This window comes from uncultured Rothia sp. (assembly GCF_916049665.1).
In the GTDB taxonomy this organism is placed as follows: Bacteria; Actinomycetota; Actinomycetes; order Actinomycetales; family Micrococcaceae; genus Rothia.
This window is the reverse complement of record NZ_CAJZIE010000002.1, coordinates 1-49,959: the sequence shown is the minus strand read 5'-3', so window position 1 is coordinate 49,959 and position 49,959 is coordinate 1. Positions and strand designations below refer to the sequence as shown.

The 49,959-nt window shown below is 60.1% G+C and carries 37 protein-coding genes; 15 read left to right on the top strand and 22 right to left on the bottom strand.

Annotated elements, in window-relative coordinates; translation table 11 throughout:
• Positions 1–178 precede the first annotated feature (178 nt).
• The 3 genes from QZ540_RS00445 (at position 179) to QZ540_RS00435 (ending at position 1,890) form a co-directional block, all read left to right on the top strand.
• The gene (locus tag QZ540_RS00445; RefSeq protein WP_049354428.1) at positions 179–760 is read left to right on the top strand and encodes a peroxiredoxin; all 582 of its coding nucleotides are present in this window, start codon (positions 179–181) and stop codon (positions 758–760) included.
• 3 nt (positions 761–763) lie between these two features.
• Positions 764–1,294 (top strand): carboxymuconolactone decarboxylase family protein, encoded by a 531-nt coding sequence (locus QZ540_RS00440; protein ID WP_070688070.1) that lies wholly within the window; start codon positions 764–766, stop codon positions 1,292–1,294.
• A 158-nt stretch (positions 1,295–1,452) separates the two neighbouring features.
• Complete coding sequence (locus tag QZ540_RS00435) at positions 1,453–1,890, top strand: GNAT family N-acetyltransferase (RefSeq protein ID WP_363279935.1); 438 nt, start codon at positions 1,453–1,455, stop codon at positions 1,888–1,890.
• Positions 1,891–2,033: 143 nt separating this feature from the next.
• On the opposite strand, the gene QZ540_RS00430 is transcribed toward QZ540_RS00435, so the two are convergent.
• Entirely contained in the window at positions 2,034–2,684 is a 651-nt protein-coding gene (locus QZ540_RS00430; RefSeq protein ID WP_294626871.1) for an L-alanine-DL-glutamate epimerase, read from the bottom strand.
• Positions 2,685–3,098: 414 nt separating this feature from the next.
• On the opposite strand from QZ540_RS00430, the gene QZ540_RS00425 reads away from it, so the two are divergent.
• Complete coding sequence (locus QZ540_RS00425; RefSeq protein ID WP_294626868.1) at positions 3,099–3,890, top strand: trimeric intracellular cation channel family protein; 792 nt, start codon at positions 3,099–3,101, stop codon at positions 3,888–3,890.
• Between the two features lie 100 nt (positions 3,891–3,990).
• Here the strand turns inward: QZ540_RS00425 and QZ540_RS00420 are convergent, their stop codons facing one another.
• The 8 genes from QZ540_RS00420 to QZ540_RS00385 all read right to left on the bottom strand — a co-directional run bounded on the left by QZ540_RS00420 (position 3,991) and on the right by QZ540_RS00385 (position 12,549).
• On the bottom strand, positions 3,991–4,740 hold the full coding sequence (locus QZ540_RS00420) for an amino acid ABC transporter ATP-binding protein (protein WP_294626866.1): 750 nt from the start codon (positions 4,738–4,740) through the stop codon (positions 3,991–3,993).
• Positions 4,733–5,407 (bottom strand): amino acid ABC transporter permease, encoded by a 675-nt coding sequence (locus QZ540_RS00415; RefSeq protein ID WP_294626864.1) that lies wholly within the window; start codon positions 5,405–5,407, stop codon positions 4,733–4,735. The genes QZ540_RS00420 and QZ540_RS00415 overlap by 8 nt, the downstream gene beginning before the upstream one ends.
• A gap of 29 nt (positions 5,408–5,436) precedes the next feature.
• The gene (locus tag QZ540_RS00410) at positions 5,437–6,255 is read right to left on the bottom strand and encodes a transporter substrate-binding domain-containing protein (RefSeq protein WP_294626862.1); all 819 of its coding nucleotides are present in this window, start codon (positions 6,253–6,255) and stop codon (positions 5,437–5,439) included.
• A gap of 270 nt (positions 6,256–6,525) precedes the next feature.
• Entirely contained in the window at positions 6,526–7,371 is an 846-nt protein-coding gene (locus tag QZ540_RS00405) for a transporter substrate-binding domain-containing protein (RefSeq protein WP_294626860.1), read from the bottom strand.
• Between the two features lie 103 nt (positions 7,372–7,474).
• Positions 7,475–8,635, bottom strand: a complete 1,161-nt coding sequence (locus QZ540_RS00400; RefSeq protein WP_294626858.1) for a PLP-dependent aspartate aminotransferase family protein — start codon at positions 8,633–8,635, stop codon at positions 7,475–7,477.
• Between the two features lie 299 nt (positions 8,636–8,934).
• The gene (locus QZ540_RS00395) at positions 8,935–10,086 is read right to left on the bottom strand and encodes a PLP-dependent aspartate aminotransferase family protein (RefSeq protein ID WP_049346545.1); all 1,152 of its coding nucleotides are present in this window, start codon (positions 10,084–10,086) and stop codon (positions 8,935–8,937) included.
• Between the two features lie 496 nt (positions 10,087–10,582).
• Positions 10,583–11,089 carry a CoA-binding protein gene (locus QZ540_RS00390; RefSeq protein ID WP_005509183.1) on the bottom strand — a complete coding sequence of 169 codons (507 nt, stop codon included), beginning with the start codon at positions 11,087–11,089 and terminating at the stop codon, positions 10,583–10,585.
• The gene (locus QZ540_RS00385) at positions 11,089–12,549 is read right to left on the bottom strand and encodes an O-acetylhomoserine aminocarboxypropyltransferase/cysteine synthase family protein (protein WP_294626856.1); all 1,461 of its coding nucleotides are present in this window, start codon (positions 12,547–12,549) and stop codon (positions 11,089–11,091) included. Before QZ540_RS00385 ends, QZ540_RS00390 begins: the two co-directional genes overlap by 1 nt.
• Positions 12,550–12,967: 418 nt before the next feature.
• On the opposite strand from QZ540_RS00385, the gene QZ540_RS00380 reads away from it, so the two are divergent.
• The gene (locus tag QZ540_RS00380; protein WP_294626854.1) at positions 12,968–14,569 is read left to right on the top strand and encodes an ATP-binding protein; all 1,602 of its coding nucleotides are present in this window, start codon (positions 12,968–12,970) and stop codon (positions 14,567–14,569) included.
• Between the two features lie 93 nt (positions 14,570–14,662).
• Here the strand turns inward: QZ540_RS00380 and QZ540_RS00375 are convergent, their stop codons facing one another.
• Entirely contained in the window at positions 14,663–15,562 is a 900-nt protein-coding gene (locus QZ540_RS00375; protein ID WP_294626852.1) for a YwqG family protein, read from the bottom strand.
• A gap of 283 nt (positions 15,563–15,845) precedes the next feature.
• Complete coding sequence (locus QZ540_RS00370; protein ID WP_294626850.1) at positions 15,846–16,871, bottom strand: iron-siderophore ABC transporter substrate-binding protein; 1,026 nt, start codon at positions 16,869–16,871, stop codon at positions 15,846–15,848.
• A 118-nt stretch (positions 16,872–16,989) separates the two neighbouring features.
• Between QZ540_RS00370 and QZ540_RS00365 the strand changes: the two genes are divergently transcribed.
• The 3 genes from QZ540_RS00365 to QZ540_RS00355 all read left to right on the top strand — a co-directional run bounded on the left by QZ540_RS00365 (position 16,990) and on the right by QZ540_RS00355 (position 20,326).
• The gene (locus QZ540_RS00365; protein WP_294626848.1) at positions 16,990–18,279 is read left to right on the top strand and encodes an iron ABC transporter permease; all 1,290 of its coding nucleotides are present in this window, start codon (positions 16,990–16,992) and stop codon (positions 18,277–18,279) included.
• A 25-nt stretch (positions 18,280–18,304) separates the two neighbouring features.
• Positions 18,305–19,357: an iron chelate uptake ABC transporter family permease subunit gene (locus QZ540_RS00360; RefSeq protein WP_294626846.1), complete on the top strand. Its 1,053-nt coding sequence runs from the start codon at positions 18,305–18,307 to the stop codon at positions 19,355–19,357.
• A 285-nt stretch (positions 19,358–19,642) separates the two neighbouring features.
• Positions 19,643–20,326: an integrase gene (locus tag QZ540_RS00355; protein WP_070599212.1), complete on the top strand. Its 684-nt coding sequence runs from the start codon at positions 19,643–19,645 to the stop codon at positions 20,324–20,326.
• A 66-nt stretch (positions 20,327–20,392) separates the two neighbouring features.
• On the opposite strand, the gene QZ540_RS00350 is transcribed toward QZ540_RS00355, so the two are convergent.
• The 6 genes from QZ540_RS00350 to QZ540_RS00325 all read right to left on the bottom strand — a co-directional run bounded on the left by QZ540_RS00350 (position 20,393) and on the right by QZ540_RS00325 (position 27,478).
• Positions 20,393–21,418: a magnesium and cobalt transport protein CorA gene (locus QZ540_RS00350; RefSeq protein ID WP_049357905.1), complete on the bottom strand. Its 1,026-nt coding sequence runs from the start codon at positions 21,416–21,418 to the stop codon at positions 20,393–20,395.
• Between the two features lie 169 nt (positions 21,419–21,587).
• Positions 21,588–22,880, bottom strand: coding sequence for an adenylosuccinate synthase (locus tag QZ540_RS00345; protein WP_005507283.1), 1,293 nt, complete (start codon positions 22,878–22,880; stop codon positions 21,588–21,590).
• 236 nt (positions 22,881–23,116) lie between these two features.
• Positions 23,117–23,587 carry a DUF4870 domain-containing protein gene (locus tag QZ540_RS00340; protein WP_294626845.1) on the bottom strand — a complete coding sequence of 157 codons (471 nt, stop codon included), beginning with the start codon at positions 23,585–23,587 and terminating at the stop codon, positions 23,117–23,119.
• A gap of 285 nt (positions 23,588–23,872) precedes the next feature.
• Positions 23,873–25,072: a pyruvate ferredoxin oxidoreductase gene (locus tag QZ540_RS00335; RefSeq protein WP_294626844.1), complete on the bottom strand. Its 1,200-nt coding sequence runs from the start codon at positions 25,070–25,072 to the stop codon at positions 23,873–23,875.
• Positions 25,073–25,253: 181 nt separating this feature from the next.
• Positions 25,254–26,435, bottom strand: coding sequence for a hypothetical protein (locus QZ540_RS00330; RefSeq protein WP_294626843.1), 1,182 nt, complete (start codon positions 26,433–26,435; stop codon positions 25,254–25,256).
• 401 nt (positions 26,436–26,836) lie between these two features.
• Positions 26,837–27,478, bottom strand: a complete 642-nt coding sequence (locus QZ540_RS00325) for a hypothetical protein (RefSeq protein ID WP_294626842.1) — start codon at positions 27,476–27,478, stop codon at positions 26,837–26,839.
• Between the two features lie 286 nt (positions 27,479–27,764).
• On the opposite strand from QZ540_RS00325, the gene QZ540_RS00320 reads away from it, so the two are divergent.
• From QZ540_RS00320 to QZ540_RS00310, 3 genes are all read left to right on the top strand, one after another.
• Positions 27,765–31,790, top strand: coding sequence for a S8 family serine peptidase (locus QZ540_RS00320; RefSeq protein ID WP_294626841.1), 4,026 nt, complete (start codon positions 27,765–27,767; stop codon positions 31,788–31,790).
• Positions 31,791–32,036: 246 nt separating this feature from the next.
• Positions 32,037–36,023, top strand: coding sequence for a S8 family serine peptidase (locus QZ540_RS00315; protein WP_294626840.1), 3,987 nt, complete (start codon positions 32,037–32,039; stop codon positions 36,021–36,023).
• 358 nt (positions 36,024–36,381) lie between these two features.
• Complete coding sequence (locus tag QZ540_RS00310) at positions 36,382–40,419, top strand: S8 family serine peptidase (protein WP_294626839.1); 4,038 nt, start codon at positions 36,382–36,384, stop codon at positions 40,417–40,419.
• A gap of 102 nt (positions 40,420–40,521) precedes the next feature.
• On the opposite strand, the gene QZ540_RS00305 is transcribed toward QZ540_RS00310, so the two are convergent.
• Positions 40,522–40,818 (bottom strand): recombinase, encoded by a 297-nt coding sequence (locus QZ540_RS00305; protein ID WP_294626838.1) that lies wholly within the window; start codon positions 40,816–40,818, stop codon positions 40,522–40,524.
• Positions 40,819–41,116: 298 nt separating this feature from the next.
• On the opposite strand from QZ540_RS00305, the gene nadE reads away from it, so the two are divergent.
• The gene (gene nadE, locus QZ540_RS00300) at positions 41,117–41,950 is read left to right on the top strand and encodes an ammonia-dependent NAD(+) synthetase (protein WP_294626837.1); all 834 of its coding nucleotides are present in this window, start codon (positions 41,117–41,119) and stop codon (positions 41,948–41,950) included.
• An 89-nt stretch (positions 41,951–42,039) separates the two neighbouring features.
• Here nadE and QZ540_RS00295 read toward each other — a convergent pair whose 3' ends face one another.
• Together QZ540_RS00295 and QZ540_RS00290 are read right to left on the bottom strand one after the other, a co-directional pair.
• Positions 42,040–43,566 (bottom strand): MATE family efflux transporter, encoded by a 1,527-nt coding sequence (locus QZ540_RS00295; protein ID WP_294626836.1) that lies wholly within the window; start codon positions 43,564–43,566, stop codon positions 42,040–42,042.
• Between the two features lie 196 nt (positions 43,567–43,762).
• Positions 43,763–45,403, bottom strand: a complete 1,641-nt coding sequence (locus QZ540_RS00290; protein ID WP_049356104.1) for a Na+/H+ antiporter — start codon at positions 45,401–45,403, stop codon at positions 43,763–43,765.
• A 435-nt stretch (positions 45,404–45,838) separates the two neighbouring features.
• Between QZ540_RS00290 and pdxS the strand changes: the two genes are divergently transcribed.
• Both pdxS and pdxT read left to right on the top strand, forming a co-directional pair.
• Positions 45,839–46,744: a pyridoxal 5'-phosphate synthase lyase subunit PdxS gene (pdxS, locus tag QZ540_RS00285; protein ID WP_049333865.1), complete on the top strand. Its 906-nt coding sequence runs from the start codon at positions 45,839–45,841 to the stop codon at positions 46,742–46,744.
• A gap of 107 nt (positions 46,745–46,851) precedes the next feature.
• Positions 46,852–47,490 (top strand): pyridoxal 5'-phosphate synthase glutaminase subunit PdxT, encoded by a 639-nt coding sequence (gene pdxT / locus QZ540_RS00280; protein ID WP_049341160.1) that lies wholly within the window; start codon positions 46,852–46,854, stop codon positions 47,488–47,490.
• 109 nt (positions 47,491–47,599) lie between these two features.
• Here the strand turns inward: pdxT and QZ540_RS00275 are convergent, their stop codons facing one another.
• Positions 47,600–48,202, bottom strand: a complete 603-nt coding sequence (locus QZ540_RS00275) for a hypothetical protein (protein ID WP_294626835.1) — start codon at positions 48,200–48,202, stop codon at positions 47,600–47,602.
• A gap of 894 nt (positions 48,203–49,096) precedes the next feature.
• On the opposite strand from QZ540_RS00275, the gene QZ540_RS00270 reads away from it, so the two are divergent.
• Complete coding sequence (locus tag QZ540_RS00270; RefSeq protein ID WP_204371246.1) at positions 49,097–49,321, top strand: hypothetical protein; 225 nt, start codon at positions 49,097–49,099, stop codon at positions 49,319–49,321.
• Between the two features lie 132 nt (positions 49,322–49,453).
• On the opposite strand, the gene QZ540_RS00265 is transcribed toward QZ540_RS00270, so the two are convergent.
• Complete coding sequence (locus QZ540_RS00265) at positions 49,454–49,801, bottom strand: hypothetical protein (RefSeq protein WP_294626834.1); 348 nt, start codon at positions 49,799–49,801, stop codon at positions 49,454–49,456.
• Between the last annotated feature and the right edge of the window lie 158 nt (positions 49,802–49,959).

Here is a 49,959-nt window from a genome sequence, read left to right as displayed (position 1 = left end):
TGAGCATCCCAGAATGCTCGGTGATACAAATCACGACATAATACTCGTGTTTTCACCCGTCACCACTTGATTATTATGAATTATTCATAATAAAATAGTTATCGAGCCCGCCCACTGGGCAGTAAGAATAAGCGCCGCGCAACGAATCCGCGCGGCACGAAGCAGAAAGAAGAACACCATGGCAGTTCTGACCATCGGCGACCAGTTCCCCGCATACGAGCTCACCGGCGTTGTCCCCGGTAAGCTGGCTGACATCGAAGCAACCAAGCCCGAAGACTACTTCACCACCGTCTCCTCCGAGGGCCTGGACGAAGACACCTGGCGCGTCGTCTTCTTCTGGCCGAAGGACTTCACCTTCGTTTGCCCCACTGAGATTGCTGCATTCGGCAAGCTCGCTGACGAGTTCGAGGCACGCGACTGCCAGGTGATCGGTGTTTCCGTTGACAACGAGTACACCCACTACGCATGGCGCCGTTCCCACGAGGAGCTCGTGGACCTGCCCATCGTCATGGCATCCGACCTCAAGCGTGAGCTGACCAGCGCACTGGGCATCCTGAACAAGGACGGCGTTGCAGACCGTGCAACCTTCATCATCGACCCCCACAACACCATCCAGTCGGTCTCCATTACCGCTGACTCCGTCGGCCGTAACACCGACGAGGTGCTCCGCCAGCTGGACGCTCTGCAGTCCGACGAGCTGTGCGCATGCAACTGGAAGAAGGGTGCAGCAACCATCGACGCATTCAAGGAGATGAAGTAATCCATGAGCATCGATAACCTGCGTTCGGCTCTGCCTTCCTACGCGAAGGACATGAACCTCAACCTGTCCTCCCTGCCCCGCATCACCTCCCTCACCGAGCAGCAGCTCTGGGGCGCAATCCTCGCAACCGCAGCAGCAACCAAGGTTGACTCTGTTGTTGTTGAGATTGCTGCAGAGGCTAAGGAGCACCTGAGCGACACCGCTTACGAGGCTGCTCTGGGTGCTGCAACCATCATGGGCATGAACAACATCTTCTACCGCACCCGTGGCTTCCTGAACGGTGCATACGATGACCAGCGCGCAAACCTGCGCATGCAGATCATCGGTAAGAACGGTGGCATCGAGAAGCTGGACTTCGAAATGTTCGCACTGGCAGTGTCCGCAGTCAACGGCTGCTCCCACTGCGTTGAGGCTCACGAGCACACCCTGCGTGAAGAGGGCGCAACCAAGGAGCAGGTCAACGACCTGATTCGTATTGCTGCAACCCTCGGTGGCGTGGCACAGGGCATTCAGCTGGCTGAGGCACTGGGCTAAACCCACTAAGCGTTAGAGCTTACACAGAAGCGGCGCATCCACCCGTCATGGGTCGGATGCGCCGCTTACTTTATGCACAGATTATGCCCTGCAGTAGCTAAAAACGTGTTGGGCGGCAGTTTCCTAACTCCCCCGATTTGGCGCTATACAATGCCTGTATGCGGTACTGTATTTTGGCCTCCACCAGCCTTCCCAACGTGGAAGAACTCACTGAGCTTTACGATTCTGTCGGCTGGAGCGCCTATACCAGAACACCCGAACGCCTCATCCCGATGTTGGAAGGGTCGCGGTATCTCTACACCGCACGAGAGGCAACGCCTGAAGGAACGGGACGGCTCATCGGGCTAGTACGCGCCATCGGAGACGGTCAATCTATCGCTTACATTCAGGACCTTCTGGTACATCCGCACGCCCAGCGTCAGGGCGTTGGTTCTGCGCTTCTAAAGCGTGTCATTGATGACTTTGACCGAGAAGACATTCGACAGCGGCTCATTACTACCGACACCGCTAGTGAACACGCTGTTGCGCTCTACAAGCACTACGGTTACGCCCCCGTAGAGGTAGCAGGGTGCATCACCCTTGCATGCTATCGATAAGGCAATATCGCATGCGGCTTGATACGGCTCGACTCGTTCGAGCTGGCTGAGGCACTGGGCTAAACCCACTACTAAGCGTTAGAGCTTAAAACAAGCGGCGCATCCTTCCCTTTTCCGGGTCGGATGCGCCGCATTTGTCTTAACTACTTTTGGCCGTCCGCAGAGCCAGTGCGCAGGGCGGCATCCCAGCTACTCGCCAGGCGCGTCGCCGCGGCAACCAGAACCGCCAAGTCCTCGGCATACACCGGGGTCGAGCGCACGCCCGCGCACCAGTCAATCGTGCCCAACCCCAGCCAGGGCTTACCGGGGAAGAGCTCTCGACGCAGCGCCACGCGGCGCTTACCCAGGGCGCGGCGACCGGGCACGTACCCGCCGCGGCTGATGAACAGCGCCTCTTTACCCTCAGCCTCAACCAGCACCTCCAGGGCCCTCAACGCGGGAACCCAGCTCGGTTCCCCCACTCTCGCCAGGTCGGTTAGTTCGGGGTACTCACTCTCGTGCTCCGCCACGCTCACGCCCAGGATGTACTGGTAGCGCACCTGCCCCAGCTCCTGCGGCAGGCCGCGGTCGGCGGTCTGAATCGTGCCACACAGGTGCCGGGCAACCGGCTCACCCTCGGCGTTCACGCCGGCCAGGGGCTCGCCGCCCCGGTAGATTGCGGGACCGTCCAGATAGAGCCCCACCGCGCCGGTACCCGTGATGTTGGGGCGCACCGACCAGCCGGGAAGCGCCACCTCCAGGCGGGGCACGATTCCCTGCAGGACCCCGAAAACTTCGTCGCGAGATACCGCCACGGCGGCTCCTTTCACCTTACGCAGATTTCGTCTAGTCCCAGCTTAGCGAGCGTTCCGCCTGCGCGAAGGCAACCACACCATGAGCGCCGACAGCGCCGCGCCGGCAATGGCACACCATGTGGCGCCAAGCGCAAAAACAATCATGACAGCCTTGGGGGTGGAGATTCACTCATTCTACGCCCACCTTTTAGCGCGCCCACAAGCTTCTTGATTCCATCTCAGAGCTCGTCATGAGCACTTTTCAACTAGGAGTAGGAGCGGCGGCGGGTCTACAATAAATCGGTGCCAATTCAGGTACGCGCACAGGCAAACAGAGCCGGATGCGGTGATAACGTCGTCACCCGACCCCCCGTTGCGCGCGCCTCCCCCTACCGGCACCCGCAGCACACGCATCACGTACGCAGGAGAACGCCCATGCACGAGTTCTTTGACCCCGATCAGGTATTCCGCATCGTCGACATTGCCGCCGTTGTCGCTAACGGCCTGCTCGGCGGTGCTGTGGCGCGCGCCTTCCGATTCGATATCGTGGGCTTCCTGCTACTCGCGGTCGCCTGCGGTATGGGCGGCGGCATGATTCGTGACGTGCTACTAAACTCGGGCCTGCCCGTGGCGCTCACCGACGGCGGCTACTGGGTGGGCGCTATCGGTTCCTCGATTCTGGCGTACAGCATCGATTTGAGTGCCCGATGGGCAACCCGAACCATGCTCATCATTGACTTCATCGGTATGGGTGCGTGGGCGGCAACCGGCACCATTAAGTCCCTGAACCTGGGTCTGCACTGGCTGCCCGCTATCGCACTGGGTGTGACCACCGCGGTCGGTGGCGGCGTTATCCGTGACATCATGGTCAACCGTATTCCGGCAATCTTTGGTGGTAACTCTCTGTACGCTACTGTGGCGTTTGTGGGTGCCGCCGAGACCGCCCTCGTGACGGGCCTATTCCATCGTCCGAACCTGGCGATGGGTCTGTCCATTCTGCTGTGTTTGGTGCTGGGTGTGCTCTCCCACATGAAGAATTGGCAGCTGCCGACCACCCCGGCGGAGCTGCGTGTTCCTCGCCCGCGCCTCTTCACGCTTGGCAAGCAGGAGGACCGCACCGTCGCTAATGAGGGCTGGTCGCCCGGTGAGCCGCTCACTGAGCAGCTTGAGGTTATTAACGCTGAGCAGCTGGAGGAGTACCGCCGCTCTAAGGGGCTTTCGGAATAAAAGCCAATATATGCTGAATATATAATATAAGCTGGTTTCCGCTGGTCAGATGATTATCTGACGGGCAGAAAACAGCCCATATTTACTATATGCAGTACGGCTAAATCGTGTACTCGGTGCTGTCGTACACGGTCAGGAACTTGCGGATACGCTCATCATCCGAGGCGAAGAAACCGGTCGGCTCACCGTTATAGCGCAGGGTACCGTTCTCCAGGAACACGATACGGTCCGCAACCTTCTTCGCAAACGCCATATTGTGCGTCACGATGACCAGGGAGCGGCCCTCCTTCGCCAGCTGCATGAGCACGCGGATGACCTCCGCCTCCAGCTCGGGGTCCAGGGCGCTCGTCGGCTCATCAAAGAGCAGGTAAGAGGGCTCCAGCGCCAGGGCGCGGGCAATCGCCACACGCTGCTGCTGACCACCCGAAAGGGCATCCGGGTAGGAATCCACCTTATCGGCAAGACCCACCTTCGCCAGCAGCTCGCGGGCACGCTCCTGCGCCTGCTGAGCACTCAGAGTGCCGTTCAGGGTCGGGGCGAGCGCCACGTTCTTCAGCGCCGTATAGTTCGGGAACAGGTTGAACTGCTGGAACACCATCGCCGAGCGGGAGCGAATATCACGCACCTGCGCGTCGGTGAGCTTCTGGCTGTAGTCCACCTGCGCGTCGTCAATGGTGAGCGTGCCGGACTGCGGGGTTTCCAGCAGGTTCAGGCAGCGCAGCAGAGTCGACTTGCCGCTACCGGAGGGGCCCAGAATCACCGTGGTCTCACCGTCGGGGATGTCCAGGCTGATGTTCTTGAGCACCTGCGTCTCGCCGAAGCTCTTCGACAGGGAATCAACGCTAAGCATTGTTGCTCCTCACGTAACGGTTGCTGTGCTTCTCCAGCGCCGACTGTGCGGCGGTCAGCAGAGTGAAAATCACCAGGTAAATGATGGCGACTTCGGAGTACATTGCCAGCGGCTCGAAAGTACGCGAAGCGATCTGCTTGCCGGTCTGGAACAGGTCAACCATCGAAATGACCGACACCAGCGAGGTGCCCTTAATCAGGTCGATAAAGTTGTTGCCCAGGTTCGGCAGCGCAATACGCACCGCCTGCGGAATCACGACGTGGCGCAGGGTCTGCATGCGGGTGAAGTTCAGGGTTGCCGCCGCCTCAAACTGGCCGCGCGGAATAGCCGCCACCGCGGAACGGAACGTCTCAGCCACGTACGCGCCGGTGTGCAGGCTCATCGTGATGATCGCGGCGCTCCACACGTCCAGGGCGATACCGACCTTCGGCAGACCGTAGAAGACGATGAACAGCTGAACCAGCAGCGGGGTACCACGGAAAACCCAAATGTACACCCACGCCAGCCAGTTCACCGGCGCAAAGCGGCTCGTGCGCGCGCCAGCAGACACAATGCCGACCAGCAGCGCCACCACGAACGAAATCAGCGACAGCGGGATAGTCACCGCCAGGGTCGAGCCCAGCAGCTGTGGCAGGGACTCAGCCCAAAGATTCAGGTAGCGTTCCATGAACGGAACTCAGCTCCTTATAAAGAGTGTTAGTTCTTCGGGGAGAGGTCTTCGCCCACGTACTTCTCGTAAATCGCCTTGATGTCGCCGTTGCCCAGGTGCTTCTTCAGCGACTCGTCGATAGCGTTACGCAGAGCATCCTGGCCCTTAGCCATCAGGATGGAGGAGTTGCTGCCGGTACCCAGGTCACCGGAGAGCAGGCGCAGGTTAGCGTCCGGGTGCTCCTTGAAGTACTCCGCGAAGGACACGGAGTCGTTCGCGGTCATCTCTGCGCGGCCCGAGAGGACCTGCTCGATAGCCTCGTCAAAGCCGGACACGACCACGATCGAGGCGCCCTTCGCCTCCACCATCTTGCGGAAGTTCGAAGTCTCAGACTGCGCCGAGGAGTGGCCGGAAATCTCGCTCACGTTCTGCAGGGAAGAATCCTTCTTCACGGCGACCTTCGGCTCCGAGTACAGGTAGGGTACGGAGAAGTCGTACTTCTGCTTGCGCTCGTCGGTTGCGGAGACATTGTTAATGACGATGTCGTAGCGGTCAGCATCCACACCGGCAATCAGCGAATCCCAGGGGGTCTCGACAAACTCAGCGGTCACGCCCAGGTCCTTAGCAATCAGGTCGACAATTTCCTTCTCGAAGCCGACCAGGGTGCCGTTGGACTCGTGGAAGGAGAAGGGGCGGTAGGTGCCCTCCAGGCCCACGCGAATCTTACCGGCAGACTTGATGGCCTCCAGCTTGTTGGTGCTGGATGCGGCGCTGCCGCTGTTGGAACCGCACGCGGCGAGCAGGGCTGCCAGGCCGGTGAAGGCGGTGCCTGCGAGGACGGTGCGGCGGTTAATCATTGCGGACATGGTTCTTCCTTTGCGTCGTAGTTGATGCTCTTGTAGTTGCGGGCTGTCACCCTGCGGTAACCCGGGGCATCGTGCGGTGTGTGCCCCTCTCTGCGGGTGCAACGCTGGCTATCCTACAGCTATTCCCGACCCGAGAGAATTCAACGTAACATTCCGTCATATTCTCTCATCAATGCGGGAAAAGCGGCTGAGACATCAACCACGACGCAGCGTCGGAAGTCCTGGAAAGCTGGGCTTTTCCGAGCCTCCAAGAAGGCTGTTCCGAGAAGCTTAGGAGGCGGGGCTCAGGTCCTCACCCACGTGCTTCTCGAAGATGGCTTTGAAGTCGCCGTTACCCAGGTGCTTCTTGATGGAGGCGTCAATCGCATCCTTCAGCGCGGTCTGGTTCTTCGGCAGCAGAACGGCGACGTTGGTGCCGGGGCCAACCTCACCCTCGAGCAGACGCAGGTTGGCGTCCGGGTGCTCCTTGAAGTACTCGGCGAAAGAGACGGAGTCGTTGGCAGTCAGCTCGGCGCGGCCGGTGAGCACCTGCTCGATGGCCTCGTCGAAGCCGGTGACCTCAATAATGGTGGCGCCGCGTTCTTCCACGAGCTTGCGGTAGTTGCTGGTGGCGCTCTGGGCGGCGGTGTGGCCGGAAATTTCGGAGGCGTTCTTCAGGCTCGAGTCCTTCTTCACGCCCACGCGGGCGCGGGAGTGCGCGTAGGGTACGGAGAAGTCGTACTTCTTCTTGCGTTCATCGGTGGGTGCCACGTTGTTGAGCACGATGTCGTAGCGGCCCGCGTCCACGCCTGCGATGAGCGAGTCCCAGGGGGTTTCGATGTACTCGGCGGTCACGCCCAGGTCCTTGGCGAGGGTTTCGGCGATGTCGTACTCGAAGCCGGCGAGCTTACCGGAGGCGTCGTGGTAGGTGTAGGGGCGGTAGGTGCCCTCCACGCCGATGCGGATCTTGCCCGCGGACTTGATGGACTCCAGCAGGTTGGAGGCGCTCTGCGAGCTACCTGCGCTGGAGCCGTTACCGCCGGAGCATGCGGCGAGCAGGCCGGTGGTTCCGGCGAGGGCCGCGCCCAGTAGCAGGGAGCGTCGGTTCAGCACGGTGGAGGTGTTGAGAACGGTCATTCTTGGTTCCTTAATCTACGTTGATGTGTGGTGTGAAAACTAAAATCTGCGGTACGGACCGGCGGCGTTCACCGGAGGTACAGGCCTAGTCGGGGTTACAAACCTAGCCGGCGAATGCGGCCTTCAGGCCAATCTCCAGGGCCGCGATGAGGTCCTGAACATCCTCGATACCGATCGCCAGGCGCACGAGGCGGTCGTCCACACCGAACTCGTCGCGGTGCTCCTGGGCGTAGGCGCCGTGCGTGGTGTGCGCGGGCAGGCTCACGAGCGATTCGATGCCGCCCAGGCTCACGGCGTTCACGAAGATGGGCAGGGCGCGGGCGAAGGCCTGCGCGTCGCCGCCGTCCTTGAGCAGCAGCGAGAAGACGGAGCCGATGCCGCGCGCCTGGCGGGACTGCACCTCCGCCTGTTCTGCGGAGGAGCTACCGGCGTAGAAAATCTTCTCAACCTCGGGACGTTCGGAGAGGAACTCGATAATCTCGCGGGTGTTCTGCTGCTGACGTTCCAGGCGCAGCGCCAGGGTCTTCACGTCCTGCAGCAGGCGGTAGGAGTCAATCGGGGGCAGCAGCGCGCCGCTGACGAGCTGACCGCGGTGCAGCAGAACCGCCAGGTCGGGGTCGTTCGTCGCCGCAACACCGGCGAGCAGGTCGGCGTGGCCGGCCAGGAACTTGGTGGCGGACTGCACGGTGATGTCCGCGCCGAGCTCCAGGGGACGCTGCAGGTAGGGGGTCATGAAGGTGTTGTCCACGATCAGCAGGGCACCGTGGCGGTGCGCCAGCTCCGCAACCGCGGCGATGTTGGTGACCTGCAGGGTGGGATTCGTGGGGGTCTCGAGGAAGACGACCTTCACGTCCGGGGTGAAGTCCTCATCGCTCAGGGTCGTGAAGTCGCTGATGAAGCGGGTCTTCACGGCGCGCTTGGTCAGCTCGGTGGTCGCGAAACGGTAGGTGCCGCCGTAGGTCGGCATGCCCAGCAGCAGGGTGTCGCCCGCCTCCAGAACGCCAAGAGCCGCCGCGGTTGCCGCCATGCCGGAGGGGTACGCGTAGGCGTGCTCCGCGCCCTCGAGGGCGGCGAGGGTCGCCTGCAGGTTATCGCGGGTGGGGTTCGCACCACGCTGGTACATGTAGGTGGTATCCTCACCGGCGGTACCGAAGGTGCTCGCCAGATAGACCGGCGGCACGGACGCATCGTAGCGGGCATCGTGCACGGCGTGGATAGTGCGGGTCGTGAAACCGGTCGGTTCGAGCTGGTTCTGCTGGCTCATAGTGGTTCTCTTCTGTTCGGGCTACCCCGAACGCGGGTGTAGCTGCTGTGTGTCGTCGTGTATCCAAGATTTACCCTACGCGCATTTTTTATGCTGTTCTAACCCTGCGTCACGGGGGTTAATATGTTCACGCAACGTCATATAAAAATGCGGTGAGGGTGCACAAAATACCCACATTAAAAACATTCTTTTACATTGAAAGAAATGCATTAATCCGGGTATTTTGAGCGATATTACGACGTATATTCGGGGCGCCTAGAATCACGCCATATGGTCGCGCGGTATCTGATGCTCGAGGACTACGCCTGATGAGCCAGAGCCGCGGTCAGACCGCGCTCCAGGTCCTCGATAATGTCCTCAATCTCCTCAATACCGATAGCCAGGCGAATGAGGTTGTCGCTCACGCCGTACTCGTCGCGGTGCGCCTGCGTGTAGGCGGCCTGCACCATGAGCGCAGGGCGAACCACCAACGACTCGATACCGCCCAGGCTCACCGCGTGCGTGAAAATCTTCAGGGCCTCGAGGAAGGCGGGCAGGTCGGCACCGTCCACCAGTTCCATGGAGATGAGCGCGCCCAGGCCGTTCGCCTGGCGGGCATGCACCTGCGCCTCGTACTCGCTGTGCGAACCCGCGTAGAGCACGCGCTTCACGGCGGGGTGCGCCTCCAGGTAGTTGATGACCTCGATGGTGTTCTTCTGCTGCTGAGTCAGGCGCAGCTTGAGGGTCTTGACCTCCTGCAGCAGGCGGTAGGAGTCGGTGGGCGAAAGCATTGCGCCGGTAATCATCTGCAGGTGCCAGAGGCGCTCAGCGAGCGCGTCATCGTTGGTTGCGGCGACACCTCCGAGCAGATCCGCGTGACCACCCAGGTACTTGGTGGCGGACTGCACGCTGATGTCCGCGCCCAGGTCGAGGGGCTTCTGCAGCAGCGGGGTCATGAAGGTGTTATCGACGACCACGATTGCGCCGTTGCGGTGGGCAATTTCTGCAATGGCGGCAATATCACTCACGCGCAGGAGCGGGTTGGAGGGGCTCTCCAGGAACACCATGGTCACGTTGTCGGCGAAGTCCTCGTCGGTGAGGGCAGTAAAGTCGCCGATGAAGCGGGTCTTGACGCCGCGGGCGGGCAGCTCAATGGTTGCGAAGCGGTAGGTGCCGCCGTAGGAGGGCATGCCCAGCAGCAGGGTCTCGCCTTCCTTAAGGATGCCGAGGGCGGCAGCGGTGGCGCCCATTCCGGAGGGGTAGGCGAAGGCGTGCTTGGCGCCTTCGAGGGTTGCGAGCGTGGTTTCGAGGGCCGCGCGGGTGGGGTTGCCGCCGCGCTGGTAGTCGTAGGGGCCTTCGGTGCCGTCACAGGGCTGGGCGTAGGTGGTGGTCGTGTAGATCGGAGGCAGGATGGAGCCGTACGGGTTGTCGCGGTCCGTAGTGTGAATTGCCTTCGTGGTAAATCCGGTCATGCTGTCCTCGGCTAAGGTTGGGCATAAAATGCGGGGGATAAATATATTGCTAGCTTATGGCTCTTTTTACTGGCTGACTAGTTTTTTCTTTTCTGTGACCGAGTGACTTTTTATGACCGAAAAATAGCGTTATATTTCGACATTTTAGAAATATATTTCGTCATATTTCGGGTGTGAAAAGACCCGGCGGTCGGTACGCGTGTGTGCTGTGTGCCGGCCGCCGGGCTCCACACTAGGATACCGGCTTACGGTGCGAATGCGTAAGGGTAGGTTTACCTTAAAGCTGAACCGCCCTCCACAAGGGGCGATGCTGCGCCCTCAATCTCGCTCAGAACGTGCCGGATGCTCTGCCGGGCACTACACCGGACGCTACACCGGGCATAGCAGGAGGGGCGCACCCGGGAATCGCCCCGGGTACGCCCCTCCATTCAAACGCTGACAAGCGCCTGATTTTTGTAATTACAAGCTACGGTAGCCGCGGCTTATACAGCACAACTTACTTCGACAGCACCTGACGCTTCGAAGAAATCACGCCCGTATTGAAACCAGCCAGGTGCAGGCCACCGTGGAAACGCGCATGCTCAATCTTCACGCACTTATCCATCACCACGTTCAGGCCGGCAGCCTCACCAATCGCGGCAGCCTCCTCACTCCAGGAGCCCAGCTGCATCCACACGGTCTTCGCGCCCAGATCCACAGCCTCCTGAACCACGCCCGGCAGGTCCTCATTACGGCGGAAAATCTCCACCAGATCCGGGACCTCCGGCAGGTCCTGTAGCGACGGGTACACCGGCTGACCCAGCACAAGCTTGCCCTTTGCCGCCAGAATCGGGTTCACGAAATACAGCTTGTACGGCGACGCCGACTGCAGGTACGTTGCCACAAAGTACGAGGCGCGCGAAATCTTATCGCTCATACCCACAATCGCGATCGTGCGGGTATTACGCAGAATGTTCAGACGCTCAGGGGCGGAAGGACCCACCCAGGTACGCTTCTCAGTCATTACTTTTCCTCCTGAGTGGTAGTAGGCAGGGAGCAGGATGCGCCAGCAGCAGCCTCAGCGGCGGCAGCGTCCTCGGCGGCCTTAGCGGCGGCAACCGCCTCCTCAGCCTCCACAACCTTATCTGCGCTGGACTCGCCCACACGCTCACCGGCGTGGTTCAGACCGGTCGCGTAAGTCAGCGCCTGGTCCAGGTCCCAAATGATGTCTTCAACGTCTTCCAGACCCACCGAAATGCGGATCAGGTCCTCGCCGACACCGCCAGCGGCCAGCTGGTCAGCGGTCAGCTGCTGGTGCGTGGTCGAACCCGGGTGCAGCACAAGAGTGCGGGAGTCACCAATGTTCGCCAGGTGGCTTGCCAGCTGCAGGGCGCCGATGAACTCGCCGCCGACCAGGCGGCCGGAAGCCTTCTCAGTGCCCTTCACACCGAAGGAGAACACGGAACCGACACCCAGCGGCAGCAGCTTCTTCGCACGCTCGTGGTGCGGGTGGTCGGGCAGGCCAGCGTAGTTCACGTAGGCGATACGCTGATCCTCAACCAGCCAGGCGACAACCTGCTTAGCGTTCGCCAGGTGCGCGTCCATGCGCTGCGGCAGGGTCTCAACACCCTGCAGCAGGTTGAACGCGGCCTGCGGGCTCAGCGACGGACCGAAGTCACGCAGCTGCTCAGAACGCAGCTTGGTGAGGAAGCCGTACTCACCGAAGTTACCCCACCAGGACACGCCGTTGTAGGAGGGAACCGGCTCGGTCATGGACGGGAAGTTGCCGTTACCCCAGTTGAAGCGACCGGACTCGACGACGATACCGCCGAGGGTGGTACCGTGACCGCCCAGGAACTTGGTGACCGAGTGAATGACGATGTCCGCACCGTGCTCGAGGGGGCGAATCAGGTAGGGGGTGGACAGGGTTGCGTCCACGACCAGGGGGATACCCGCCTCATGGGCGACCTCTGCGAGGCCTTCCAGGTCGGCAACCTCACCGGAGGGGTTCGCCACGATCTCGGTGTAGATTGCCTTGGTGTTCTCGGTCAGTGCCGCCTTGTAGTCGGCGGGGTCGGTGCCGGGCACGAAGGTGGTTTCAATGCCGAAGCGGCGCAGGGATACGTCCAGCTGGGTGACGGTGCCGCCGTACAGCTGCGAAGAAGCCACAATGTGGTCACCCTGCTGGCACAGAGCCGCGAAGGTGATGAACTCGGCAGCCATGCCGGAGGCGGTCGCTACCGCACCGATACCGCCTTCGAGGGAGGCGATACGCTCCTCCAGCGCGGCGACGGTCGGGTTGGATAGGCGCGAGTAGATGTTGCCGTACTTCTGCAGGGAGAAGAGGTTAGCTGCGTCGTCGGCATCTTTGAAGACGAAGGAGGTGGTCTGGTAGATAGGGACCGCGCGGGCACCGTGCTCAGCGTCGGGGGTGCCGCCCGCGTGTAGTGCGCGGGTGCGGAAGCCGAAAGTGTGTTCAGCCATTGGTTTGCTCCTGGTGTATCTGCCCGCCTGTGTGCGGGGAGTCGATAGTGGCTCGACTTTATACTGTGCCACCAGCGGCGGGGTGCACCAAGTGCGGGTACCTATATGTCGTTTATTGCGGATTATGACGGGCGGTTTTTGGTGAGCGGGGACTGCCGTACGGGTCTTAGCGGGGCGTCATATCAGCTGTCATAACAGAAGTTGTTATGACGGCTGTTATGATGCGCGGTCAATGAGACCGACAGGAATGCCCGTTTTTAGCCTGCAATTTCGGGGTTTTTAAGATTCTAAGAATGATGAAGACAGCGAATCATAGCAACATCATCGCAGGATCATAACAACATCATCGCAGAAATTGTTATGATGCTGTTATGACGTTGCTATGACGTTCACCAAGAAGTAGCCATCGGGAGCATGCATGGAAACAAACACCGCCGAACTCATCAAAAACCTACGCCGTAGCCAGGCTGAAAACGGGCGAGTAGAAGTCAAAGCTGCAGCTGGCGGGTTCCCCAAGTCCGTTCTTGAAACCGTTAGTGCCTTCGCCAATGGAGACGGTGGCACCATTCTTCTTGGCCTCACCGACCCGGCAGAAGGTCTACAGCCAGTTGAAGGTTTCAACGCACAGGCAGTCCACGACGCATCCGTTGAGGCAATCCGTTCCAAGATCACACCTCGACCCCCGGTAGATATTCAGGTTGAGGCGGCAGACGAGCAGCACCGTATCGTGCGCATCGATGTGCTCCCCGGCGACCCGACGCAGAAGCCCTACTACATCGAAGCACACGGCATGTATAACGGCTCCTACCAGCGCGTCGGCGAGGCCGATATTCGCCTCATCAAGTACGAGATTGACCGCTTCCTAGAGAACCGCAGTCAGCCCCGCTACGACGAGGAGCTGGTCAGCGAGGCAAGCTTCAAGGACCTCTCTCCCACCCTTGTGAGTGCCTATGTCGCTCGCCTGCGCGAGGAGCAACCTCGCGTTTTTGCGGCGCTTTCTGACCGTGAGGTTCTTCTGCAGGCACGCATTCTACGCATCGATTCTGAGGGCCGAGAAGTGCCCACTCTTGGGGCGCTTCTCGCCATGGGATCCTACCCGCAGGCGTTCTTCCCGCAGCTGATGATGAGCGTTGTTGTTCTTCCCGGTGAAGAGCTTGGTGAGGTCACTGAGGACGGTCGACGTTTTCTGGACAATCACAGCTGTACCGGGCCTATCCCCTCCATGTTGGACGAAGCTATGGGCGTTTTGGTTCGCAATATGCGCAAAACGTCCACGATGGAGGGCCTCAACAGTAGCGGTATCGGGCGGGTTGAGCGCTACGAGTATCCGCTGGAGGCTATCCGCGAGCTCTTGGTCAACGCCCTCATGCACCGCGACTACTCGCCGGGTGCGCGCGGCTCACAGGTGCAGGTTGAGCTCTACACCAACCGCCTGGTGGTGCGTAGCCCGGGCGGTATCTACGGTGCTGTGACTATCCGAGATTTTGGTCAGCCCGGTGTTTCTTCAACCCGTAACAGCTACTTGGCAAGTATTCTGACTGATCTGCCCGACCCGGGTACGGGGCGTTTGATTGCAGAGAATAGGGCTTCCGGTATTCCCACGGTTCTGCGCGCGCTGAAGGAGGCGGGTCTGCCCGCTCCCCAGTTTGCTGACCGTCTACTCTATGTGCAGGTCACTCTGATGCAGCCCCCGCAGGGTGCGTCTTCTACGGAACAGAAGACCGCGCCTGAGGATAAGACTCAGCAAGCAACCCATTCCACGGGCAAACATTCAGCCGACGCCGTCGAACCGGCGGGCGCCGATGCGTCGCTTGACGGCCTCAGCGAACGCCAGGCTGGTATTGTGCGTGGCCTGCGTGCACAGGGCGAGGCTGTTTCCACGACATATATCCAAGAGCATTGGGGTCGGGGTGCTTCACGTACCTCCATCACGAATGATCTGCGCCGTCTTGTGGAGGCGAAGCTGATTGTTCCTACGGCTCCGCCGCGTAGTAAGAACCGTAAGTATCGCGCTGCTTAGACGTACCCGATAAAAGGTACACAAAAAGGGGAGGGAAATAGAGCGGTTATTCTCTATTTCCCTCCCCATTCGACTATTCAGCCAAAACCACGTTTAGCCGCAGGCCCACTCAAAGACGACCTGCGAGAAGTCGCGGGCGGCAAGCGCCTCCGGGGTAATTAGCCAGTTCGCCGCACCGGCATCACCCCACATCACGTACACGCCCTCCTCGGCGTCCTCACCCCACTCCGATTCGATGGTCAGCAGGTTCACCGTGTGGCCGCGCAGCTCCTCGAACTCATCGCGCGGGTCCTCCTGCACGAACGAGGGGTAGCCGCCAATATGTGAGTAATCCCTCTCCTCCGATTCGAAGGGCTCCAGCAGGTTGTAGGAGGCGTCACCGCGTGCGTTCGGTTCCTCGGGCAGCTTCTGGTCCGGGTACATTTCATCCCAGGCGTCAGCGAACTGGTCGTAGATTTCGAAGCCGCCATCCAGGAATCCCTGCTCCCAGGGCTCGAAGGCAAGTGCGTACTCAACAACCTCCTCAGCGGTACCCTTGCCGTCACGACCAAAGGGCCAGCCGTAGTCATCCCAGTTCACGGTCGGGTACGGCGCCTCCGGGTTCGGCTCACCCAGGGTTTCGTAGTACACGACGCGGTGGTTCTTCTGCGAAAGCGGGTTCTCGTAGTCGTAACCCCACATGCACTCGTCATCGTTCGGGTTAATCCAGAACTGCAACATACCGGTTGCCGGGTAGATGTCGTTCTCGGGCAGGTCGGCGCAGTTAATCTGGGCGATCATGCCCAGCGGCTCACCCTTCTCATTGGTCGGTGCGGACTCGCCAGCGGGCAGGTACGGGCGGCCACCAAACTTGGATGCGGTCTGCGGCAGCGGCGCGTCCGGGCTGCTTACCTTCAGGCGAATCGCCTGCTTACGCGCGCCACGCTCGTTGAGCGCGTCGATAACACGGCGTGCCTGCGCCAGGGTCTCTTCGGAGGGGTTATTCATCGGCATGATGTGCTCGTTTCGTCGGTGAATTATTCGGTGCGGAAGGTTCGGTGTGAAGGCGCGAGGCAACGGTACCGCGGCGCCTTCTACCCCCATTAGACCCTATTTCGGGCGGGCGCGCACCGGTTTCGGTCACCTGTGCAGGTCACCCGTGCATCCGGCGGCAGAAACGCTGGTGCAAAGTGCACAGAAAGCCCCGCCTCCTCACCCTCACGCGCGGGGCGTGAGAGATACAGAGGCGGGCTTCCCGGTGAATCTCTACGAATCTCTACAAGAGACCGTAAAAGGCTTAGAGCGCCTTTTCAATGGTTTCCAGAACGCCGAGCGCGGCAGCCGGGCCAGCGTTCAGGAAGAACATATCGGCATCCACGCTGTGTGCGTGCTTCTCGGTGACAGCCTTGAGGGTGCTCCACAGGGCCTCCTTGGTCAGCTTGGACTCGTCGCCGCCCTGCACACCGTAGAACAGGTAGTCGGCGTCAGCCTGGTCAAGCTGCTCAGCGCTCAGGTCCACGGAGGTCTTCTCAACCTGCGCAGCCGCGGGGCGTGCCAGGGATGCATCAGCGCAGATGGAGCCCACGAACGAGGACTTCGCGAAGATACGGGTGCGGTCAGCGGAAGCGTACAGGAAGGAGAAGGTCTTCTCGCTGCCAGCCTTCTGACCGACCGACTTTGCCTTGGTGTTGTACTCCTCCATGAGCTTCTCAGCCTTCTCGGTGGTACCCAGCGCGGCAGCAATCAGCAGGAAGTCCTGCTTCCAGTTAATGCCGGTGCCCTCGGTGACCACGGTCGGCGCAATCTTGGCGAGGGACTCGTACAGCTCATCCTTCTTGTTGGTGTTGTTGATGAGAATCAGGTCGGGCTTGAGGTTCGCGATGGCCTCAACGTCCGGGTCGGTGCGCTTGCCGACCTTGGCGATCTTGTCGAGCTCTGCGGACTTATTGGAGAACTTGGTCTTCAGGTATGCAGGAACCAGGTCGGCATCACCGGCGGTTGCGGCTCCGACGGGCACGATACCCAGGGAGAGCACGCCGTCGAGCTGACCGGTGGAGAGAATAACAACCTTGGAGGGTGCGGATTTGATGGTGGTTTCACCGCGGAAGTGCTTCACGGTGCGGGGGAATTCGCCGTCAACAGTGGTGGTGCCCATGCCGGAGGGCAGTGCGGAGGGTGCCACCTTCTTACCGGTCGCAGAAGCGGACGCGGAGGAAGAGGAAGAGCCGGAAGTGTTGGAGGAGCCGCAAGCCGCCAGGGCGAGGGCGCCGAAAGAACCGAGTGCGAGTGCGCCGAAGGAGCGGCGGGTGATCTTGTTCGTCATATTTGCCATATTATTAGGATAACCTCATATGCGCATATAGGATACTTAATATCCATCTATCGGTAAGGTAAGCGTCCTTTCACCTGCCCCTTAGCGCACCGCACGACCTCCAAAGCCTATGACACCACAGACCTCCCCCTCTTCCGGACCCACCGTCAGCGCTGCCTCCCTGGCGAAAATTCGTGCCCTCTCCGCTTCTTCGGACGCCGTATCTGGCGCCTCCTCTGGCGGTCAGGGTGGCAAGTCTATCTCGCGTCTGGCGGTTGCGCTCATTATTGGCGGCGTTCTGCTAGTGCTGCTTTGCGCCCTGTCGTTTACGGTGGGTTCGCGCCTGTTCACCCTGGACCGCTCGATTGACGGTTTCCTCCACCCGGAGGCGAACACCATCGAGTCGAAGCTGATTTGGGCGAAGCGTGCCCCGCGTACCGCCGCGGCGTTGCTGGTGGGTGCCGCGTTGGCGGTGTCGGGTGTGCTCATGCAGGCGTTGAGCCGTAACCCGCTGGCTGAGCCGGGTCTGCTGGGTGTGAACTCGGGTGCCGCCGCCTCCGTGGTGGTCGGTGTGGGCGTTTTTGGGGTGTCGTCCCCGTTCGTTCAGCTGTGGCTGGCTCTACTGGGTTCGGGTCTGGCGGCGGCGCTGGTGTTCGTCATGGGCCTGGTGGATTCTAAGCCGAACCTGGATTCGACGGCGCGTCTGGTGCTGACGGGTGTGGCGGTGAACGCCTGCCTGGGCACGATTACCGGCATTATCACAATGTTTAATTCGAAGGCTTTTGATTCGCACCGTTTCTGGGTGGTGGGTTCGCTGGAGAACCGCACCTTCGAGCAGGTGCTCTCGGCGCTACCGTTTGTGGCGGCGGGCCTGGTGCTGTCGTTCATGCTGATCGGTCCTCTGCGTGCCCTGGCACTCGGTGAGGATGCGGCAGCCGGCTTGGGCGTGCCGGTGACGATGGTGCGTGGCGCGACGATTATTGCAATCATGGCGCTGTGTGGTGCGGCAACTGCGATTGCGGGCCCGATTGGTTTTGTGGGTCTGGTCGTGCCGCATGTGGTGCGTCTGCTAGTGGGTTCCGACATTGCGCGCGTGCTGCCGCTGTCGCTGGTGTACGGCCCGGTGTTGGTACTTGCCTCCGATATTCTGGGTCGCGTTCTGGTGATGCCGAGTGAGCTTGAGGTGGGTATTGTGACCGCCTTTATTGGTGCCCCGGTGCTGATGGTTCTGGTGCTGCGTTTGAGCACCGGTGCGCGCGGTGCGAAGAAGGGCCGCATGGGTTCGAAGGCGCAGGCGCACGATGAGTCGGGTCCGGCTCATGTGTCGGAGCACGGTCCGCATCGTGCTCAGCGCCCTGTTGTGGGTGGTTCGTCTGGTTCGACTGGTTCGTCTAGCTCATCTGGCGTATCTGGTTTGTAGGCCCCGGTTTCTGAGAGGTTTTATTGTGAGCGTTGTGTCTCGTTCTGTAGCCGGGTCTGCTGTTGCCGGGTCTGTGCGTATCCCTGGGCGTTACCGCACCCCTATTCCGCGTACCCTGCTGGTGGTGGCGGTGCTTGTGGTGGCGGCGGTCGCCTCCCTGGTGTTTGGTAGTTATCAGATGAGCCCTGATCAGGTGTTTCGCCTGATTTTTCAGGGTGAGGGCACGGAGATTGAGCGTCAGCTGGTGTTGAATCAGCGTCTGCCGCGTATGCTTGCCGCCGTGGTGGTGGGTGCGGCTTTGGGCTTGTCGGGCGCTATTTTTCAGTCGGTTTCGCGTAATGCTCTGGGTTCGCCGGATATTATCGGCTTCACGGTGGGTTCGGCGACCGGTGCCCTGTCTGTGGTGCTGATTGGGTCGTTGAGTTCTACCGGCGTGGGTATGGGCATGGGCGCTATTATTGGCGGTTTTGCGACGGCGGCTGTGGTGATGCTTCTGGCGGGTGTGCGCGGTGGCGCGACGATGGGTCAGAAGATGGTGCTGATTGGTATTGCGGTGAGTGCGATGCTCAGTTCCGTGAATGATTACCTGATTACGCGCGGTGATTTGGAGAAGGCGGAGGCGGCGAAGACCTGGCAGCACGGTTCGCTGAATGCCCTATCGTGGAATCAGATGTCGGTTCAGGCGGTACTGCTTCTGGTGGCGATTCCGCTGGTGCTGATACTGACGCATCGCCTGCGCGTCTTAGAGCTCGGCGATGACTTGGCAGCGGGTTTGGGTCTGCCGGTGAAGAGGACCGTGAACCTGCTGGTGGCGGCTGCCGTGCTTCTGGTGGCTGTGGCGATTTCTGTTGCGGGTCCGATTGGTTTCTTGGCGCTGGTTGCCCCGCAGATTGCGCGCCGCCTGTGGAACACTCCGGGTATGGCGATGTGGCATTCGGCGCTGTTGGGTTCGGTGATTTTGGTGCTGGCTGATTTTGTGTCGGCTCGTGCGTTGGCGCCGTTCCAGATTCCGGTGGGTCTGGTGACGGGTGCGTTGGGTGGCGTGTATATGCTGTGGTTGCTGTACCGTCAGCGCTAGTTGCGCCGTCTATTCCGTATGAGTGACCGGGTGTTCCCGACTGTGGGGGCACCCGGTTTTCTCTATTTCGCTAGGTTTCATGAGCGGTTTCACTGGGTTTCACGGGTGGTTTCAGAATTTTTCAGAATTTTCTCAGTTTTACCCCGGGGTAGATTAAAAACTGCTTATCGTGTCAGGGGTCGCTCATAGAGTGTAGGTGTTGGAAGGGACGATCCTTCCAACCGGGCACACCGTCTCCTGCGGTGTTGCCGCTAGGTTGATTCAGCATCTACGGAAGGAACGGTCATGGAAAACACCACTCACGAGAGCCAGTACGCAAACGCAGAGATTTCCTGTACCGCCGATGAGCAGCTGTGCCGTGATGCAGAGTTCAACCTGCTGATGCAGGCGGGCACCATCGTCCGTATGGAGCGTTTCAACGTGGAGGAGCTCCGCGGCGTTCTGGAGCAGCTGGTGGCGGACGGTTCGTGCTTCCGCACCGCACCGGCGTCTTCGACGATGGGCCGCGTGATGCGTCACCTGACTCAGGGTGCTTCCGGTTACGAGGCGAACCTGGCTGAGCTGCGTGCGGCGGCGCAGAACGCGCTGCTGTTCGTGTTCCCCCTGGAAAAGGACCTGGAGATGTGCCTGCGCTTTGAGCGTGTGCAGGGTACCGGCCTGGCGCTAACTCGCCTGGGCGTGAGCCCGGTCAATGGTGACCTGTGGACTCAGCACTGGGCGATGCGCGCGCTGGAGTGCACCGGCGGCGTGTTTGCGGTGGAGTCCGCTCCAGGTGCCTGCAATTTTGAGCTGCGCCGCGAGATGTTCTACGCGATGCTGTCGCTGGTTCACTTGTCGACTTTGGGTCTGTCGGCTGAGCCGGAGGACTTCTACATGTTTGCCGATTCGGAGGCTGTGTGTAAGAAGTTCAAGCGTGAGCGTCGCGATTGCCGCCGCGCAATGCGCGCACAGTACGACCGCGCCGCGTAAGGCATGTGTGTATGCCCTACGCGGCATACGCGTTTAAAGGCCTAGCCAGTGGCGTTTTGTGGACTGTTAGAGCCACTTATTCTTCTTGAAGAACCAGTAGAGGAGCAGACAGGAGACCAGCATCAGCAGCAGGGCCGCCGGGTAGCCGAACTCCCACTTGAGCTCGGGCATGACCTCAAAGTTCATGCCGTACACCGAGCCAACAATGGTGGGCACCATGAGTAGCGCCGCATAGGCGGAAATTTTCTTGGTGTCGTCGTTCTGTTGCTGACCGAGCAGGGTGTCGTGCACGCGCAGGGCGTTTTCGAGGGAGCTACGAAGATCCTCAAGGCGTTCCTTCGTGTGCACCACGTGGTCGAGCACATTACGGAACTGGCGGGCAAGTTCCACGGCCTCGTCTTCAACCTCGCCCTGGCTCGCGCCCGGGTAGGGGGACGGGTCGAGCGCGCCGGTGCGTAGGCCTTCAATGATGCGACCCATCATCGGTTCGAGGGGTCGGCAGGCTCGCTGAAAGTCAATCACCTGGTTGAGTAGCTCGTATATGCGCTGCGCCAGGGAGTTGGCGTCTTGGCGGTCGTGCGCGGAGAACAGGATGTCTTCAATCTCGTCGTTGTCGTTCTCGAGTCCCTCGAGCACGGGGGCGTACCTGTCGACGGTGCTGTCGAGGATGCGGTGCAGCAGTCGGGCGGGGGATGCATCGGGGGTGGCGTAGAGCAGGTTGAACTTGTCGTTGATGCGCTGTTCGTCGCGAACGAGTGCGAGGGTGTAGCGGGGGCCGGTGAAGAGGTGCAGTTCGCTGAGGCGCACTTCTTCTTCTTTGTCGAGGTAGATGGCGGGGCGGATGACGGTGAAGAGGGAGTCGCCGTATCGTTCTAGTTTGGCGCGCTGGTGGCCTCGTCCGGCGTCTTCGATGGCGAGTTCGTGCAGGTTGAAGGTTTTTTGCAGGGCGTGTAGTTCGTGGATGTCGGGGTTGGCGTATCCGAGGGCTACGGCGGTGTTCTCGTCCGCGTAGGCGCGGAGGGTTTCTTCCTCGGTGGCACCCAGCTGAGGGCGGTCCGAGCTCGGGTAGATAGCTCCGGTGATATAGGACATCGTTTTTCTCCTCTGAACGCTTTGGCGCCACGTGTGTGGGCGCTCTTTCCAGCATACGGCACACGCCCCGCCTGGTCATGTGCACCGCGTGTGCACCTGGCATGGAAAAGCCCCCGGAAGGCACCTGTAAGGCACCCTCCGGGGGCTTTCACGTATTGAGCTTATTAGCTTAGTCTTCGTTGATGAGGTCGCGGACCACGATGGTCTGGTCGCGATCCGGGCCCACACCAATCGCAGAAATACGGCAGCCAGAAATCTCTTCCAGCTTCAGCACGTACTTGCGGGCGTTTTCGGGCAGCTCATCCAGGCTCTTCGCATCCGAAATGTTCTCGGTCCAGCCATCGTAGTACTCGAAAATCGGCTTAGCGTGGTGGAACTCGGTCTGAGTCATCGGCATCTCGTCGTGGCGCACACCGTCAACGTCGTAAGCCACGCAGACCGGGATCTTATCCAGGCCAGTCAGCACGTCCAGCTTGGTGATGAACAGGTCGGTGAAACCGTTGATGCGCACAGCCTGACGCGCCAGCACGGCGTCGTACCAGCCGCAACGACGCGGGCGGCCAGTGTTCACGCCGAACTCGCCGCCGGTGGTGCGCAGGAACTCGCCCATCTCATCGAACAGCTCAGTCGGGAAGGGGCCAGCACCCACGCGAGTGGTGTACGCCTTCTGAATACCAATCACGCGGGAGATGCGGGTCGGGCCCACACCCGAACCGACGCACGCGCCGCCGGAGGTCGGGTTGGAGGAAGTCACGAACGGGTAGGTGCCGTGGTCAACGTCCAGGAAGGTTGCCTGGCCGCCCTCCATCAGCAGGGTCTTACCCTCGTCCAGTGCCTTGTTCAGCAGCTGGGTGGTGTCCACAATCATCGGCTTCAGACGCTCAGCGTAAGACATGAAGTACTCGACGATTTCGTCGACCTCAACGTGGCGGCGGTTGTAGACCTTCACCAGCAGTTCGTTCTTCTGACGCAGTGCGCCTTCAACCTTCTGACGCAGAATCGACTCGTCCAGGATGTCCTGAACACGCACGCCGAGGCGGCCCACCTTATCCATGTAGGCGGGGCCGATACCGCGGCCGGTGGTGCCGATAGCGCGCTTGCCGAGGAAACGCTCGGTCACCTTGTCCATGGTCTGGTGGTAGGGTGCGACCAGGTGTGCGTTAGCGGAAATCTTCAGGCGGGAGGTGTCTGCACCGCGTGCCTCAAGGCCGTCAATCTCAGCGAAAAGAGCCTCGGGGTTAACAACCACGCCGTTACCAATCACGGGGACGGCGTTCTCGCTCAGAATACCCGCGGGCAGCAGCTTCAGCTCAAACTTCTGGCCGTTCACCACCACGGTGTGACCGGCGTTGTTACCGCCGTTGGGCTTGACCACGTAGTCTACGCGGGGGCCGAGCAGGTCGGTTGCCTTACCCTTACCCTCATCGCCCCACTGGGCGCCCACAATCACGACAGCTGACATTTTTGTGCTCCTTGAAAGCCTTGAAGATACGCACCGGATTTCACGGCGCGGCGGCGACCTACCGCCTCATGTTTCGGGTAGGCACACCTCTTCTAATGATACCGTGCCCGCCCCTTTAAGTCCCGTGTGACGGGGCGGTAGGCGTGCCGGGCACAGCGCCCGCACCCCGTACCCGGGCACGGCAACGCCCCCATCCGATATTCGGACGGGGGCGCTACCGGTATAAGCCGTGAAGACTACTTGATGATCTCGATGAAGGTCATCGGGTAGGTGTACTGCTCACCGCGGTTTGCAGCCATAGCAGCCAGGCTGTGGAAGATAACCATCAGGACGGTCACGACCGTCGAGACAATCAACGGGATGAAGAACAGAAGACCGAAGGTCACCACCGCCAGCAGCCAGGAAGCCATGCTGACAACCCACAGGGAGAAGTTGAAGTTGAACGCGCGGCGTGCCGATTCCTTAGTGAAGCCGTAGCCGGGCTTGTCCTTGTAGATGAACCACATGACCAGCGGCGCAAGAATACTTGCGGTTGCGAAGGACAGCAGAGACAGAATTGCAGAAGCCAGGTGCGCGAGCATCGCCATGTTCTGGTCATCCTTGGAGGAAACCATGTAACCGTTGGGCTGCTGACCCGGCGCCTGCGAGTAGGAGGGTGCCTGCTGGAAGTACTGGTTGTACTGTTCAGGGTTCGGGTTCTGGGACATCGTTCTTTTCCTTAATCTATCGATGAGTGGATACAGCTAATCGTTGAGGTGCGGCGGCAGGCTAATTCGCCGTTTCCGGCGGGTGCCCGCCGTGCTCTGCGTGGTCGCAACACTCGTGATGGTTTCACCCTATCAAGGCAAGGTAAATGGAATATTAACCCTCGCCGGACAACAGACGAAGAAACCCGAATATGACAAGGAAAAGACGCAACTTGCCCCTCCACGCGGTCATCTGTGCGTGGAGGGGCAGGTTGTTATACAGTTCGGGGCTGTGTGGTTTGGTCGCTAGCCCTGTTTCTTTTCATCGGCGAGCGCGGGACGCGCGGCGGGCGTAGGAGAGGCGGAGGACTTCTGTAGTGCGGCGGCCTCGCGCAGTGCTACAGACTCGCGCGGTGCTACAGTCTCGTGTAGCTTTGCGTGTTCTTGCTTTTTCAGAAACTCGTACACCGAGAAAGAGTCCTCTTCTTTCTTCGTGTAGCCGTTGATGCCCGTGTAGTCGTCCGGCAGGCGGTTGTACACCAGGTAGTACCAGTACTCGGCATGCGCACTCTCTATTTTCTGGATGAGTTCCCTCAGCTGGTTCTTACGCTTCACCGTCTGAACAATACCCACAATCCATAGAATCGGCACCACAAAAAGTGATCCCACGCCGATAGTGATGAAGAAGAGTAGCATCGACATGCCGGCACTACTATCGAACATGCTCACCAAAGGAACCAGCACAAACGGGTTCAGTATCAGCAGGACAATAAGCACGGCCTTCCAGAATGTACGCTGGCTATTGATCTCTTCAATGTTGGAGCCAGCGAACGGATTATTGATGGGGACGTAGCCCACCGGTTGCAGCTTGGCTGCCCGAGAGGTGGGGTTCCCTTCGTCCTTGACCGGGTTCAGGTGAGCAGCGCACGCCTGCATGGGTGCGGACTCATCTTGGGAGCGGTCGAGCAAGCGCATTTCGATAAGTTTCGAGTCGGGGATGCCGAAGAACGGCTCAGGAATAACCGGCAGAATAGCGCCCGGATGCAGACCGAGGTGTTCCAGCAAAATATATTCCCCGTAGGCGTGAGCAGCCCCTATTACCTCAGTTTGCACACCAGGAGAGGGTGCGGGCTCAGTGAAGGCGAGTGCTACCGGGTGGTTCGCCTCGTCGTCCTTGCGAGATTCGTGAGCATCTTTGGAAGTTTCTTCCGGTTCGTCGGTGCTCAGCTCGTCACTGTCTAGTTCGGCGCCGTCGGAGTCCTCCCGCGCAGAGTCGTAGCGCTTAGGGGCACCCGGGTAGACGTACTCATAGTCCGGGTCGGGGTGCTCTAGCTCTTCGTCTTCGCTGCCGGATTCTTGGTGTAGCGTGGCGTCTTCTGTTGTCGACGGCTGCTCGCCCATGAGTAGCGTCATGTATTCCGGGATGGACTGGTCGGTGTCCCAGAGGGGCTGGTATGCCTCGTCCTTCTTTGCAGTTTCCTTCTTTTCAGTGGGTCGGTCTGCCATGGTCGTCTCCTTCGCTCACCAGACATACTCCTAGTGGCACCACCGTACCAGCAGGCGCTGAACAGTCCCTTGAAACCTGCCTGATAAAAGCTGAGAAAAAGCCCCCGACAAGTGCCAACACACACGTATTAACACTGCCGGGGGTTCAACGTTACTGGAACCGGGAGGCGCCAAAAAGAAGCTATTCCGCTGACGCTGGCAATCCCTCAGGCTTCACCGCCTCGTCCGGGTGGGCACCCTCCTGCAGGGGGCGGTCGTACACCGGGTGGTACCAGAACGCACCGTACGTCGTTGCCCGCGCCACCGCATCCTGACGCTTCTGCAGGAACTTTACCAAGGAGTAGACCATCAGTATCAGCCATATCAAAGGCGCCAGGAGCGTCGTCTGCATTGCAAGGGCGAGATAGAGTACGAGAAGTTGCAACGCCGCATCCATACTCACAATATTTACCAGTGGCAACAGCAAGAACGGATTGATGACCTGCATCGCCACCATAAAAATTACCCAGGGCATGTAACCCCGCCTAGCTTTAGCCCAATCCACGGTGGCTTCCGGTGTACTTGCAGGAATGTAACCAATAATCCGCGCGGTCTCTGTCTCTTCCCCCGGCGCATCCCACGGAGCCACAGCAGCACCCGATTTATTCCACCAGCGCACGGAAGCCAGCTGCGTAGGCCCGGCATCACTCGATAGTGCACCCAGTAGCTGCATGGGCTGCAGGTTCGGGTCGGGAATACCGTAGACAGGTTCCGTCGCCACAGATAGGGAAGTGTCAACGGTAGAGGGCTTCGTAGGCTCCTGCGGGCTCTGCGCCTGTGCCCTGTCGATCATGATGTTTCCCGTATTTTCGGTGGCTCCCTCGCAGGCAGAGAGCGCTGGTTGGGTGGGCTCAGTGGGCTGGGCGGGCTGAGTGGAGGTGAGCGCTACGAACTGGTTGTCTTGGGAGTTCTCCGTATCATTTTCGTTATCGTCAGCGTCATCAGAGGGTTCAGACTCATACTCATCATCTTCATACTCTGCGTCTTCATGCTCGACGTCTTCATACTCATCATCTTCATATTCGACGTCTTCATACTCAAGCTCTTCATCTTCTGAGTCCTTACGCGCAGAGTCGTAGCGTTTAGGGGCGCCCGGGTAGACGTACTCATAATCAGGGTCGGGGTGCTCTAGCTCTTCGTACTCGTACTCTTCGGAGTCTTCGTTCGGCTCAGCGTCTTCTGTGGTCGACGGTTGCTCGACCATGAGTAGCGTCATGTATTCCGGGATGGACTGGTCGGTGTCCCAGAGGGGCTGGTATGCCTCTTCGTGTTTCATATTTTCGTGATGCGTACCTTCACGCTTCGCGGTGGGGCGGTCTGCCATGGTTGTCTCCTTCGCTCACCTGACATACTCCTAGCGCACCCACAGTACCAGCTCATACTGAACGGTCCCTTAAAACCCACCTGCCAGAATCCAAAAACCCCCGGACAAGCGCCAACATTCATGCGTTAACGCTGCCGGGGGTTCAGCTAGGGACTCACGGGAAGCTATTTATGCTGCATCCGCTGAGTTTGGAACAGGACTTGAGGTAGGGCTCGGGGATCTCCCCGGTCGGCGCAGGAACCGGCGTTCCGTGAAGCAACAAAGTCGAATAATCGGGGGCAGGCTGCTCCATGTCCCACAGCGGCTGATACTCGCTATCGCTCTTCTCGGTTGGGTTCTGAGGGTTTTTCGGTGCTTCGCTATGCTCCGCCACGGTAACCTCCTCCAATGCTTGTCTGCTGTTATGTGTCTGTTGTGTTGTCTACATTGTGTGTTCGGTGCGTGGGGCTATGATGCGGTGATACCGCAGGTGAACTAACATCGGCCAGGGTGCATTCGTACACCTGCCGGAACTCAAAATCGTGCTGAACCTTGTGCTGCCTAATGAGCAGGCGCGTCGATTCGACAGCATCCCCAACAGCATTTAGAAACTTCACCGAACCGACGCACAGCAACCAGATTCCAGCAAAGCCCACAAGCAAAATCAGCGGAGGGAAATAAAAGAGCGGAATCAACAAGGCAAAGAAAATCATCGCCGTTTCCTCGTCCACTCCCCTGAAACCCAGGCTGAAAAGTACCGGACTCATCAGCACGAGAAAAAAGACCGCCCAGAACACCATCCGAAGCAGCGGCCCCAACACATACCAGGTGAAGCCGCTCCAGTCTGTGAATAGGCTCTTCATATCCAAGGTTTCGGGTGGCTTCTCCACGGGGGCGTAGCCGACCACCTCGCCAATCTGCCAGGCGGATGAGCTGTACTCGGTGAGGATGCCCTGCACCTCTCCCCTATGGATGCGTTCCAACAGTGAGCCGGGACGGCCGTAAACAACCTGGGACGACATCAGCAGAACAGAATCGTCACCAGAAACGCGTCGCTTGACCATGGTCCGGCCCTCCATATCCCAGCATTTTTGATAGATGTTCAATAGATGGTTTTACAGTAACAACCGAACCTGAAAAGAACCTGAACCCGAGTGCAAATAAAAAGCATGAAAAAGAAAAGGGTCGAACATGTCCACAATTTGATGCATTTAGGGGTAATAAACGCTTCACAAGCCATTTTGAGGTGTATTCTAGTTCACATCTAGTGTGTTCAAGTTCAGCTGGAACCCACCAGAACAACACCACAAGCCTCCCAGAAACATCCCGGGAGCCAAGCAAAGGAGCACCGTGACACACACCGCCTCCCCAAACCCCCGCGGCCGGTCGCATCGACGCCGAATCGGCAGCGGGCTACTCACCCTCAGCATGGCACTGAGCCCCCTCACAGCCCTGGGCACCACCGCCCACGCCGCGGAAGACCCCGACGCCGTCAAGCAGGTACTCAGCGAAAGCATGAAGAACGCCAGCGGCACCGTCACCGCCTTCGTCCGCTTCAAGGGTAAGGGCGCCTTTGAACAGACCCAGCCCGCAGGCGTACGCGCCGGCGTGCAGGCACCCGTCAACACCAGCTCACAGGTGCAGGCAATCGCCTCCCAGGTGCAGAGCCAGGCACAGCAGGTCAGCAGCCAGTCCGGCGCACAGGTCCTCTACACCACCCACAACGCGGTACGCGGCGTGGCAGTGCGCGGTGACGCCGAGTCCATCAAGGCACTCGCCAACCGCTCCGACGTAGAGAAAATCTCGCCCATCCTGCCCAAGTACCGCCAGAACGCGGGCGCCGCCATTGATGCAGGCTCCCTCGCCACCTGGACCGGCACCACCAACCCCGCCGGCGCGGGCGGATACACCGGCAAGGGCGTGAAGATCGCCGTCATCGACTCCGGCATCGACTACACCCACACCGACTTCGGCGGTAGCGGCAAGCTCGAAGACTACGAGAAGGCATCCAAGCTCACCGAGCTGCCCTCCGCAGACTCCAGACTCATCAACCGCACCAAGGTTGCTGGCGGCTACGACCTCGTCGGTGACGCCTACGACGGCACCAACACCGCAACCCCCGACGGCAACCCGCTCGACTGCACCACCGGCGGCCACGGCACCCACGTGGCGGGCACCGCGGCAGGCTACGGTGTGAACGCCGACGGCACCACCTTCACCGGCGACTACAGCAAGCTCAACGCAGAGCAGCTCAAGACCATGAAGATCGGCCCCGGCGTCGCCCCCGACGCTGAAATCTACGCCTTCCGCGTCTTCGGCTGCAGCGGCAGCACCAACGTCGTTATTGAGGCGCTCGACCGTGCCCTCGACCCCAACGGTGACGGCGACTTCTCCGACCGCGTGAACGTGGTCAACATGTCCCTCGGCGGCGAATTCTCCCCGCAGGACGACCCCGAAGCCTACGCCGTTGACGCGCTCACCCGCGCCGGCGTGCTCTCCGTGATCTCCGCAGGTAACGCCAACGACTACAGCCTGCGCGGCGACACCTACTCCAACTCCGGTCACCCCGCCACCGCAGCCAGCGCAATCACCGTAGCTAACGCCTACGGCTCCACCCGCGCCGTCGATGCGGCAGAGCTGACCGACCCCGCCACCGGCACCACCCGCAAGGTACGCGGCGACTACAGCGTCTCCTACCCCTGGGCACAGGCGGGCACCAAGGAATTCACCGGTGAACTCACCGCAATCTCCGAGAACAACCGCTACGCCTGCAACGCCCTCAGCGCCGACGAAGCGGCAGCTGTAAAGGGCAAGTGGGTGCTCATCGACTGGGCTAAAGATGACGGTGAACTCGCCTGCGGCTCCAAGGTGCGCTTCGACAACCTGGAGGCGGCAGGCGCCAAGGGCGTGCTGCTTGCAGGCAACGACGAAGAACCCGGCCTGGGTATTGCCGGTAACGATACCCTGCCCGGTTTCCGCCTGGCAGCATCCGCCGCTAAGGACCTGCGTGCACAGATCACCGCTGCAGAAGCAGCAGGTAAGCCCCTGACCGTGCGCCTCGGCAACGAGCTGAAGTCCTCCCTGCGCGTGGACACCGATAAGCTGGATCAGCTGAACCCCATGAGTGCCCGCGGCTTCCACGGCAGCTACGGCTACACCAAGCCCGACATTGCGGCACCCGGCTCGTACATCACCTCCGCGGCGGTGGCGACCGGTAACAACTCCGTGACCTTCAGCGGCACCTCCATGGCGGCACCCTACGTGACCGGCTCCGCCGCCCTGGTCATGCAGAGCCACCCGACCTACACCCCCGCACAGGTCAAGTCCGCCCTCATGAACACCGCAACCCACGATGTGCGCACCGAATCCGGTGCCGCATACGCGGTGGACCGCGTGGGCGCCGGACGAGTCGACACCCTCGCTGCCGTGCAGTCGAAGTCCCTCGTCTACAACACTGACAAGAGCGGTACCGTGTCTCTGAGCTTCGGCGTGCTCGAGTACGCACCGGATGCTGGCGTTCAGACCCTCACCCGCGAGGTGACGGTCGAGAACACCGACTCCGTGGCGCACGCCTACGCCCTGTCCTACGCTGAAAGCACTAATATTCCCGGCGTGGAATACTCCTTCCCCTCCGCGGTCACCCTCGCACCCGGTGAAACTAAGAAGTTCGAAGTCACCGTGCGCATCGACCCGTCCAAGCTGGAGAAGACCCGCGACGCAGCAATGGACACCACCCAGAACGCAACTGACTACTACACCGGCAACGAAACCGTTCCCGAACAGTACCGTCAGTACATTGCCAGCGCATCCGGCCGACTCGTCCTCACCGAAGACGGCACCAAGGCGCTGCGCCTGCCCATTCACGTGGCACCCAAGCCCGTGAGCACCATGCACGCTGCCGAAGACACCGTCACCTTCACCCAGAAGCCCTCCAGCGACGAGGCTCAGAAGGCAGACACCGGCTGGACCAAGTCCCAGATCTCGCTGCGCGGCACCGAGGTCAACCAGGGCGGCTACCGCTCCCTGCTCGGCGCTTTCGAGTACGGTGCGAGCGTGGACCGTGTGGCTCCCACCTCCCTGTCCCTGAACAGCAACGTTAAGGCGAACCTGCAGTACGTCGGTGCTTCCTCGGATGCACCCGCGCTGAAGGCAGCCGGCGGCAACGCTGATGACGGCACCCTGCGCTTCGGTATCTCCACCTGGGCGAACTGGGATGTGGTCTCCTACGAGAACACCTTCACCGTAGAAATCGACACCGACGGCAACAACCGCGCCGACTACAAGCTGGTCACCGACCGCGCTAAGGGCCTGGACTACCCGCTGGTTCGCCTCTACGGCTACAAGAACGGCAACCTCGTCGAGCTCGGCTACTACCCGCTCAACGGCGCCTGGGGTGATGTGGACACCAACATGATGGACACCAACACCCTCATCATGAGCGCGCCCCTCAAGGACCTGGGCCTGACCAGCGCAAACAACCCGGACATTCAGTACCGAGTCAGCGCAACCACCCAGTACGAGTGGGGCAACGTCAGCGAAACCGGCTGGATCAAGTACCGCCCCTTCAGCCCCAAGCTGTGGTTCAGCGGCGACTCCTCCGCTGTGGCTGGCCTCTTCCCGGATGCCTCCAGCACCACCCTGACGGCGCACCGCTCCGCTGACGCAATCCCCGCGCTCGGCGAATCCGGCGCCCCCGCTAAGGCGCTGTTGCTGCACCTGCACAACGGCACCGGCGACCTCTCCGGCACCAACGGTGCCAAGGGCGACCGCGCCGAGGTGCTGAACATCAAGGAGAAGCAGGACGAGTACATCACCCCGTCCCGCTTCACCGATATGAAGAGCGGCGACCAGTTCTACACCGAGATTTCTTGGTTGGCTCAGCGTCGCATCACCACCGGCTACCCGGACGGCACCTACCGCCCGCTGGAGTCCGTGGAGCGTGGCGCGATGGCGGCGTTCTTCTACCGCATGCAGGGCTCCCCGCAGTTCACCGCACCCTCCACTCCGAGCTTCAAGGACGTGCCCACCACGCACCCCTTCTACAAGGAGATTGAGTGGATGAAGGCTCAGGGCATCACCACCGGCTACTCGGACGGCACGTTCCGCCCCTCCGCACCGGTGAACCGTGACGCCATGGCTGCGTTCTTCTACCGTGCGGCGGGTTCCCCGCACGTGGATCTACCCGCGACCAGCCACTTCAGCGATGTTTCCACCGATAACCAGTTCTACCGTGAGATCACGTGGCTGGCGTCGAAGGGCATCAGCACCGGCTGGCCGGACGGCACCTACCGCCCGGTAACCCCCATTGCCCGCGACGCAATGGCGGCGTTCATCTACCGCTACACCGAGAAGGTTGCTAACCAGGCAGGCCGCTAGACGGTAGTGAACTGGTAGCGAACAGTTCGGGTCCCCTCCCGCCCCCTGCATGGGGTGGGAGGGGTGCCCGGAACCGGTAGGATTCGGGGCCTGAAAATCCCGGAACCTTTCTAAGTTTTGGTGGCGGTTTCACCGGCGGACGCACTCACTCGTCGTCTGCCGGTGGGGCCGCCTCCGCACATCACCGATACACAACCACAGAGCACACAGCATTACCGAAAAACAGATAATCCGAAGGAGGATTCCATGACAACGCCTCATGCGCCACGCCGCAGAATGAAGGCTGTCGGTGCGACCGGTTTGAGTGCGGCTCTTGCCCTTACTCTCGGCGTTCCCGCCACTTTCTCTGCCGCTCACGCTCAGAGCCCCCAGCAGGTCGAAGGAAGCACTGCGAGCGCATCCGGTGACGCTGCCTCGCGTATCAGCCCGGGTCTGCAGAAGGCTGAAGGCCAGATCACCGTGTATGTGCAATTCAAGGGCAAGGGTGCGTATGAGCAGACCCAGTCCGCGGCTGTTCTGGCACGTAAGGAGGCGCCGGCGAACCGTCAGGCGCAGGTACAGGCTATTGCAGCCCAGGTGCAGTCGCAGGCTCAGTCTGTGGCGGCTGCTTCTGGCGCGAAGCTGATGTACACGACGCATAATGCGATGCGCGGTGCGGCGATTACTGGTGATGCTGCGCAGATTCGTGCGTTGGCGGAGCGCCCGGATGTGGAGCGTATTTCGCCGATTATCGCGAAGGAGCGCATGAACTCCGGTAGCGAGATTGATACGAAGACTCTTGCTACGTGGACCCGTGAGAATACGGGGTACACGGGTAAGGGTGTGAAGATTGCGATTGTTGACTCCGGTGTTGACTATACGCACGCTGATTTTGGTGGCCCCGGTACGGTGGATTCGTACCTGAAGGCTAAGGCGATGACGGAGCTTCCGACTGCTGATTCGGGTCTGATTGATCGTAATAAGTTCATTGGCGGCATTGACTTGGTCGGTGATGACTACAATGCGTCGGTGGCTGAGAAGTCGACTCCGCAGCCGGATAATAACCCGCTGGATTGCCGCCCGGATGGTTTCGGTTCTGGCGGTCACGGCACGCACGTGGCGGGTACTGCCGCCGGTTATGGTGTGACGGCGAACGGTACGACTTACCGTGGCGATTACAAGAACCTGACGGAGGAGCAGCTGAAGGGCATGTCTATTGGCCCCGGTACTGCTCCTGATGCTCAGATTTTGGCGATTCGTGTGTTCGGTTGCTACGGCAATTCGAGTGTTGTGATGAAGGCACTCGATACCGTAATGGACCCGAATGGTGACGGTGATTTCTCTGACCGCGCCGACATTGTGAACCTGTCGCTCGGTGGCGAGTTCGCCCCGGCTGACGACCCCGAGTCGTACATGATTAACACGATGGCGCGTCAGGGTGTGTTCACTGTGGCTGCTGCCGGTAACGCAAATAACTACAACGGTGTGGGTGACACCTACTCCGATTCGGGTAGCCCGGCGAATGCAGCTGCGGCGCTGTCGGTGGCGAACGCCTACGGCTCCACTCAGCCGATTGACCGTGCCCGCGTAACCACGAAGACCGGTCTGGAGTGGTTGCAGGGTGATTATTCGGTGAACTTCGATTATTCGAAGGCGTCCGCTGATCAGCTGCGCGGCGAGGTTGTTGCCGCGCCGAAGCGTAACCGTTACGCCTGCGAGGCTTTCACCGCCGATGAGGCGAAGGCTTTGAAGGGCAAGTGGGTTTACTTCGACTGGGATCAGGACGATTTGACGTTCCCGTGCGGTTCGAAGACTCGTTTCGATAACGTTCAGGCTGCCGGCGGTGTTGGCGTGGTGATGGCCGGTAAGGCTGAGCGCTACTCCATCGGCATTGGCGGTAACGCAACCATTCCGGGTCTGCGTCTGACTGCTTCTTCGACGAAGGACCTGGAGAAGGCTCTGGCTGCCGGTCCGGTAACCGTTGAGATGAACCTGGACTACAAGGCTTCGGGTCGTAGCTCCCACTCGCACGCTTTTGACCTGAACACTTCGAGTGCCCGCGGTCAGCACGGTGCTGATGGCTTCATTAAGCCTGACCTTGCGGCGCCGGGTACTGAGATTGTGTCTGCCGCTGTGGGTATGGGTAATAAGGGTGTTTCCTTCACCGGTACCTCCATGGCGACCCCGCATGTTGCCGGTGTTGCCGCTCTGGTGATGCAGGCGCATCAGGATTACAACCCGCAGATGATTAAGGCTGCGCTGATGAACGGCGCGTCCACCCCCATCAAGAATGAGCAGGGTGCGCAGTACGCGGTGGATCGTGTGGGTACGGGCATGGTGAATGCTCGCGCCGCCGTGGACGCGAAGGTTATCGCCTACGATGCGAAGACCCCCGAGCGTGTTTCGACCGCGTTCGGTGTGCTGGAGTACACCCCTGATTCGGGTATTCAGACTGTTCAGCGTGAAATCGTGCTGGACAACACCGATTCGCAGGCTCACACCTACACTCTGAACTACGAGGCAAGCACGACCATCCCGGGTGTGGAGTACTCCTACCCGCAGCAGGTGAGCGTGGGAGCCGGTGAGCGTAAGAACGTGACCGTGACCGTGCGTATTGACCCGTCCAAGCTGGAGAAGACCATGGACCCGGCGATGAGCGCCGACCACGTCGCTCAGGACTGGACGACCGGTCAGACTCTGATTGCCGGTAAGCGCCAGTACATTGCGAGCGCTTCTGGTCGCCTGATTTTCTCTGAGAATGGTCGCGAGGCAATCCGCCAGTCGATTCACGTGGCGCCGAAGCCCGTCTCGAAGATGCGTGTTGATGCGTCCCGTATTGATTACAAGGGCATTGCCGATAAGGAGTCCACGGTGACTCTGCGCGGTACGACCCTGAACCAGGGCGGTTACCGTTCGTTGCTGGGTGCGTTTGAGCTGGGTGCGGTCAGTGACCGTATTCCGTCCGGTCAGCTGAAGTTGCCGTCGAACCAGTCTGTTGACCTGCAGTATGTGGGTGCCGCTTCGGATGCACCGGCGTTGAAGGCTGCGGGCAAGAACCCGAACGATGGTTCTCTGTTCTTCGGCATTTCAACCTGGGGCACCTGGGATACCATGCACTGGGGCCGTCAGGTACAGGTGCAGATCGATACAAACAACGACTCCACCGCAGACTACGTTCTGGAGGTGACCCGCGAGAAGGGTCTGGACTACCCGCTGGTGAAGGTCTGGTCCATCTCCGGTAACGCATCCACCGTGGTGGCTCGCTACCCGCTGAACAACGCCTGGGGCGACACCGACACCAACATCATGGACACCAACACCATGATTCTGGGTGTGCCGCTGAAGGACCTGGGTCTGACCGCTGAGAAGGCTCAGAGCATCAAGTACACGGTGCAGACTGACACCTGGCACAACGAGGGTAACTCCTACGTGGACACCACCTCGGCTATCGAGTACTCCCCCTTCAACCCCGGTGTTTGGTTCACCGGTGAGGAGTCGGGCGTGCCCGGCCTGTTCGTGGACCGTGACGGCGGTCAGCTGACCGTTCACCGCAAGAACAACAACAAGGAGCGTCAGGCTCTGTTCCTGCACATGCACAACGCGACCGGTGACCTGAGCGGTCGTAAGACCGCTAACGGTGTTGCCGCTGGCGACCGTGCACAGGTCGTGAAGGTGGCTCGCACCCTCCACGATGCGCGCTTCACCGACGTTCCGGCGGATAACCAGTTCTACCGTGAAATCACGTGGATTGCTGCCCGTCAGATTGACCGCGGCTACCAGGACGGCACCTTCCGCCCGCTGAACAACATGGACCGCGCAACCATGGCTGCGTACTTCTACCGTATGAGCGGCTCGCCGCAGTACACCGCACCGTCCACCCCGAGCTTCTCGGATGTTCCGCTCAACCACCCCTACTACAAGGAGATTGAGTGGATGAAGGCTCAGGGCATCACGACCGGCTGGCCCGATGGCACCTACCGCCCGGAGGGTTCGGTGAACCGTGACGCGATGGCTGCGTTCTTCTACCGTTACGCAGGTTCGCCCGAGTACACTGCCCCCGCGCAGGCTCGTTTCACGGACGTTCCGACCGACAAGCAGTTCTACCGCGAGATCTCGTGGCTGGCTGAGCAGGGCGTGACCACCGGCTGGCCCGATGGTTCGTTCCGCCCCGTGGAGCCGGTGCACCGCGACGCTATGGCGGCGTTCGTGTACCGCTACAGCACGGGTGTGCTGAAGGAAAGCCCTGAAATCTAAAAACCCTGAAATCTAGGGCTCATAAGGTTCTACCGCTGTAGGTGCTACCTCAGCAGGTTTTACCGAGGGGGCCGTACCGTTGCAGTTTCTGCGCGGTGCGGCTCCCTTTTTCTGTGGTTGGGTAAGTTTGTATTCCGCGTCATGTTCCGTAATACGAGTCTGACTAGGTTATATAAAGAATCGTTGAGACAATAAATGAAGGTTTCTTCACCGTCGGCATGAACCTTGACGTTCACGCCGCGCAGACGCGCTGGAGGCGCACTGGAAACACAGTGCAGACGCACCGAAGCACTCTCTGCACAGAACTCTCGGTGCAGAAACCGCTAAGAAACGCACCATCACTAAAAAGGAGCATTCAGTGGCAACCTTCCCTGAAGCTACCCCCGCGCGAGCCGCCCGGCACACACAGCCGGGTCGCCTCAAGCAGCTGGCACGCAGCTGCGGCGCACTCACCCTGGGGCTCACCCTCGGACTAACCGCCCTGCCGTTCGGTACCGCCGCCTACGCGGCACCGGGCGTAGTACGCGGCGCGGACCGGGACGCACCCCACCAGAACACCGGCACCGGCGAGAACAACAACGAAGTTCTCTCCCCCAGCCTGGACGGCGCCACCGGCGAACGCGCCGTCTTCGTCCGATTCAAGGGCAAGGGCGCTTACGCCCAAACCCAGCCGGACGCGGTCCGCTCCCGCGCGCAGGCACCCGTCAACGCGCAGGCACAGGTGCAGGCAATCCGCGCCAGCGTGCAGCAGCAGGGCGCCTCCGCGGCAAAGGAATCCGGCGCGCAGGTCCTGTACACCACCCACAACACGATGCGCGGCGTGGCGCTCTACGGTAACGTCGAGCAGATTCGCGCGCTCGCGAACCGCTCGGATGTGGAACGCATCAGCATCATTGAGGACATGGCGCCCCAGAACAGCGGCACCCTCATCGACACCGACACGCTCTCCGTGTGGGCGAAGAGCCCGGCGAACCCCGCCTCCACCGGCTACACCGGCAAGGGCGTGAAGATTGTCGTGCTCGATACCGGCATCGACTACACGCACGCCGATTTGGGCGGCCCCGGCACCCAGGAAGCCTACGAGAAGGCGAAGGCATCCGACACGATTCCCGAGGGTACCTACGACCCCAAGAAGTTCCTTGGCGGCTACGACCTGGTCGGTGACGACTACAACTCCGCCAAGAAGGAAACCTCCACGCCCCACCCGGATAACAACCCGCTCGACTGCGGCGGCCACGGTAGCCACGTTGCCGGTACCGCGGCGGGTTACGGCGTGAACGCGGACGGCTCGACCTTCCACGGCGACTACTCCAAGCTCACCGAGGAGCAGCTCAAGGACATGAAGATTGGCCCCGGCTCCGCACCGGACGCCCAGCTGATTGGCCTGCGCATCTTCGGCTGTAAGGGCACCACCGCGTTCGTCCCCAAGGGCCTGGACCGCGTGCTCGACCCCAACGACGACGGCGATTTCTCCGACCGCGCCGACATCGCGAACCTGTCGCTCGGCAACGAGTTCGGCGTGTTCGATGAGACCGTGAACTACGCGGTCGGTTCCCTCTACCGCGAGGGCATTCTCTCCGTGGTTGCAGCGGGTAACGCCAACAACTACAACGCCGTGGGCGACACCTACTCCAACTCGGGCGGTCCCGGCACCAGCGCCTACGGCCTGACCGTGGCGAACTCCATCGGCTCGACCCAGCTGGTGGACCGCGTGAAGATTCTCGCCCCCGCGAACGAGGCGGACACCTACGGCGACTACTCGGTGAGCTTCGACTATTCGAAGGCGACCGAGGAGCAGCTGCGCGGCACCGTGGTGCGTGCCGCCTCCCGCAACCGCTACGCCTGCGAGGCATTCACCGAGGAGGAGGCCGCGGCGCTGAAGGGCAAGTGGGCTCTCATCGACTGGGCGGACGCTGACGGCGTGGCACCCTGCGGTTCGAAGGTCCGCTTCGACAACCTGCAGGCGGCTGGCGCGACCGGCGTGGTGCTCACCTCGAACACTGAGGTCGGTGACACCGCTATCGGCGGTAACTCCTCCATTCCGGGCGTGCGCCTGGCAAAGAGCCAGGTGGAGCGCCTTTCCGCGCAGATTGATTCGGGTGAGCTGACCCTGCAGCTCGGCGAGAACCTGCGCGACTCGATCCGCGTGCCCAACGGCAAGCTGGATCAGGCGAACACCTCCACCGCGCGTGGCCTGCACGGTTCGCACGGCATCACCAAGCCGGACGTCGCGGCACCGGGCACGAACATTTCCTCCATCGAGGTTGGTAGCGGCACCGGTTCGAGCGTGAAGACCGGTACGTCCATGTCCACGCCCTTTGTTGCCGGTGTTGCGGCGCTGATTATGCAGGCACACCCGGAGTACGGTCCGCGCATGATTAAGACCGCCATCATGAACACCGCCGACCACCACATGCAGGACGCCTGGGGCAACCCTTACGCGGTGGACCGCGTGGGTACCGGCCGCATCAACACGCGTGCGGCAGTGGCTGACCGCGTGATGCTGTTCAACGCCGCCCGCCCCGAGCAGGTTTCGGACACTTTCGGCGTGCTGGAGTACGCCCCGAACGCCGGCGTGCAGACCCTGCAGCACCGCGTGAGCGTCGAGAACACCGACTCGGTGGCGCATACCTACACCCTGAATTATGAGGGCAGCACGAGCATCCCCGGTGTGGAGTTCTCCTACCCGCAGTCCGTGTCTGTGGGTGCCGGTCAGACCGCCACGTTCACCGTGACGGTGCGTATTGACCCGTCGAAGCTTGAGAAGACCCGCGACCCCTCGATGTACCCGACCCAGGATTCGGTGAACTACTCGACCGGTGCGGTGACCATTTCGGGTGCCCGCCAGTACATTGCGAGCGCTTCGGGCCGCCTGATTCTGACCGATGCTGATTCTTCGGCTGCGGTGAAGACCCTGCGCATGCCGCTGCACGTGGCACCGAAGCCTGTCTCCGCGATGCGTGTGGCTGGCTCCGATATTGCTTTTGATTCGAATGGTTCCGGCGCGACCGAGCAGACCCTGACCCTGCAGGGTACCGCAGTGGATCAGGGCGGTTACCGCTCCCTGCTGGGTGCTTTTGAGCTGGGTGCTTCGAGCCCGCGCATCCCGACCGCAAAGCTGGGTATCGGTTCGGATTCCCGCATGGACCTGCAGTATGTGGGTGCCGCCTCGGACGTGGCGGCGTTGAAGGCTGCCGGTGCGGACACCTCCGAGGCGCGCCTGTCCTTCGGTATTTCCACCTGGGGTAACTGGCAGGAGGTGACCCCGCGCGGCACCTACTACGTGTTCATTGATACCGACAAGGACGGCACGAGCGACTACCGCCTGCAGACGGTGCGTGAGAAGGGCCTGGACTACCCGCTGGTGAAGGTTTCTAAGCGCAGCAACGGCAAGTGGCAGGCCATTGAGAACGCCCTGTACCCGCTGAACGGCACCTGGGGTGATACGGACACCAACATCATGGATTCGAACACCCTGGTGATGACTGTTCCGCTGAGCGTTCTGGGTCTGGACCCCGAGGCTGAGTCGACCGAGATTTCGTACTCGGTGACCACTTCGAGCGCGTTCTCCGCTACGACTGTGGTTGATACGACTGATTCGGTGGTGTTCAACTATGCGGCACCGAAGCTGTGGTTCAGTGGCGATTCGGCGGGCGTGCCGAACCTGTTCGTGGACGCGCCGGGTGCCGCTCTGACGGCTCACCGTAGCGCGGAGGCGAAGGGGTCGGCCCTGTTCTTGCACATGCACAATGCGACCGGTGACCTGTCCGGTACGAACGGTGCTGCGGGTGAGCGTGCGCAGGTTCTGCCTGTATCGATGGCTTCCGAGGCTCCTGCCGAGAACGCGCATTTCAAGGATGTTCCGGCGGACTATCCGTTTGCAAACGACGTTAACTGGCTGGCTCAGCGTCGTATCACGACCGGTTACCCGGACGGCACGTTCCGCCCGAACGGTTCGGTGGAGCGCGGCGCAATGGCGGCGTTCTTCTACCGCATGGCGGGTTCGCCGCAGTTCACTGCGCCGTCCACTCCGAGCTTCAAGGATGTGCCGCGTGACCACCCGTTCTACAAGGAGATTGAGTGGATGCGTGCCCGCGGTATTACGACCGGTTGGTCGGATGGTACGTTCCGCCCGAATGCTGCGGTGAACCGTGACGCGATGGCGGCGTTCTTCTACCGTTTTGCGGGTTCGCCGGCGTATTCGGCTCCTGCGGTGTCGCCGTTTAGTGACGTGTCGACCGGTAGCCAGTTCTACCGTGAGATTGCGTGGTTGGCTGATCAGCGTATTACGACGGGTTGGGCTGATGGTTCGTTCCGTCCGGTTCAGCCGATTGAGCGTGGCGCGATGGCGGCGTTCTTGCACCGCTATAACGTGCGTGTGCTGAATAACCGCTAGTCGAAGCGTTATATTTGAGCGCTAAATACCCCCGGTGGATGCCGTACGCATCTGCCGGGGGTATTTGCTTGCCTCACCCTGCCCGAGGCGGGCTAGTTAGCGCTAGCGGGCTTCTTTACGGTTGAGCTTCTCAATGGCGGCTTCCACCTTTAACTTGCGGTGACTCAGCTTCCAGAGGCTGAAAGACTGCGTCAAGGTACTCTTGCCTATCTCCACGAGGGAAGGCAGCCCCTGCCGGATGAGTGCCTCATTGATTTCTTCCTGGGTGGCGCCCTGCTCCTTCATCTGCTCGATGATGATGCCCGCCTCCGCTATTTTCCCGGAGGTGAGCGGGTGGTTTTCGAGGCTGGTTTCGATGTCTACGAGCTCGTCGTAGAGTTCAGTTTTTGTTTTTGCCATGGTGCTGTCTTCACCATCCTTGGTTGACGTGTTCTGTGGCATCGGGTGGTGGGGTTGTTTTCCCTCATCACCGCCTGTTTTGAACGGTATTTGAACCGTATGTTCATGCTAACAGTCGCGCGGCTTGTCGCGCAGGGTTTTTACCGGTGAATACGCTGCGTATTTGCGGAACTGGAGGAAGGCTAGAGCAGCACTGAACCCGCCGCGTACGCCGCGCTGAACGGACCGTGTGGAACACTACCTCGCCTCCCTCGGTGGTTCACCGCACGGGCTATAAGGTGGAGCGTACACTTAAGTCATGCGTGAATTACAGGCACAGATCATCCGTGAAATGGGCGTCAAGCCCAACATGACCGAAGAGCAGGCACGCGAAGAAGTGGAGCGCCGCATCCAGTTCATCTGCGACTACCTGGAAACCACCGGAAGCCGCGGCTTGGTACTGGGTATCAGCGGCGGTATCGACTCCACTCTGGCGGGTCGCCTCTGCCAGCTGGCGGTGGACCGCCTCAACGAGCGCGGCCGCACCGCCGAGTTCGTGGCGGTGCGCCTGCCCTACCGTGTGCAACACGACGAAGAGGACGCGCAGGAGGCGCTGCGTTTCATCCAGCCCACCCGCTCCCTGACCTTCAACATTGCGGAGGCTGTCGACGGCTTCGACACCGCCTACACTGCCGCGACCGGCGAGCAGATCAGCGACTTCAACAAGGGTAATGTGAAGGCGCGCGCCCGCATGATTGCCCAGTACGCGGTGGCTGGCGGCCCCGGCTACCTGGTGGTGGGTACCGACCATGCGGCGGAGTCCATTACGGGTTTCTTCACGAAGTTCGGTGACGGCGGCGCGGACCTGCTACCGCTGTACGGCCTGAACAAGCGCCAGAACCAGCTGCTGCTGCGGGTGCTGGGTGCGTCTGAGCGTCTGTGGGCTAAGCCGCCGACGGCTGACCTGCTGGACGGCGTGCCCGGCCGTACCGATGAGGATGAGCTGGGTCTGACCTACCCGCAGATTGATGACTACCTGGAGGGTAAGGAAATCGATGAGGCGGCAGCTGCGAAGCTGGAGCAGATTTACCTGCGTAGCCGCCATAAGCGCACTACTCCGGTGACGATTTTTGATTCCTGGTGGAAGAACTAGCGCCTCAACCGGCAAATGACCTAACGTAAAAGCCCCAAACTCCCTTGGTGGGAGTTCGGGGCTTTTACTATGCTTTTGCAGACCGAGGACTATGCCTTCTGTTCGGGCTGTGCGCCAGAAACCTGGGCAGCCTGAACGTCCGAATCCTCAGAACCTTCAGCCTCAACCTCAGCTTCAGCGGGCGGTACCTTCGCGCCACCCGTGGCGAGGAACAGCACCAGGCCCAACGCGCAGGCGAGCACCTGGGTGAAGGGGAACGCCCAGGTCAGACCCTTAAAGCCGAACCACATGTTGCCGAAGTACACGGCGGGGAAGAACAGCAGAGCAATACCGAGGGTCATCAGCATTGCCGGGCCGCCCTTACCGGCCGCCTGGAACCAAGACACAAACACGATGCTGACCGCGTTGAACACGGCGGCGAGCATCAGCGCAACCATAATCTCCTCGCCGGTGTCGATGAGGCTTGCATCGCCAACCACGGCGAGCAGTTCACGGCGGAAAATCAGCACCGGAATGGTGATGATCGCGGAGGTCGCCACGGACAGGATCGTTGCGGTGCGCAGCGCCTCCTTCACGCGGGCGCCGTTGCGGGCACCGTAAGCGTAGGCGTACAGCGGGATACCGCCCATACACAGGCCCATGCACAGCATTTCGGGCACCATGTTCAGGCGCATTGCCAGGCCGAACGCCGCGACGGTGTCGTCACCGTAGGAGGCGGCGAGGTTGTTCAGCAGCAGGGCGGCGAAGATCAGGTTGAAGCTCTGAATGAGCTCAGCAGCACCGACCGCGACCACGGGCTTGATGATAGCGGGGTCGAGGGAGAAGTCGCGGATGTTCGCGGAGAAGTTCTCGCTCTGACGCATCAGGAACAGCAGGTAGTACAGCATGGATGCGCCGTTCGCCAGCAGCATCGCCCAACCGGCACCGGCGACGCCCATGCCCATGATGGCGATGAACAGCACGTCGAAGATGCAGGTGACGACGGTGCCGACGATGATGCCGTACATGGACTGCTTGGCGTAGCCTTCGGATCGGACGAGCTGTTCGAGGGTGAACATGCCGATAGCGAGGGGCGCGCCGAGGAACATGAGGTGCACGTAGATGCGGGTCGGTTCGTAGGAGCCGCCGGATGCACCCATGATGCTGGTGATCGGGTCGGCGAGGATGAAGCCGATAGCCGCCGCGACGATACCGGCACCGAGCGCCGAGTAGAGGGCGAAGGAGGTGACGCGGTGAATTTCGTGGGCGGGCTGGCCTTCACCGAGCTTGCGGGAGGCGAGGGTTGAGGAGCCCAGGCCGAACAGTCCTGCGATCGCCATGATGACGCCGAAGACGGGCACGCCGTAGCTGGTGGCGGCGAGGTCTTCGGTGCCGCCGTAGTGGCCGACGAAGTAGGAGTTCACCACGTTGTAGATGCTGGTGATGGCGAGGCCGAGTGCCATGGGCACGCCGAGGGAGAGGAGCGCCTTGAGGATGGGGGCGTCTTTGAGCAGGTAGATGTTCTGCGGGTCTTCGCTTGCGCCGTGCGGGCCGTGTCCGCCGTGTCCTGCGGCGGGTGCATTGTTGTTGGGTGCGCTATTTTTGGGTGCGTTGTTTTCAGTCTGGTGGGACGTCATAGGTTCCTGTGGTTCTAGTCTGTGTTGTGTCCGGTGCGCGGTAAGAAGCGTGGTCCGCACAAAAAACGGGCTAGTGTATTGTACCGTTTCCACGTAGTGGTTGGGCTAGGGGTTTAGACAAAAAAGTAACGAGGCGCCCCTCCCCGTTTAGGGGTGGGGCGCCTCGCCTCATACGTATCGCATGTAGGAGTGTGAGCTATTCGAGTTCAACCGGACCAAGCACGCGAACCTCCTCAATATCCAGGATTTCCTGAATCGCGTGGAGCACATTCGTGTCGATTATGCGCTCATTACGCAGGCGCTTGAGCACGCTGCGTTGCTTCTCCAAATGCCGCAGGCGCAGCTCTTTCTCAAGGTCGCCCGCTTCAATAATGCGGCGGGCTTCTTCCGGCGCATTCGCACCGTCTTTACGAACGGCGTGCAGGTTGCGGTGTATACTCGCGTTGTACATCTGTTCGTCGGCAATGCGGTCGATAATCCACTGTGGTGCACCAATTTCCTGGCCGATCTCAGCCACAGAGTCGAAGGACTCGGCAATGATCGTGCGGATTGCTTCATTAATCTCATCTTCTTCGGTGGTATCAACCGGAATTTTCGCCCACCTAATAACGAGCGGCAGGAGCATCCCCTGAACCACCATCGACAGCAGAACCACGCCCGCAACAACAAAGATAATAAAGTCACGCGCGGGAACATCAGTCGGCACGGAGAGAGCCACCGCGAGGGAAACACCGCCGCGCAGTCCCGCAAAGGTACTCACTACACGGCCACGGAAAGTTGTGCGCAGCTGCTTCTGCTTTTCTGAACGGTCAAGGGCACGAATAATACCGATCGAGACGTGCAGGAAAATAAAACGCGCCGCAATGGAAACAAGCCATGCCACCACAATCACGGCGAACGTCAAAGCCCACGCATAGTTGTATTCACGAAGAACATCATCCACAGGCGCTGTGGCGCTGGGCAGCTGAACACCCACGAGCACGAAGAGCGCACCGTTCATGACATAGGAGACAAACGACCAGATGGGCAGACCGTAGAAACGGTTTTGGGGTTTGATGGTATCCGGTCCGCGATAGGTCAGGTAGAAAGCGGCGACCACCACAGCCACCACTCCGGAACCTTTCATGCCCTCAAAAGGCTCGATCTCTTCAGCCAGGAAGAAAGCAATAAACGGCACGGTAAACATGAACACGCTGAAGTTCATGGGGTTGCCGATGTGCGCACGCAGCTTATCTACACCCCATCCGACGGCCAGGCCAACGAGAGTTCCAATCAGGAACGAGAAGAAGAACATTCCGGATGCAGTCCCCAGGGTAAGTTCATGACCACCCGCAAGCTGCAGGGCGAGTGCGAAAAGAACTAGGGTGGTGCCGTCGTTAATGAGTGCTTCCGCTTTAAGGGTGGTGATGGAAGATTTGGGGAGTTTGCCGTTGAGCGTTGCCACGGCCACAGCATCGGTGGGGGCGAGCGCCACACCGATAATCAGCGCCACATGCCACAGGTAGACGCCCATAAATGTGTGAAGCACCCAGGCGATAACGAACGCCGTGAAAATTACGAGCACCGTGCCCGAGAGCAGAATGCCGCGCAGACGAGCGCGCGCCTCACGCCAGGAGGTGTTTCGGGTCTCCCAGAACAGCATCACGGGCAGGAAGATTTCGAGAATCACGTGCGGTGGCAGCCCGACCTCGCGCACCTCGTGCATGGCGTGAACGGGGATGAGCGCCAGCACAAGCCCCAGGAAAATGAGCAGAATGGCGGGGGTTATCCGTATTTTATGGGCGAGGATATTACCCAGAAGAATTGCCAGCGATAGGGCAATGATGACTTCAAGCAATTTGGTGTGTTCCTTTTGGATGTGGCGGCTGGTTCATGGTGTGCGTCTGATAGACGGCTGATGTCCGCGAGTGTGCGGGTGCCAGGGTGCCCAAAATGTTTTGCTCGTTCCCTGGGCCGTGAGGCTTCCGCGTGGGGACGAGTGCGGGCGTAGCTTCTGTATTTTACCGTTGTTCAGTGCGGGTGGGTGGATGTTTACCCTGAGCAAAACCTTGCCTTATGGCCGCTCGGGATGTGAGTTTATGGGAGGCGACCTGCGTGCATCCGGCGGGTCTGCTCAGCCGGGCCTGCTCAGCCCATGAACCGCCCTACTCTAACCGCTTTTCATGACGTTTTGTGTCGTTCTGACGTGAACTTGGGGTCGTACTGTGTCAGAGAACAGAAAATCCGCCCCTGTGAGTGCGCGCGAACACTCAGAACGTGAGAAGATAAGGTCATGACTGATAACAACACCGTAACCGGCAGCCCGCTTGTTAAGCGCGGCCTGGCCGACATGCTCAAGGGCGGCGTCATCATGGACGTCGTCACCCCCGAACAGGCTAAGATCGCTGAAGATGCTGGCGCTGTTGCCGTCATGGCTCTCGAGCGCGTTCCCGCGGATATTCGTGCGCAGGGCGGCGTGGCTCGTATGTCTGACCCGGACATGATTGAGGGCATCATTGATGCTGTTTCGATTCCGGTCATGGCGAAGGCACGCATCGGCCACTTCGTTGAGGCTCAGATTCTGGAGACCCTGAAGGTCGACTACATTGACGAGTCCGAGGTTCTCTCCCCCGCTGACTACGTGAACCACATTGACAAGCACCAGTTCAAGGTTCCCTTCGTGTGCGGTGCTACCAACCTGGGTGAGGCTCTGCGCCGTATCACCGAGGGTGCCGCTATGATTCGCTCGAAGGGCGAGGCTGGCACCGGTGACGTCTCTGAGGCAACCAAGCACATCCGCACCATTAAGCGTCAGATTGCTGAGCTGCAGGGCCTGTACAACACCATGCCCGACGAGCTGTACGTGAAGGCTAAGGAACTGGCCGCACCGTACGAGCTGGTTCTTGAGGTTGCTCAGACCGGCAAGCTGCCCGTTGTCATGTTCACTGCTGGTGGCGTGGCTACCCCCGCTGACGCTGCGATGATGATGCAGCTGGGCGCTGACGGCGTGTTCGTTGGCTCCGGTATCTTCAAGTCGGGCGACCCGGTTGCTCGCGCGAAGGCTATCGTGAAGGCTACCGCGTTCTACAACGACCCGGAGAAGGTTGCTGAGGCTTCTCGCGGCCTGGGCGAGGCTATGGTCGGCATTAACGTTGCTGACATTCCGGCACCGCACCGCCTGGCGGAGCGCGGCTGGTAATTCGTGCGCGCACCCCGTATTCGGGGTGAGTGTTTGATGAGGGGGTGGGGTTCGCTGATGCGGGTCCCACCCCTTCTTGTTTTGTTGTTTTTGTGAAGGGAGCGGTGATGGTTGAGAAGGTTCAGCCTACCGGTGTTTTGCCGGGTGAGGGTTTGACGGTTGGTGTTTTGGCGTTGCAGGGCGGCGTGAGTGAGCATGCGGAGATGCTGGAGTCCCTGGGTGCGCAGGTGCGTTGGGTGCGTACCGGTGAGCAGCTTGAGGGTCTGGATGCGCTGGTTCTGCCGGGTGGTGAGTCATCGACGATTGACCGTTTGACTCGTATTTTTGGTGTGCGTGAGCCGCTGATTGAGGCGATTTCTTCGGGTCTGCCGACTCTGGGTACCTGTGCTGGCCTGATTATGTTGTCGAAGCGTATTGATGATCCGGCGCCGGGTCAGCAGTCGCTGGGTGTTTTGGATGTTTCGGTGGGTCGTAACGCGTTTGGTTCGCAGGTTGATTCTGCGGAGGTGCGCCTGCCGTGGCTGACCCCTGCCGGTGATGAGGTGGTTATTGATACGGCGTTTATTCGTGCGCCGATTGTAACTGGCACTGGTGAGGGTGTGCAGGTGACGGCTCGTCATGAGGGGAAGATTGTGGGTGTGCGTTCGGGCAACCTGATTGGTATTTCTTTCCACCCGGAGGTTACGGGCGATACGACGGTGCATGAGGAGCTGCTGGCTCTGGCACGCGAGGTGAAGGGCAAGTAGCCCCTCCCCCAAAAATAAGCCCGGTAATGAGCATTTAAGGAGTTGTGGCGGTGACCGTTGTTCGGTCACCGCCACAACTGTTTTTGCGTGGGCTTATGCGTGAGTGGGTTTATGGGCGGGAGCTGCTGGGGGTTTGAGGCTGGGCCTTCCACTGCTGGTAGGCGCTCGTGGCGAGGAATCGTGCACGGTTCGCGTCGCTGAGCGTCTTGATGTCTGCGGGAGCTGCCTCGTACCACTTTTCGTAGAGACGAATAATCATCTCGGGGTAGGCGGCTTCTTCCAGATCTGCGCGGTGGGGAATGAATTCGTTGCGGTTCTTGATGTCTCGGTACTCGCTACCGGCGAAGGGGTCGGTGAGTCCGACGCTGGGGCGGGCGTTGTAGACATCAATGTTTTGAACGTATTCGGGGAGGGTGCTCCGCCCTGCTTTGAGTGCGGCGTGGCACTTGCTGTCGATTTCGCTGGGCTCAATGATGTGGCCGCCGTCTGCGAGGATGTGCCGGTACTCGATGTACGCGGGGTATTGTTCATCGGTACGCGGGACGGGCTTGGTGGCTTCTGCTGAGGCGACAGCTTCGGCGGAGTATGAGGAGCAGCTGACGGTGGGCGTGGTGCTTGCCGTTGCTGAGGCGCTCGCCGTGGAGGGTGAGGAGGTGCTGCTTGCCGCGGTGTTTGCACCACCGCAGGCGGCAAGGAGCATCGCCAAAGGCAAGAGTGATGAAATCCTCAAAAATGATGTTTTCACATCAATCACTACCTAAACGAAGGACGAATATCTACTCCAGTAACACTGGGATAGAATTCTCCATGCTGGATACCGAAGTAATGCCATCCTCCACCAATTCGCCAAGTCGTCCAGTAGTTATTACTAGGACTTGGTCCTACAGACACCAAAGAACGAGCCATGGTGTAGTTACTAGGCATAAGAGCCAAAGTTTCAACTGGAGAGAAATACGTCTGGCCAATTCGCCTATAAGTACGCTCCCCGTGTCGGCGCGTCTTTAGCTTGTACCAAATCTCATATGCCATAGGTCGCGCGTTGGGGCGCTTCGAGACTGAGTGCTTAGACCTCTTCAGAACTTCTTCCTGCTCAGCCCTATGAGAATCGCTAGCCTTCAGCACATCTACAGGTACGGTACGAAGCCAAGTCTGAAACTCCTCAATCTCCTTGCGAGTCTTTCCAAGGGCTTTAAGCTCTGACTCATTGGGGAAATAGCCACCGTGATAAAGGATTGCCTCGAAGTTATCACGAGTACCCTGAGAGGCCTGCGCAGCAGACATCCCCATTACCCCAGCCACAACGCTGAGACCTGAACCAACAATAAACCGTTTACGAGAAATATTATTCATAACCCGAGTATATAGACACAAATGATTGATAGTCAAGGGAAATTTGTGAATTTTTTCGATATCCAACATTTTGGCTCACCGTGACACATAAGGGCACTTTTATATGCCTGACTTGCGGATATATTGACTATGAAAATGCGCATCGAACATACTACAGTCGTTTTTGTCAAGATGACATTTTGGTTTTTCTTAAATTTGACAAAAAATCCAACACCCATATTGAAAGGTGCTACACGCCCATCTGAAATATTTGATTATGCGAATAGCATCAGGCGGCTGGAACGTTGCTGAGGGTGATGACTGCCTGGAGGTTTACCACTCTTGGCTAACTGAGAAGCTGGACGACGACCGTGTGCGTATCCTGACTCAGGAAAGCCAGTCTGGTGTTCCCGCGAAGGCTCTGGCTGCTTCTGTTCCAAACACTATGCTGAACGGCCACCAGGTGTGGCTGGACGGCCTGGTTGTTTACTCGAAGAACTAAGCACCTTAGTTCAGAGTGCGGCTGAATAGTCTGCTCAACCGCGTTAAATTGGGCGCCTTGCCCCCTCATACATGAAAAGCCTTGGTTGTGAATACGCAATTCACAACCAAGGCTTTTTATGTTGCTATGGGTTTAGGACAGGAGCGCCAACCCAAACTCAATAACAATCAGAGCTACAGCACACGCGAAGAGTACCTCACGCGACACATTGAACTTCTGCCAGAGCCTATACAGCTGGCTGGGAACCCCCCAAATAACGAACGCCTGAAAGGCAAGCGATAACGCGGGGTTACCCCACTGAATAATCATCAGGGCAAGAGCAAAACCCACGCCGAGCACATCCAGGATGCGCAGGTGCTTTCGCACCTGCTCCCTCTCCTTCTGATAGCCAGGGTTGTTTAGCAACCTTGGTGGTGCTTTTTTCAGCTGACCCACAATAATCAAAACCGCCAGCGGGATCAGAGAAATATCGAAGAACATGGGAACCGCCTTTCATGTTGGGGTTCGCTCGCTACGCCGGTGACGAGCTGATGGTGCACCATCATTGGTGAAAAATTCTCAAAAATAAGTAGTATGCAACACGTGCATAACGTATTGTGGGTTACTTTACAGCACACATAAACCCTATTCAAGAGGTA

Bases quoted from the DNA above. Each gene is read 5' to 3' on its own strand.
- QZ540_RS00370 (WP_294626850.1), bottom strand. From the start codon at position 16,871: ATGACGAACAAGATCACCCGCCGCTCCTTCGGCGCACTCGCACTCGGT.
- QZ540_RS00325 (WP_294626842.1), bottom strand. From the start codon at position 27,478: ATGGTCAAGCGACGCGTTTCTGGTGACGATTCTGTTCTGCTGATGTCG.
- QZ540_RS00440 (WP_070688070.1), top strand. From the start codon at position 764: ATGAGCATCGATAACCTGCGTTCGGCTCTGCCTTCCTACGCGAAGGAC.
- QZ540_RS00340 (WP_294626845.1), bottom strand. From the start codon at position 23,587: ATGTCCCAGAACCCGAACCCTGAACAGTACAACCAGTACTTCCAGCAG.
- QZ540_RS00420 (WP_294626866.1), bottom strand. From the start codon at position 4,740: ATGCTTAGCGTTGATTCCCTGTCGAAGAGCTTCGGCGAGACGCAGGTG.
- QZ540_RS00415 (WP_294626864.1), bottom strand. From the start codon at position 5,407: ATGGAACGCTACCTGAATCTTTGGGCTGAGTCCCTGCCACAGCTGCTG.
- QZ540_RS00380 (WP_294626854.1), top strand. From the start codon at position 12,968: ATGGAAACAAACACCGCCGAACTCATCAAAAACCTACGCCGTAGCCAG.
- QZ540_RS00395 (WP_049346545.1), bottom strand. From the start codon at position 10,086: ATGACCGGATTTACCACGAAGGCAATTCACACTACGGACCGCGACAAC.
- QZ540_RS00315 (WP_294626840.1), top strand. From the start codon at position 32,037: ATGACAACGCCTCATGCGCCACGCCGCAGAATGAAGGCTGTCGGTGCG.
- QZ540_RS00270 (WP_204371246.1), top strand. From the start codon at position 49,097: ATGCGAATAGCATCAGGCGGCTGGAACGTTGCTGAGGGTGATGACTGC.
- QZ540_RS00410 (WP_294626862.1), bottom strand. From the start codon at position 6,255: ATGTCCGCAATGATTAACCGCCGCACCGTCCTCGCAGGCACCGCCTTC.
- QZ540_RS00425 (WP_294626868.1), top strand. From the start codon at position 3,099: ATGCACGAGTTCTTTGACCCCGATCAGGTATTCCGCATCGTCGACATT.
- QZ540_RS00265 (WP_294626834.1), bottom strand. From the start codon at position 49,801: ATGTTCTTCGATATTTCTCTGATCCCGCTGGCGGTTTTGATTATTGTG.
- QZ540_RS00445 (WP_049354428.1), top strand. From the start codon at position 179: ATGGCAGTTCTGACCATCGGCGACCAGTTCCCCGCATACGAGCTCACC.
- pdxT (WP_049341160.1), top strand. From the start codon at position 46,852: ATGGTTGAGAAGGTTCAGCCTACCGGTGTTTTGCCGGGTGAGGGTTTG.
- QZ540_RS00400 (WP_294626858.1), bottom strand. From the start codon at position 8,635: ATGAGCCAGCAGAACCAGCTCGAACCGACCGGTTTCACGACCCGCACT.
- QZ540_RS00405 (WP_294626860.1), bottom strand. From the start codon at position 7,371: ATGACCGTTCTCAACACCTCCACCGTGCTGAACCGACGCTCCCTGCTA.
- QZ540_RS00375 (WP_294626852.1), bottom strand. From the start codon at position 15,562: ATGCCGATGAATAACCCCTCCGAAGAGACCCTGGCGCAGGCACGCCGT.
- QZ540_RS00365 (WP_294626848.1), top strand. From the start codon at position 16,990: ATGACACCACAGACCTCCCCCTCTTCCGGACCCACCGTCAGCGCTGCC.
- QZ540_RS00350 (WP_049357905.1), bottom strand. From the start codon at position 21,418: ATGTCCTATATCACCGGAGCTATCTACCCGAGCTCGGACCGCCCTCAG.
- nadE (WP_294626837.1), top strand. From the start codon at position 41,117: ATGCGTGAATTACAGGCACAGATCATCCGTGAAATGGGCGTCAAGCCC.
- QZ540_RS00305 (WP_294626838.1), bottom strand. From the start codon at position 40,818: ATGGCAAAAACAAAAACTGAACTCTACGACGAGCTCGTAGACATCGAA.
- QZ540_RS00330 (WP_294626843.1), bottom strand. From the start codon at position 26,435: ATGGCAGACCGCCCCACCGCGAAGCGTGAAGGTACGCATCACGAAAAT.
- pdxS (WP_049333865.1), top strand. From the start codon at position 45,839: ATGACTGATAACAACACCGTAACCGGCAGCCCGCTTGTTAAGCGCGGC.
- QZ540_RS00390 (WP_005509183.1), bottom strand. From the start codon at position 11,089: ATGACTGAGAAGCGTACCTGGGTGGGTCCTTCCGCCCCTGAGCGTCTG.
- QZ540_RS00435 (WP_363279935.1), top strand. From the start codon at position 1,453: ATGCGGTACTGTATTTTGGCCTCCACCAGCCTTCCCAACGTGGAAGAA.
- QZ540_RS00345 (WP_005507283.1), bottom strand. From the start codon at position 22,880: ATGTCAGCTGTCGTGATTGTGGGCGCCCAGTGGGGCGATGAGGGTAAG.
- QZ540_RS00355 (WP_070599212.1), top strand. From the start codon at position 19,643: ATGGAAAACACCACTCACGAGAGCCAGTACGCAAACGCAGAGATTTCC.
- QZ540_RS00335 (WP_294626844.1), bottom strand. From the start codon at position 25,072: ATGGCAGACCGACCCACTGAAAAGAAGGAAACTGCAAAGAAGGACGAG.
- QZ540_RS00295 (WP_294626836.1), bottom strand. From the start codon at position 43,566: ATGACGTCCCACCAGACTGAAAACAACGCACCCAAAAATAGCGCACCC.
- QZ540_RS00385 (WP_294626856.1), bottom strand. From the start codon at position 12,549: ATGGCTGAACACACTTTCGGCTTCCGCACCCGCGCACTACACGCGGGC.